The 57,671-nt window shown below is 52.0% G+C and carries 56 protein-coding genes and 1 other annotated feature (2 of these 57 cut by a window edge); of the genes, 6 read left to right on the plus strand and 50 right to left on the minus strand.

From position 1 onward, the window contains the following. Both FYJ78_RS04510 and FYJ78_RS04515 read right to left on the minus strand, forming a co-directional pair. A protein-coding gene (locus tag FYJ78_RS04510) for a S1C family serine protease (protein WP_154620227.1) crosses the window boundary here: on the minus strand, positions 1-515 show its beginning. It extends 613 nt beyond the left edge of the window; 515 of the gene's 1,128 nt are visible here — the first part of the coding sequence; it begins with the start codon at positions 513-515; the stop codon falls past the left edge of the window. A gap of 12 nt (positions 516-527) precedes the next feature. Beyond that, positions 528-1,295 (minus strand): MBL fold metallo-hydrolase, encoded by a 768-nt coding sequence (locus FYJ78_RS04515; RefSeq protein ID WP_154620228.1) that lies wholly within the window; start codon positions 1,293-1,295, stop codon positions 528-530. Positions 1,296-1,725: 430 nt separating this feature from the next. On the opposite strand from FYJ78_RS04515, the gene FYJ78_RS04520 reads away from it, so the two are divergent. The 3 genes from FYJ78_RS04520 (at position 1,726) to FYJ78_RS04530 (ending at position 3,231) form a co-directional block, all read left to right on the plus strand. Continuing rightward, positions 1,726-2,559 (plus strand): Rpn family recombination-promoting nuclease/putative transposase, encoded by an 834-nt coding sequence (locus FYJ78_RS04520; RefSeq protein ID WP_154620229.1) that lies wholly within the window; start codon positions 1,726-1,728, stop codon positions 2,557-2,559. Positions 2,560-2,601: 42 nt separating this feature from the next. Then, positions 2,602-2,934: a helix-turn-helix domain-containing protein gene (locus FYJ78_RS04525; protein WP_154620230.1), complete on the plus strand. Its 333-nt coding sequence runs from the start codon at positions 2,602-2,604 to the stop codon at positions 2,932-2,934. Between the two features lie 105 nt (positions 2,935-3,039). After that, a complete protein-coding gene (locus FYJ78_RS04530) occupies positions 3,040-3,231 on the plus strand; it encodes a hypothetical protein (RefSeq protein ID WP_154620231.1) in 192 nt (63 codons plus the stop codon). A 276-nt stretch (positions 3,232-3,507) separates the two neighbouring features. On the opposite strand, the gene FYJ78_RS04535 is transcribed toward FYJ78_RS04530, so the two are convergent. Beyond that, entirely contained in the window at positions 3,508-3,948 is a 441-nt protein-coding gene (locus tag FYJ78_RS04535; protein ID WP_154620232.1) for a DUF2335 domain-containing protein, read from the minus strand. A 629-nt stretch (positions 3,949-4,577) separates the two neighbouring features. On the opposite strand from FYJ78_RS04535, the gene FYJ78_RS04540 reads away from it, so the two are divergent. After that, entirely contained in the window at positions 4,578-5,393 is an 816-nt protein-coding gene (locus FYJ78_RS04540; RefSeq protein ID WP_154620233.1) for an Rpn family recombination-promoting nuclease/putative transposase, read from the plus strand. A 78-nt stretch (positions 5,394-5,471) separates the two neighbouring features. On the opposite strand, the gene FYJ78_RS04545 is transcribed toward FYJ78_RS04540, so the two are convergent. The 35 genes from FYJ78_RS04545 to cysK form a co-directional block, all read right to left on the minus strand. Next, positions 5,472-7,220 (minus strand): heparinase II/III family protein, encoded by a 1,749-nt coding sequence (locus tag FYJ78_RS04545; protein WP_195847865.1) that lies wholly within the window; start codon positions 7,218-7,220, stop codon positions 5,472-5,474. 278 nt (positions 7,221-7,498) lie between these two features. Next, a complete protein-coding gene (locus tag FYJ78_RS04550; protein WP_154620235.1) occupies positions 7,499-8,716 on the minus strand; it encodes an MATE family efflux transporter in 1,218 nt (405 codons plus the stop codon). A gap of 5 nt (positions 8,717-8,721) precedes the next feature. Then, entirely contained in the window at positions 8,722-10,173 is a 1,452-nt protein-coding gene (locus FYJ78_RS04555) for a DUF362 domain-containing protein (RefSeq protein ID WP_154620236.1), read from the minus strand. A 1-nt stretch (position 10,174) separates the two neighbouring features. Then, positions 10,175-11,566: a phenylacetate--CoA ligase family protein gene (locus FYJ78_RS04560; RefSeq protein WP_235899836.1), complete on the minus strand. Its 1,392-nt coding sequence runs from the start codon at positions 11,564-11,566 to the stop codon at positions 10,175-10,177. Then, positions 11,563-12,780 carry a UDP-N-acetyl-D-mannosamine dehydrogenase gene (gene wecC, locus FYJ78_RS04565; RefSeq protein ID WP_154620237.1) on the minus strand — a complete coding sequence of 406 codons (1,218 nt, stop codon included), beginning with the start codon at positions 12,778-12,780 and terminating at the stop codon, positions 11,563-11,565. Before wecC ends, FYJ78_RS04560 begins: the two co-directional genes overlap by 4 nt. Before the next feature lie 20 nt (positions 12,781-12,800). Further along, positions 12,801-13,901: a glycosyltransferase gene (locus FYJ78_RS04570; RefSeq protein WP_154620238.1), complete on the minus strand. Its 1,101-nt coding sequence runs from the start codon at positions 13,899-13,901 to the stop codon at positions 12,801-12,803. A gap of 34 nt (positions 13,902-13,935) precedes the next feature. After that, complete coding sequence (locus FYJ78_RS04575) at positions 13,936-15,273, minus strand: O-antigen ligase family protein (RefSeq protein ID WP_328597644.1); 1,338 nt, start codon at positions 15,271-15,273, stop codon at positions 13,936-13,938. Positions 15,274-15,327: 54 nt separating this feature from the next. Beyond that, positions 15,328-16,386 (minus strand): glycosyltransferase family 2 protein, encoded by a 1,059-nt coding sequence (locus FYJ78_RS04580; protein ID WP_154620240.1) that lies wholly within the window; start codon positions 16,384-16,386, stop codon positions 15,328-15,330. Beyond that, on the minus strand, positions 16,380-16,877 hold the full coding sequence (locus tag FYJ78_RS04585; RefSeq protein WP_154620241.1) for a glycosyltransferase family 9 protein: 498 nt from the start codon (positions 16,875-16,877) through the stop codon (positions 16,380-16,382). Before FYJ78_RS04585 ends, FYJ78_RS04580 begins: the two co-directional genes overlap by 7 nt. Then, positions 16,849-17,382 (minus strand): glycosyltransferase family 9 protein, encoded by a 534-nt coding sequence (locus FYJ78_RS04590; protein WP_154620242.1) that lies wholly within the window; start codon positions 17,380-17,382, stop codon positions 16,849-16,851. The genes FYJ78_RS04585 and FYJ78_RS04590 overlap by 29 nt, the downstream gene beginning before the upstream one ends. Then, positions 17,364-18,365 carry a D-glycero-beta-D-manno-heptose-7-phosphate kinase gene (rfaE1, locus tag FYJ78_RS04595; protein WP_328597634.1) on the minus strand — a complete coding sequence of 334 codons (1,002 nt, stop codon included), beginning with the start codon at positions 18,363-18,365 and terminating at the stop codon, positions 17,364-17,366. The genes FYJ78_RS04590 and rfaE1 overlap by 19 nt, the downstream gene beginning before the upstream one ends. A gap of 1 nt (position 18,366) precedes the next feature. Beyond that, a complete protein-coding gene (gene gmhA / locus FYJ78_RS04600) occupies positions 18,367-18,924 on the minus strand; it encodes a D-sedoheptulose 7-phosphate isomerase (RefSeq protein ID WP_154620243.1) in 558 nt (185 codons plus the stop codon). 2 nt (positions 18,925-18,926) lie between these two features. Next, the gene (locus FYJ78_RS04605; protein ID WP_154620244.1) at positions 18,927-20,030 is read right to left on the minus strand and encodes a glycosyltransferase family 9 protein; all 1,104 of its coding nucleotides are present in this window, start codon (positions 20,028-20,030) and stop codon (positions 18,927-18,929) included. Then, positions 20,027-21,382 (minus strand): GumC family protein, encoded by a 1,356-nt coding sequence (locus FYJ78_RS04610; protein ID WP_154620245.1) that lies wholly within the window; start codon positions 21,380-21,382, stop codon positions 20,027-20,029. The genes FYJ78_RS04605 and FYJ78_RS04610 overlap by 4 nt, the downstream gene beginning before the upstream one ends. Positions 21,383-21,590: 208 nt before the next feature. After that, positions 21,591-21,737, minus strand: coding sequence for a YvrJ family protein (locus FYJ78_RS04615; RefSeq protein ID WP_154620246.1), 147 nt, complete (start codon positions 21,735-21,737; stop codon positions 21,591-21,593). 17 nt (positions 21,738-21,754) lie between these two features. After that, positions 21,755-21,967: a DUF2922 domain-containing protein gene (locus FYJ78_RS04620; protein ID WP_154620247.1), complete on the minus strand. Its 213-nt coding sequence runs from the start codon at positions 21,965-21,967 to the stop codon at positions 21,755-21,757. 36 nt (positions 21,968-22,003) lie between these two features. Next, on the minus strand, positions 22,004-22,231 hold the full coding sequence (locus FYJ78_RS04625; protein WP_154620248.1) for a DUF1659 domain-containing protein: 228 nt from the start codon (positions 22,229-22,231) through the stop codon (positions 22,004-22,006). Positions 22,232-22,625: 394 nt separating this feature from the next. Continuing rightward, a complete protein-coding gene (locus FYJ78_RS04630; RefSeq protein ID WP_195847869.1) occupies positions 22,626-23,249 on the minus strand; it encodes a hypothetical protein in 624 nt (207 codons plus the stop codon). A gap of 303 nt (positions 23,250-23,552) precedes the next feature. Then, positions 23,553-24,893: an MFS transporter gene (locus FYJ78_RS04635; RefSeq protein WP_154620250.1), complete on the minus strand. Its 1,341-nt coding sequence runs from the start codon at positions 24,891-24,893 to the stop codon at positions 23,553-23,555. Between the two features lie 76 nt (positions 24,894-24,969). Then, positions 24,970-25,244: a binding site (T-box leader), on the minus strand. 100 nt (positions 25,245-25,344) lie between these two features. Continuing rightward, on the minus strand, positions 25,345-25,818 hold the full coding sequence (locus FYJ78_RS04640; RefSeq protein WP_154620251.1) for a PTS sugar transporter subunit IIA: 474 nt from the start codon (positions 25,816-25,818) through the stop codon (positions 25,345-25,347). Between the two features lie 26 nt (positions 25,819-25,844). Beyond that, complete coding sequence (nagA, locus tag FYJ78_RS04645) at positions 25,845-27,008, minus strand: N-acetylglucosamine-6-phosphate deacetylase (protein WP_154620252.1); 1,164 nt, start codon at positions 27,006-27,008, stop codon at positions 25,845-25,847. Beyond that, positions 27,005-28,387 carry an N-acetylglucosamine-specific PTS transporter subunit IIBC gene (gene nagE, locus FYJ78_RS04650; RefSeq protein WP_154620253.1) on the minus strand — a complete coding sequence of 461 codons (1,383 nt, stop codon included), beginning with the start codon at positions 28,385-28,387 and terminating at the stop codon, positions 27,005-27,007. Before nagE ends, nagA begins: the two co-directional genes overlap by 4 nt. 12 nt (positions 28,388-28,399) lie before the next feature. Further along, positions 28,400-29,161 (minus strand): glucosamine-6-phosphate deaminase, encoded by a 762-nt coding sequence (gene nagB, locus FYJ78_RS04655; RefSeq protein ID WP_154620254.1) that lies wholly within the window; start codon positions 29,159-29,161, stop codon positions 28,400-28,402. A gap of 17 nt (positions 29,162-29,178) precedes the next feature. Then, entirely contained in the window at positions 29,179-29,898 is a 720-nt protein-coding gene (locus FYJ78_RS04660) for an N-acetylmannosamine-6-phosphate 2-epimerase (RefSeq protein WP_154620255.1), read from the minus strand. A 13-nt stretch (positions 29,899-29,911) separates the two neighbouring features. Then, the gene (locus FYJ78_RS04665) at positions 29,912-30,754 is read right to left on the minus strand and encodes a MurR/RpiR family transcriptional regulator (RefSeq protein ID WP_195847870.1); all 843 of its coding nucleotides are present in this window, start codon (positions 30,752-30,754) and stop codon (positions 29,912-29,914) included. A gap of 144 nt (positions 30,755-30,898) precedes the next feature. Beyond that, on the minus strand, positions 30,899-32,212 hold the full coding sequence (locus FYJ78_RS04670; protein WP_235899841.1) for an ABC transporter substrate-binding protein: 1,314 nt from the start codon (positions 32,210-32,212) through the stop codon (positions 30,899-30,901). Then, a complete protein-coding gene (locus tag FYJ78_RS04675) occupies positions 32,209-32,883 on the minus strand; it encodes a response regulator transcription factor (protein WP_154620257.1) in 675 nt (224 codons plus the stop codon). Before FYJ78_RS04675 ends, FYJ78_RS04670 begins: the two co-directional genes overlap by 4 nt. Further along, positions 32,858-34,201, minus strand: a complete 1,344-nt coding sequence (locus tag FYJ78_RS04680; protein WP_235899843.1) for a sensor histidine kinase — start codon at positions 34,199-34,201, stop codon at positions 32,858-32,860. The genes FYJ78_RS04675 and FYJ78_RS04680 overlap by 26 nt, the downstream gene beginning before the upstream one ends. Next, on the minus strand, positions 34,201-35,187 hold the full coding sequence (locus tag FYJ78_RS04685; protein WP_235899845.1) for a sugar ABC transporter substrate-binding protein: 987 nt from the start codon (positions 35,185-35,187) through the stop codon (positions 34,201-34,203). The genes FYJ78_RS04680 and FYJ78_RS04685 overlap by 1 nt, the downstream gene beginning before the upstream one ends. A gap of 168 nt (positions 35,188-35,355) precedes the next feature. Then, positions 35,356-36,180, minus strand: coding sequence for a PTS mannose transporter subunit IID (gene manZ / locus FYJ78_RS04690; RefSeq protein ID WP_154620258.1), 825 nt, complete (start codon positions 36,178-36,180; stop codon positions 35,356-35,358). 13 nt (positions 36,181-36,193) lie between these two features. After that, positions 36,194-36,994, minus strand: a complete 801-nt coding sequence (locus tag FYJ78_RS04695; RefSeq protein WP_154620259.1) for a PTS mannose/fructose/sorbose transporter subunit IIC — start codon at positions 36,992-36,994, stop codon at positions 36,194-36,196. A gap of 21 nt (positions 36,995-37,015) precedes the next feature. Further along, a complete protein-coding gene (locus FYJ78_RS04700) occupies positions 37,016-37,507 on the minus strand; it encodes a PTS sugar transporter subunit IIB (RefSeq protein WP_154620260.1) in 492 nt (163 codons plus the stop codon). 242 nt (positions 37,508-37,749) lie between these two features. After that, positions 37,750-38,544, minus strand: a complete 795-nt coding sequence (locus FYJ78_RS04705) for a polysaccharide biosynthesis/export family protein (RefSeq protein WP_328597635.1) — start codon at positions 38,542-38,544, stop codon at positions 37,750-37,752. A 111-nt stretch (positions 38,545-38,655) separates the two neighbouring features. Continuing rightward, entirely contained in the window at positions 38,656-39,357 is a 702-nt protein-coding gene (locus FYJ78_RS04710; RefSeq protein WP_235899846.1) for a class I SAM-dependent methyltransferase, read from the minus strand. Positions 39,358-39,493: 136 nt separating this feature from the next. Further along, the gene (gene cysK, locus FYJ78_RS04715) at positions 39,494-40,426 is read right to left on the minus strand and encodes a cysteine synthase A (protein WP_154620261.1); all 933 of its coding nucleotides are present in this window, start codon (positions 40,424-40,426) and stop codon (positions 39,494-39,496) included. Positions 40,427-40,728: 302 nt separating this feature from the next. On the opposite strand from cysK, the gene FYJ78_RS04720 reads away from it, so the two are divergent. Both FYJ78_RS04720 and FYJ78_RS04725 read left to right on the plus strand, forming a co-directional pair. Next, positions 40,729-41,172 carry an RrF2 family transcriptional regulator gene (locus FYJ78_RS04720; protein WP_154620262.1) on the plus strand — a complete coding sequence of 148 codons (444 nt, stop codon included), beginning with the start codon at positions 40,729-40,731 and terminating at the stop codon, positions 41,170-41,172. 293 nt (positions 41,173-41,465) lie between these two features. Continuing rightward, on the plus strand, positions 41,466-41,699 hold the full coding sequence (locus FYJ78_RS04725) for a ferredoxin (protein ID WP_154620263.1): 234 nt from the start codon (positions 41,466-41,468) through the stop codon (positions 41,697-41,699). Between the two features lie 89 nt (positions 41,700-41,788). Here the strand turns inward: FYJ78_RS04725 and FYJ78_RS04730 are convergent, their stop codons facing one another. From FYJ78_RS04730 to FYJ78_RS04785, 12 genes are all read right to left on the minus strand, one after another. Next, on the minus strand, positions 41,789-43,246 hold the full coding sequence (locus FYJ78_RS04730) for a glycoside hydrolase family 32 protein (protein WP_154620264.1): 1,458 nt from the start codon (positions 43,244-43,246) through the stop codon (positions 41,789-41,791). A gap of 53 nt (positions 43,247-43,299) precedes the next feature. After that, complete coding sequence (locus FYJ78_RS04735; protein WP_154620371.1) at positions 43,300-45,144, minus strand: glucose PTS transporter subunit IIA; 1,845 nt, start codon at positions 45,142-45,144, stop codon at positions 43,300-43,302. Between the two features lie 183 nt (positions 45,145-45,327). Next, positions 45,328-46,656: a replicative DNA helicase gene (gene dnaB, locus FYJ78_RS04740; protein WP_154620265.1), complete on the minus strand. Its 1,329-nt coding sequence runs from the start codon at positions 46,654-46,656 to the stop codon at positions 45,328-45,330. Positions 46,657-46,696: 40 nt separating this feature from the next. Next, positions 46,697-48,664: a Lon family ATP-dependent protease gene (lonC, locus tag FYJ78_RS04745; protein ID WP_154620372.1), complete on the minus strand. Its 1,968-nt coding sequence runs from the start codon at positions 48,662-48,664 to the stop codon at positions 46,697-46,699. A gap of 29 nt (positions 48,665-48,693) precedes the next feature. Next, positions 48,694-49,137, minus strand: coding sequence for a 50S ribosomal protein L9 (gene rplI, locus FYJ78_RS04750; RefSeq protein WP_154620266.1), 444 nt, complete (start codon positions 49,135-49,137; stop codon positions 48,694-48,696). Continuing rightward, complete coding sequence (locus FYJ78_RS04755; RefSeq protein ID WP_154620267.1) at positions 49,109-51,115, minus strand: DHH family phosphoesterase; 2,007 nt, start codon at positions 51,113-51,115, stop codon at positions 49,109-49,111. The genes rplI and FYJ78_RS04755 overlap by 29 nt, the downstream gene beginning before the upstream one ends. 11 nt (positions 51,116-51,126) lie before the next feature. Continuing rightward, on the minus strand, positions 51,127-52,089 hold the full coding sequence (locus FYJ78_RS04760; RefSeq protein ID WP_154620268.1) for a YybS family protein: 963 nt from the start codon (positions 52,087-52,089) through the stop codon (positions 51,127-51,129). A gap of 219 nt (positions 52,090-52,308) precedes the next feature. Further along, on the minus strand, positions 52,309-53,610 hold the full coding sequence (locus tag FYJ78_RS04765; protein ID WP_235899848.1) for a TRAP transporter large permease: 1,302 nt from the start codon (positions 53,608-53,610) through the stop codon (positions 52,309-52,311). Next, positions 53,610-54,152: a TRAP transporter small permease gene (locus tag FYJ78_RS04770; protein WP_235899850.1), complete on the minus strand. Its 543-nt coding sequence runs from the start codon at positions 54,150-54,152 to the stop codon at positions 53,610-53,612. Before FYJ78_RS04770 ends, FYJ78_RS04765 begins: the two co-directional genes overlap by 1 nt. After that, the gene (locus FYJ78_RS04775; RefSeq protein WP_235899852.1) at positions 54,152-55,171 is read right to left on the minus strand and encodes a C4-dicarboxylate TRAP transporter substrate-binding protein; all 1,020 of its coding nucleotides are present in this window, start codon (positions 55,169-55,171) and stop codon (positions 54,152-54,154) included. The genes FYJ78_RS04770 and FYJ78_RS04775 overlap by 1 nt, the downstream gene beginning before the upstream one ends. A gap of 298 nt (positions 55,172-55,469) precedes the next feature. After that, on the minus strand, positions 55,470-57,299 hold the full coding sequence (locus tag FYJ78_RS04780; RefSeq protein ID WP_195847871.1) for a sigma 54-interacting transcriptional regulator: 1,830 nt from the start codon (positions 57,297-57,299) through the stop codon (positions 55,470-55,472). A 210-nt stretch (positions 57,300-57,509) separates the two neighbouring features. Then, positions 57,510-57,671: the end of a zinc-binding alcohol dehydrogenase family protein gene (locus tag FYJ78_RS04785; protein ID WP_154620271.1), read on the minus strand. The gene runs 870 nt beyond the window's last position; the window shows 162 of its 1,032 coding nt (coding positions 871-1,032); its start codon lies beyond the right edge, outside the window; it ends in the stop codon at positions 57,510-57,512.

Below are 57,671 nucleotides of genomic sequence, written 5' to 3' on the forward strand. Positions count from 1 at the left end.
ACTACAATTTTATCCGAATCGCCGAACTTCGCCGTCGGCAGCTTGCCTGAGCTGACCTTCACAACTGCCAGATCCGTCACCTCATCTGCGCCGACCAGCTTGCCCTTGAGGCTCTTGCCGTCCGGCAGCGAGACAATCAGCTCTTTGGCTCCGCTGATCACATGATTGTTCGTGACGATATAACTATCGCCGCCGTCATTCTTGAAAATCACACCAGAACCGACGCCCTCCGTCTCCACAGGATTATTGAACCAATCCCGCGCCACGGCCTTATTCGTAATACCGACCACCGCCGGGCCGACCACCTTAGCCGCACGGACAGCCGGCGTATTCCGGGCATCCGACAAATTCGCCTGATTGGCCGCCGTCTGCTGCGCCACCGACGAGGAAGCTCCGTTATCCGCAGCCGTCCCCGTCGAACAGCCGGAGAACGTAAATACCGCAGCGGCCATCAGCGCCGCCGCGATCATATTATTCCGTTTTCTTTCATTAAAAAGGCGATGAAAAGACTTCATGAAAAATCCCTCCTAATTTATATTGGCATTCAACGACACAGCCTGAGTCTGACTGGTCAAAAGAATCTCCTGTTCCAATCCCTGTCCCGCCAGAATCCGCTGCACCGTATCGCGCGCCAACTCCGGCCGGTTATTCTCCTCCGACAAATGCGCCAAAAACACCTTGGACGGCCGCTTCTTCATACGAACCAGCGCCCAGGCCGCATCCGAATTGGCCAAATGGCCGCGGTTCGAAAGAATCCGCCGCTTCAGCGGCCACGGATACGACCCGTTTCTCAGCACCTCCGGATCATGATTCGCCTCCAGCACCAGCACATCCGCTCCATCGATCGCCGCCTGCACATCCGACGTCACAAACCCGAGATCCGTCGCCAGCGTACAGCGCTCCGACCCACAGATGCGATATCCCACCGGGTCCGCCGCATCATGCGGGATATGAAACGCCTCGACGCGCAGCCCGCCCAGACAAAACGTCTCCTCAATCGGATGAAAACAATCCGCCGGAACCGAAGAGCGGCAGCCCATATGCTCGATCGTCGCCCGCCGCGTAAAAATCGGCAGACGATACCACTTGGACAACGTCACCAGCCCAGCCACATGATCGCGATGCTCATGCGTCACCAGCACACCATCCAGCGATGCCGGATCCACGCCCTCAGCGGCTAAGGCCTTCTTAATCCGCGTCGCGCTGATCCCCGCATCAATGAGCAGACGGACTCCATCCATTTCAACATAAACGGCATTTCCCTTGCTGCCGCTGGCAAGCACAGACACCTGCATACTATCTGCTATCCCCTATCTTAATCATCGATTCTGTAAACTGCCTGCAAACTCCGGCGCCGAAACACCGGACGTATTTTTCATTATACACCGTTTCATCCGCGCTGTCATGGAAACATGCCCGTCACAAGCTTTACTCCTTGTAGAGTTACAATAGCCTGCCAAAAGATTCCTCAACAGCCAAAAAAAGCCAATGACATAGCCCCGGACATAAAAGCCTTCCTCGACTGCATGAACGGCCTGCCCGCAGCCGGCGACTTCATCAAAGAGATGGCGCAGAACTTGTTATTCCCCCATATATACATGAATATTATATAGAATTTATGTTCTATTTGTAGTAAAATAAAGGCATGAGGAACACCTGTTTTATATATAATGTTATTCTTTGTCACCATCGTTCATGATATAATATAAGAAAGGAGTGTCCGATATGTCTGGTTACAAAATCAAACCTTGGGAAGAGCTTACCATCACTGATGACTACATGTTCAAACTGGTAATGCGGCACAAGCGTTTTTGTAAACGCCTTATCGAAAAGATCCTTAACATCAGGATCAAGGACATCCACTACCTCGAAGAAGAAAAATCCTTCAAATTCAAATACGACAGCAAGGGCATCCGCCTTGACGTCTACGTCGAAGGCGACGACACCATATACGACATCGAAATGCAGGTACGGAACTACGGCGACCAGGAACTCGCCTACCGCAGCCGCTACTACCAATCCATGATTGATATGGACTCTTTAGCCCGTGGCGCACTCTACAAGGAACTGCGCCCTTCCATAATCATCTTCCTCTGCCCCTTTGCTCTTTTCGATAAAGAGCGCCATATCTACACTTTCCGTAACATCTGCCGCGAAGATAAAACACTGGAACTCCACGACGGAGCCACAAAAATATTCCTCAGCAGCCAAGGCCGCGCCAATGACGTCGCCCCAGATGTAAAAGCCTTCCTCGACTACATGAACGGCCTGCCCGCAGCGGACGACTTCATCAAAGAAATCGACGCTTGCATCAACGAAACAAAAACCAACCACGAAGAAAGGGTGAGTTACATGACCTACGAAATGAAAATGCGCGAAGCCCACGACGACGGCCGCGCTGAAGGACGTGCCGAGGGCGAACGCAACATGGAAATAACCATTGTAAAACGCATGCTCTTAAAACACAAAACCTTAAACGAAATTATCGACGCAGTTGATTGGCCCAAAGAGCGCCTTATCTCCTTCGCCAAGGAAAACGGCCTCCCCTTCTCTGAATAACGAAACATGATACACAGCTAATTTACACAAAGAAGGATTACCATGTCCCGTTTTAAAGAGCTTCGCAAAAAAATTGGCCTTACACAAGAAGAACTGATTGAGCAATTCAATTTAAACTATGGCAAAAGATATACTCCTGCGGCAATTTCTCAATTTGAAAACGACAAACGAATCCCCGAGACACATTCACTAGCAGATTTTGCAAATTTTTTCGGTGTGTCCATAGAATACCTGCTGGGACGCGAAAGCCCCATTCCCTCGATTCAGTTGTGCCCTGAGGAAGAGGAACTCATAAGGGCCTATCGCCGCGCCCCAGCGAATATTACCGTCGCGATTAGCAAACTACTTGAACCATACAGCAAGGATGACGCTTAAACAATCATGAAATACACACATCTTTCCGCCGAACACATCACTGAACTTGCTAAGACGCTATAATATTCTTATCAATAAATAGGAGCCTGAGAAAGGGTGAGCTACATGACCTACGAAATGAAAATGCGCGAAGCCCACGACGACGGCCGCGCTGAAGGACGTGCCGAGGGACGTGCCGAGGGATTACTCGTTGCCATCCGCAACCTTATGGCCGCACAATATCTAACCGCTCTGGAAGCCATGGACATCCTCGCCCTTCCTGAAGATACCAAGAAAACACTACTGCCACAAATATAACCCAGGCTAAAAACATCCAGCCTCAAATAGTCCAAGCCGCATCATGCGGCTTGGACTGTTTTCGTGTGCTTCTAATTTTTATTCCCCCCCGCCTATGTCCAACAGATAATATACCCATCTTTCCGCCGACCGCATCGCCGAGCTGGCTAAGACTCTATAAAATAAAATGAGGATAATCGCCCGGTTATCCTCATTTTATTTCTAGAATATATTAAGCTATTTTGCGATTATCGCATAGGCCGCATTTTCAAGCAACAACGGATAAATACTTTCCGCTTACATAGCACTATCACTGCCTCTAGGATTACGACCTTGAATAAACGCTCCCACTACAGCCACCAAACCAGTTCCACCAATAACCGTTCCTGCAATAGCATGATCGGTATATATCAAAACAATCGCTCCGATCTCTGCAATCAGGGAAAACACAAAGGCAAACACCAACCCCCATATGCTATCACGCGAAATAATCTTTAGCTCTTGCATCTCACGGCGCTGACGATGTTCACTTTGCCTTTCTGCCATCTTTAATATCCTATCCCCAGCCCCGGGGACTGCAAATTCATACCCTTGAAACTCCTCTGCACTAGGTAACGGACCACTAACCTGCTTCCGCATTATAGCCACAAGATGTTTCTCTTCCGAGGATAACCCTTGCTCTTTTTCCTGCTCAAGACTATTATCAGACAACCCATTACCTTTTTGTTGACCCTTCATAGTCTCTCATCGCCCTCCGAATCTCCATGCCAATTGTATTCCAATCAGATGCTAAGGCCTGCCCGTCCGACACTTCATTCAACCGACTAAGCCTCGACTCCCTTAACGATACTGGGGAGAACATCCCCCTCACTCCATTTACAAACAACCTAACAGTCTTATGCTCATGAAACATAGTCTTGGACATTATTCTCCCCTTCCTTCTATACACTAATTTAATACCATAGTATATATACCTTCTCAGACATATTATAATCTTCAGCAGTATTAAGCGTCAAGTACGCTTAGTATTATGCACTACTTATATAAGCCCAAGCTACTGACACGAAGATAAAACGTTGGAACTCCATGACGGAGCCATAAAAATATTCCTCAGCAGCCAAAGAAAGCCAATGACATAGCCCCGGACGTAAAAGCCTTCCTCGACTACATGAACGGCCTGCCCGCAGCCGGCGACTTCATCAAAGAGATGGCGCAGAACTTGTTATTCCCCCATGTATACATGAATATTATATAGAATTTATGTTCTATTTGTAGTAAAATAAAGACATGAGGAACGCCTGTTTTTTATATAATGTTATTCTTTGTCACCATCGTTCATGATATAATATAAGAGAGGAGTGCCGGATATGTCTGGTTACAAAATCAAACCTTGGGAAGAGCTTACCATCACTGATGACTACATGTTCAAACTGGTAATGCGGCACAAGCGTTTTTGTAAACGCCTTATCGAAAAGATCCTTAACATCAGGATCAAGGACATCCACTACCTCGAAGAAGAAAAATCCTTCAAATTCAAATACGACAGCAAGGGCATCCGCCTTGACGTCTACGTCGAGGGCGACGACACCATATACGACATCGAAATGCAGGTATGGAACTACGGCGACCAGGAACTAGCCTACCGCAGCCGCTACTACCAATCCATGATCGATATGGACTCTTTGGCCCGCGGCGCACTCTACAAAGAACTGCGCCCTTCCATAATCATCTTCCTCTGCCCCTTTGCTCTTTTCGATAAAGAGCGCCATATCTACACTTTCCGCAACATCTGCCGCGAAGATAAAACGCTGGAACTCCACGACGGAGCCACAAAAATATTCCTCAGCAGTCAGGGCAAAGCCAACGACGTAGCCCCAGATGTAAAAGCCTTCCTAGACTACATGAACGGCCTGCCCGCAGCGGACGACTTCATCAAAGAAATCGACGCCTGCATCACGGAAACGAAAACCAATCACGAAGAAAGGGTGAGCTACATGACCTACGAAATGAAAATGCGCGAAGCCCACGACGACGGCCGCGCCGAAGGACGTGCTGAAGGTGAACGCAAAAATCAGGAACAAACCGCCCTCGATATGTTACGTGACAACATGGACATACAGCTAATCATGAAATACACACATCTTTCCGCCGAACGCATCGCGGAACTTGCTAAAACACTATAATATCCCCCAACCAAAAGAGCCTGACCATCATATCTATGGTCAGGCTCTTTTTCATATTCCCATCAATCAGCCACAATTTTACAGCTTTAACAACTTCCCATATCCATTAGAAAATACTCCTGGATTCTTCCAACGTTTTAAATTCACTCCATAATCCGTGACTACAATACCATCAGAACAAATCTCCACCACCCGCCAAACTGGAGTTCCAAATCCATTATGACGCATAATGATGCCATCACGACCAATATATAACACTTGTGCCTTTGTTCTGTCCTTCTTTATGGAGAAAAGTCCTTTCTGCCCATCAACCCATTCATTTTGCTCTATGCCAGACATCGGCTGCGGCGTAAAATGCATCGCCGTTCCACGGAATTTATTTCGCATAACTGGATCAGGCGTATAAAGATAACTTCCCGGATCAGCAATAATCGTTTTCCCATCCAAAGTTAATGTCAACGACAACTGATCATTGTGTGAATGTCCTCCACCGCCATTTTGCCCCACTTCGCCGCAACGAACAATTAAATGCAATCTGTCAGATTTCCATATATAAAGCCCCATGCCCGTATACGCATAAACATGTAAATTTAACAGTAAATTTACCTGCTCATCAGCAATGTGATACACATTTTCTCTACCACTATCCGAGCAAGCATCACATAAATGCTTCCGCACCTCGTGTAAATCACCAGCATTTTTCACTTCCTGCATATCATCTGCAAACGGAAGCAATTCACGATATGATAAAACATCCTCATGATTCTGCATATCCTCATCATAATACACATCATCTACTAATTGCTGATGGGCAAGATTCTGATAACGTTCATAAGCCTCGGCTTTTGTCAATTTATGATATCGCGGTGCCAATTTGAAAAAATGACCGCTATCAGCATCACCTATCTGCTGTAACACGCCATCGATTGAACATTTTTCGACAAACCCTACGGCTCTCGCCAGTCTGCACCAAAACCATTCGGGCAACTCTACCTGTAATTCCCGAGGCAAACGTTTGGTCAATAAAGCACTATGTAGCATCAACTCCGTAGACAAACAATGATAGCTGGTCGAGGCTTCAAAATTACTGCCATCTTCATGGAATTCTCGCTTCATCTCGCTGATAAGTTCACGTTGAGAAAAATCTAGCCATTTCGCTATCTCAGTGGTATTCTCCAAATGCGCTGTTGCAAACAGCAAGCCAGCAATATCGGACAGATAATGATTCGTGGTAAGTTTCGGCGAATATTCCAGATTATGCACAATATGATTCGCATGATCATATACCGACCGCGCCAACACCCGTTCAAAATCCGTCGAAAACTTCACACCTTGACTAACAAATATATCATAAGCCAATAACCAATTGGCAATACGAATCCCCACATCCATAGTACAACGCCAATTTACGCCAAACCTTGGCGGATTTTGGGCGATAAAGTCTAAAATCTCATTACAATATTCCTGCCAATAGCGGCCATCGTGTTTATGAGCATACGCCACAGCCAGTTGTGGTAAATGCTGCATCCTCGCCAAATCCCAAGGAACCTTCACATCAACGCCCGCCTTGTGACCAATCGGAATATCCATGTACCAAGTCCGCTCAGACCACCGGTAGCCAGATTTAAAATCTAACTGCCAGTCAATCGGTCGATAATCTGTCGAAACCATCTGCAAAACAGCCGTGGCATACGGTATACAAGCAAACGGTAAATGGTCTTTTAGCCATTTTTCTCTATTCTTTGCTGCTAATACCACTGACTGCCAGCCACTCCCCAACAAATCAAAACGATGCTGAAGATAAAGACTACACACTTCCTCCCTCATACAATCTATTACCAAATAACGATTCTCTATCGGTATAGCATTTAACTTGCAATCGTATATATGATAAGTACTACGTCGGCTATCCAAACACTTGACAGCGATTCTACATAATCTTCTCCATATTTTCCCGAAAAGTTCTCTATTGATTTTTCGCATAATATCCTCATATTTCATTCTGCAGTAATATATACGATATAGAATAATGACGCCATTAAATTTATCAATATCCATTCAGCAACATAAAACAAATATACTATACAAGTCTATGTATTAATCAATTAGTATTTGTCCATCAAGAATTTTTTTCCTTTCACATATCCATATATATTTATTAGGGTATAGCTTAATGACAAACTTAAAGCCATACCTAATATTCCTAATATTGGATAAAGAAAAAACACTAATAAGCAATGCAGTAAGACTACTCCCGAAACACATTTACACAGGGGTTTAAAACATTCAAATTTTAATACCACTGTCATATATGGACTCAACATAACAGAAAAAACAGATAACAAGCTAAAAACTAAAAACGCAGGAATTGCTCCATCATATTTACCCACGAAATACAGTTTGATAAATTCAACTATAAAAACATCTGTAACAGCAACAAACAAAAACATAACTTTAAATATCTTTGACTGCAATTCAAACAGGTCTTTCATTTTTTGTTTTGTTTCGGCATTTACTATCCCCGGAAACATAACCGTAGTAATAGCCCCCAGTATTAATGCATATATATTATAAAACTGAAAAGCCACTCCATAAGATGCCAAATCACTTTCAGGCGCAAACGAACGCAAAAAAAACACGTTAATATTTGCCAAAACTGTTAACAGTGCCATATATATAAACAAAAATTTGTAATCACTATTAAATATTATCTTAAAAGTTTTCACTCCATCTCCCAAACATTGATCGAGCGAAAAAAAGGTAAAGACTTTTTTATTTATCATTGCTGCCGCTAAAAAAGCTAGGCTATTTAACAGGATGACAGATATCGCTAAAATTGAATTTGTGAACAAAACCACATAAACAAATATGAGTGTAGCAAAAATTCCAACACGGTACAGTTCGACATAATTATACTGACTAAAATTTTGCACATTCTGGTATGCAGTTTTTATAAATTCCGAAAAGCATACTGCTACGGTTAATAACGTGATTGCTAAAAGGCCAGTACCTTTTATGCCAAAAACAATTCCGAGTAAAATGGTGAAAAGCACCACCAACACTGTCTGAACAAAACACAACGATGTCTTGTCTTCCTTTAGAGATAGCTTATTACAACCAACAATGTAGATATTATTTACACTAGCAACAAAAATTCCCGATACCAAACCACTAACTGATAATAAGAACGTATATAATGCATACTCCCCATAATCCATATACCTTATGATTAATAGTGTTATCACCCCCATGAGTCCTTTAGAAAAAAAACTTGTTATAAATACATAAAGCATATCTTTAGCTTTTGAACCAAACTTCAACATATTTTCTATCTTTCAATATACCCTTTCCAGTTAGCTTGCGGTTTAAAGTGTAAATTAATACTACGCCAATCCACGCTTGCACCATTGTTTTCACAATATGCTCTTATATCCTGTTCATCATAACAAAACCCATCTAAATTCATCGCATTATTAATCACAGGTATTTTATACGGATCAAACCCTATCAAATGCGCACACACAAAATCAACAAAAAATGGATTAGTACCACCAGCTATAAGTCCTGCATGTTTAGGAGTCGGTTCTAACGGACCATTTTCCTCACCAGCTACCACCCCATCAACTACACAAAAATATTTCCGCTGTGGTTCTTTATGAATAACGCCCCTACTATCTGCGAATAATAAAATTCGATTTAAATCTAGGCACATTCGCCAAACAGTATCATTTCCATGCCAGTCGCCATTCCCCATATCATAGTCGGTCTTCGTTACGATTTTATACAGGCGATGAAGGACTCCAAATGGGAAATTCATAACAAAAAACTGATATCGACTCAATTTAGTGTTTTTTATTAAAATATTATCCATTGCAAATCGTCGCCATTTATAATGTAACCTCCCTAACGAACCTACATCATCGGCAAATTCATCGCCTCCATCTGCCGGACTTCCCACACGATAATGCGCTAAAAAATTTTTATCTCCATTAGCACCCACCATATTTTTGCTATTTATCGTAACTCCAGCTTTTCGATGTGTTTTTAACTTAGGTATACTTATAACAACATCCGCATCTAAAACACTTCGCGAAAATAAATATCTATGTCCATTTGTATGCTGTTTTACAATAAAGTTTCTATCATAGTCAGCCCCATATAACCGATCGGGATTAGCAACATCCTGCAACATTGACTTATCTTCTAGATTGCATAATACATACCCACGAGGGTCACCTTTCAAGTCAACTCTTACTCCTGTATCAAAACCTCCAACATATGCATTTTTCCGCAAATCTATCAACTCAATCATTACGTTTTTACTATTGTAATAATCGACTAACTGTTTCACACCATTTCTTTCAACAATAGTTTCGAAATCAGCATTAGCTTGCGGTGCATCTGCTATTATAATCTTCCCTGTGCCTTGTAGTGCCAATAACACATAATCAATAATTGGCCTTATAACAGCGCCATGCGTTACAAGACTTTGTATATCTGGATCACCTGCATTATCGTGATATACAAAATTAGGCTTCAGTAAAACTGTATCGCCCTTATTAATCAATTCACAAAATGGATTCCATTTAGGTGTTCCATAATTTTCCTCATCCAACCCAAGATTTTTCAACATATCTCGAACGGCATGATATACAGGATTATTCTCTGATACAGCATCTTCCCGTTTGAATATAAACTCGGGATACTCTTCACTCGGTGAATATGGAGGACAATCAGGATACATCGTTTTGTTATTAATATGAACTGACACATTATTCATTTCAATCTAACTCCGATATTATATATCTATACTTACCACTAGCTGCACGCCTAACCTCATTGACGTATTGAATATCCATCTTTAGATATTCACCTAGTTTACTTTGCACCGCGCTCTTTATAGCCACCTCATCGTCTATTGTGTAATCTTTGCCTTTCACTATTCGCATTGTTACCAAACCGGGGGTGTTTTGATAAAATTGATAATATTTGACACGATCAAAAACGTCAGAATGGAAGTTAATGGCCGTCATCGAAATTTTATTCCCCTGACTTGTAACTAACATCTCTTGAAGCCATCGCCCCTCGATGTCTTTTAAAATACGACCTTTAAAACCACATTTAGTCTTTACACACTCTTCATAACTCGCATAATCAGCAGTACGATAACGAATTAATGGCAAAACGTAGTTGTTAAATCCTGTGGCAGTAATTTCTCCCATTATCCCAGAATCATTAATAACATCACGGTTCTTGTCTAACAATTCAGTATATCCATATAATTCTTCTATATGGTAGTGATCTTCCAAAGCACATCCATTTGCTAAACTACACATTTCTGAGTGTCCGTATGACATATACATCCGACAACCAAACGCATTCTCAATAATTTCTCGTTGTCCTTTATATAAATTTTCACTAGTTGCAAAAATCGCCAATGGCTTGTATGTTAGCCTATCTCCTGTTCGGTTCATATATTCCGCTAGCATCAATATTGATGAAGGATACACATGAAAAAAAGGTATTTTTTCCTTATTTAACTTATTAATAAATTTGTGACAAACTTCATCTGTCATGTGAAAAGGATCCAATACTAGTGAGCGATTCTTCTTTTCATAACGCCACAGCTTATTATCCGGCAAAACATTGTTTCTTAATACGACCATTTCTGATTTACCAGGGATATAGCCGACTTCGCCCCAAAGATAATCATACATTGCCTTTTCCCTTGGAATGGTCAATCGCTTTTGCGCGTAAAAAATCAGCTGCCGTCCCGTTGTACCACCTGTTGTAATTTGGAATCTTTGCCTGTTAGAGAATTTATCGGATAGCATATCTAATAAATTATTTCGAATAACTTCTTTATCGATTGTCGGAATCAGGGATAAATCGTCTAAATTGTTAAACTTGTACGGATTAAATCCCGCCTCGTTAAACTGCCGATTGTAAAATCTTGTCGTTTCATGGGCATGTATCAATAAATTCCTTAATTGCCTTATCTGATAATCATGAATTTCATCCTGCGACCAATTTGCTGATTCGTTAAGTAATTTATACATTTTTGCATATTCTGGTCCATATTTGATTTTTTGAGGAAGTGAACCATATAATCCACCAATGACATTTCGGACAGGATACGGTAACGCATGATATATTTTTCGCAATTTATTCAAAGCCAAATCCCCCTAGTATCAATCACACATTTGCCAGCCAATAAATTGCAGTCAAGTTCTTTAAATTCCTTATGGTCAACCAAAAGTAGTACGATGTTAGCCTTGGCAATAGCCTCTTTATACCCGCAAAACTCTACATTAGAATAGCCCTCTAGTTTTTTCGGCAATTGGGTTACATTGGGTTCCACCGCATAGATATGGGCGATGTTCTTTTCCGCCAATTCCTTGGTTATCTGCAAAGACGGACTTTCCCGCAAATCGTCAATATCCGGTTTGAATGCCAAGCCTAGACAAGCCACCCTTGGTTCCTTTACGTTGCGGATTGCATCAAATACTTTAGCCATTACATATTGTGGCTTATTGTCGTTGACCTGCCGAGCCGTGCGGATAAGTCTTGCTTCCTCTGGTGCCGAGTCCACGATAAACCACGGATCGACGGCAATGCAATGCCCGCCGACGCCCGGGCCTGGCTGGAGAATATTCACCCGCGGATGACGGTTAGCCAAGCGAATAAGCTCCCAAACATTAATATCCAGCTTATCGCAAATCATAGACAGTTCATTGGCAAAGGCGATATTCACATCGCGGAAGCTATTCTCGGTCAATTTGGAAAGCTCGGCCGTACGACTATCCGTTTCCAGAAGTTCTCCCGTCACAAAATGGCTATAGAATTCAACCGTTTTCTTTGTAGAAGCATCATCCACACCGCCGATGATGCGATCATTTCCCGGCAATTCGACAACGATTTTCCCCGGCAAAACTCGTTCCGGACAATGTGCGAAATACAACGTCTTATCTTTCAGTTCCGGACATTCCGAAAGCACCCAATCCCGAACCTTTTCCGTAGTTCCTACCGGACTGGTGGATTCCAAGATTACCAGATTTCCCTCTTCCAAATAAGATGCAACTTCGCGAGCTGCCGATTCGACAAAGGACAAGTCTGGTTTCTTATCACCCTTAAACGGCGTCGGCACAGCTAAGATAAACACATCAGCCTTATGCGGTTTGGTATCTGCCTGTAGCTGTCCCTCACCGACAGCTTTTTGTACCCACTCTGCCAGACCTGGCTCGACAATATGAATCTTCCCTGCATTGATGGTATCCACCACATGCTGCACAGGATCCATACCATACACCTTAAACCCATGATTGGCAATCAACGTTGCCGTTGGCAAACCTATATAACCTAACCCAATTACACTAACCGATTCCATTAACAACCACGCCCCTTTGCTTATTTTTGGTAAAATAATTTTTCGAATTTATCTACCACAGTGCGTATATCGTACTGAGACAAATCAATATGTTCCTGCCCGTTGTAATCTCCCTGCATAAATGCCGCAAACACTTCTGACTTAAATGTTGCCTGATTAAAACTAAGGATTGGTCGCTTACTCATGGCATAATCAATCAGCTTACTTGGCCTTTGATTACTGTTGTCATTATCAAAGTTAATAACAAAATCCCATGTCGCCATTTCAGGAATCAAGACTTCCCTGTCAACCGCCTCCCGTATCTCTAGCTTATCTCCTAGTTTCTCCTTGTATTCTGCTAACAAACCAGCTGTAAAGGCATCTGCGATAGCATAAACGACAAAACAAAAATCCTGCTTTAAGGTAAGCAAATACTCAAAAAAGAAACGTGGATTACGGATAGACTCGTAAAACACACCAGCATATCCAAAAGTCGGCACTGCATTTTTTCGATAAGCACTATCTGGAATATCCATCAACTTAAATCCTTGCGGAATAACCTTTATTTTTTCTGGTGGCAAGTATTCCAAATAATTATTTCTAGCAGCCTCAATCGGGATAGTCACATAGTCAAACTGATTCAACACCCATTTCTCAAAATATTTTAAATAAAAAGCCTTTTTAAAATTAGGATTTTTATATAATGGATCACCACAATCGGCAATCAAGACTGTCGATTGCGAAGTGAATTTCTTTATAAAAGCTAAAGCTACATTCACATAAAATGGGTAACTAATAGATATGATAACATCATAATCATTATGTACCAACAAATGCTTTCTTATCATTTTATATAAACAAAATGCATATCTTACCATTGTTGGTCCTTCGCCTATAAAATATACAAACGCACTTCTAAGACCACCAAAGGAAGACTTTTTTCTTCTCAAAACACTTTTTTTCATCTCTCCATGTGGTACTGTCATATTATTAACTCGGCTTGCTACTTGTGCATCTTCAGGTAAAAAAGTCGTAATTATATTCCCTCGTTTTAGTAATTCTTCTACCAATTCATAAGTACGAAAAGCACGTGGATTTTTCTCAGGTTTATACCACCTAGAAGCAATAAGAATTTTCCCCAAAAGTTATCACCTTTTATCCATCAAAAATTACATTTTATCGATTATTTGGCACTAGTTTATAGTCTTTCCATAATACGCCAATCATAATCCAATATATATAATAAATACTATCAACATTGAAAGCACTTAATAGTAATGAAAAAAAGGAAATTCCAAAAACAATCCAAGATCTCCTTTTTTCATTTTCAGACAACAGATATTGCTGGTATATCACATACAAACATCTAATAAACATAATCACAAAAGATATAAGCCCCAGCGCACCAGTTTCAGCTAACAATTTTGCATACAAATTATGAACTGGAGGCCAATCCCCATCAACAGTTGTATTGGAACTCCAAATCATAATTTCCTGAGATATCCATGCCCATTGGGGATAATAATCGCTGGCATAAAATCCGTACTCTCCCCATCCTACACCACATATTGGATAATCTGTAAATATTTTCAATGCGGCAACTGTTGATCCAAATCTTGCAGCATTTGATCCTAAGAAGCCTGTATCATTATTAAATGAGAAAAATACATTTATCATCATATTTACTAAGTCATCATCATTGAAGAATATAATTCCTAGCAATAATACAACCATTGTTATTCCCAATAATATTTTTTTTACGTTTACATATCTACGTACCGCAATAATTGTAAACATTGTCATCAATACATAACCAAAATAAGCTGTTCGCGAAAACGAAAACACCAATAATAATGTAAAATATATGAACAATAATACATAAATGATTCTATAATTACTTTTTTCTATACACAATTTAATTATATACGGAATAACAAAAAGGACATACATAGCAAAATATGATGCTTCACTAGCTACAGAGTGCACTCGCACCATTTGAGTTAAATCAACTATATCACTAGAATTTCTTCCTATATTTATAAAATTATTATCTATGAATTCTTTTAATTCTATTCCAATAGGCCCCCCCATTAAAGATAATAACTCTACAAACGAATACAATACTACAATTATAATTGACACATGCACTCCACGTTCAAAAATATTTATCAACGATTCTTTGCGAGAATGAAATATATTTATAATCATTAAAGGAACAATATAAAACAACATTAATTTAAATAAACTTATAATATATGTATAAATGCCATTTTTTCCTTGAAAGACCAATTCATTCATTCCAAAAACATTCGTCACACCGGATAACAACACACTTACCAAAAAGAATAAATATATTATCGCATCTGTTCTTTTGGGCAAAATAATTTTCTTTTTCATCAAACAAAAGCACAAGCCAAAAACGACTAATAATAAGACCGGATAGGTTTGTCCATGTTTTGAAATACGACTCAGTGCATCTATTATCAATGTGCCATTAAATGGCAACATAACCACTGCCAAAAAAAATAATTTAAATGCTATTTTTTCATTTATAATCACTATGATCACCTATTTAAAAAAATATTTAAACTTTTCTCCCAGCATAGATATAATCATTAAAATTTTTATATATTGTTTTTTACACAACCAAAAAAATAATTTCCAATGTAATGGAAGATATTTAAAATCAAAGCTCTTAAAGCTTTTTATAATATCTTTTCTTGATAGCACCTCAAATAGTCCCAAACTTTTTTCTTTATATCCCATGTCACTATTCATGATATTACGCACATAATTCGTTATAGATAAAACTTTTCTATTATTCAATGCTTCTTTATATACATCTGATAAATTATTTTTTATTATTGTATTTTCCATAAATTTAAATAGGTTTTTAAATTTATCAACATCATCTTTCCTGTATATCTTAGTTACGGATTTATCATTTTCTTTGTTGTAATGATAATATGTATCCGTTGTATATAATATATTATTCATATGTTCGAAAACTTTTAAATTATACCATAAATCCTCTCCAGCTACGATATCATCTCTTTTGGGAAAAAACTTATTTTGCATAAATTTTGTATAATACATTTTACACATTGAAAGGTTTAAATCATCTAAACTAGCAGGACAAGCTTTTTCTTTTCCGACCAATCCAAACAATCTTCGATACAGTATATTTCCATCGCCATGGAAATATACTGTTTTATCTCCAAGCATATTATTTTTTCGTGATAAACCATAAAACTCTCTTATATAGGGAAAAATAACACACTCTAAATCTTTATATTCTTTGAAATAATTTACACATTTATAAACGCAATCTTCATCTATCCAATCATCCGCATCTACAAACATAACCAATTCACCAGTAATATATTGAAATGCGTAATTTCTAGCTTCACCTGCACCACTATTTTTTATTAAAAACGCTTTAATAGCATTGCATTCCATTCGAAACTCATTTATTATATCTTGACTTTTGTCACTAGAACCATCATTAACCACAACTATTTCTATATTCTTATATGTTTGACCGACTAAAGAAGCCAAACATCTAGATAAAAATTTCTCTGCATTATACACTGGAACTATAATACTAACTAAAGGATCCCTCAACAATTTAAACGCTCCTTCAATAATTTAAAAACCTCTTTCGGTTTTATTTTCATCATGCAAGTATTTTGCTTACACGCAGAATAATACTTACCATCATAACATGGGCTACATGCTAATTCCTCGACTTTACACAAACATACTACATTATCTCTATTAGGCAGAAAATCAGCTGGCGATGTTGGTCCAAACAATGCTACTAAATACGTTTCTGTCATTCCAGCTAAATGCATTGGTTCTGAATCATATGTTACAATTGCATCTACGTTTGAAAAAATCCCTATTAAATCTACAAGACTTGTTTTTCCGATCAAATTGATTATATCAAGTCCATGAAAATATTGACTAACCCATTCATCACTAGGTGCACCAGTTATAATTACTCTAACATTCTTATCAATTAGCAAATTGACCAGTTCAACATAATTATCTATTGGCCATTTCCTACACCACCGGCTATCTATGTTCTTACGTACCCCCCGAAGACAAAAGAACACATTTACTATCCTTTAACAGAAATTTTTTATATACAGAATTTAAATCCACATTTTTATAACTCGCTGAATGTAGCCTCTTTTTGTTTTTAGGATTAATAAGTGATACATATTCGTCAGTATGTGCTCTTCCTGGTACAGGTTTCATTATTCCGAGTTTATGGCTAAACATGTTATAACAATTACTTCTAGCAATCAATACTAACGCCCTATAGCGCCTATCCGCATGGGCTAATGCTATAACATCATATTTCTTCCATCCGATTGCCCTCCACGTCCGAAAAATAACTGATAATTTCTGAAATAATGTACCCGAATATAATTTTTTATCATCTATGGAAATAATATGATCAATTGAAAATTTTTCCAACAAAGGCAATATGCTTTTACCACAGATCCATGTAATATCCGCATTTTTATCTAATTTTCGAATTTCTTCAACCATTGGCAGTGCCATTATAACATCACCAATTGCTGCAATTTTTACTATCAAATATCGCTTTGCCATTGTTTCAATGCTGCCAAGACTTCTTCTTTATCCACAGCATACGTTCCCAATTTACTAACTTCGATTCCAGCTGCACAATTTGCCATCTCAATAGATGTTGGAATGGACAAATCAGCTCCAATGCCTGCTGTAAATTCTGAAATCACCGTATCGCCTGCCCCAGACACATCAAATACTTCCTGCGCTACTGTGGGAATTGTTATTTCTGTATCTCCAAATATGCTGATTCCTTTTTCGGAGCGAGTTATCATAACGGAATCTACGGCATATTTTTCATAGATTTCCTTAGCTGCATCTCGCAGGCTATCTGTTTCATTAGGCAATTTCCGTCCTAATACTTCTCCTGCTTCTTTTACATTGGGTGTGATGTAACTTGCTCCGCGATATTTTCCCCAGTTGTTGCCTTTGGGGTCAACGAGTATGGGCATGGATTTTTCCTCACATTTCTTTATCGCATACTGGCACAGTTCTTCTGTACACATTCCTTTGCCATAGTCGGAAATAATTACAGCATTTACACCACTGTCAATGATTTTGTCGATAAATGTTTTTAATTCATGTTCTGCATTTTCCGCGATGCTGTCCGTTTCCTCAAAGTCCAGACGCATCATCTGCTGATGTCCGCCTAATACTCTGACTTTGGTCGTGGTCTTTTCCCGGCCAAGGATTATCCCTTTGGTATTTATCCCCTGTTTCTTCAATTCTCTGATCAGAAGTCTGCCGTGATGGTCATCACCGATTGCCCCGGCTAAATAGGTCTGACAGCCCAGCCTTGCCAAATTATGCGCTACGTTTGCAGCACCGCCAAGCGTATCTTTTTTTCTGTCGATGCAATTGACTGGCACAGGAGCTTCTGGAGATATTCGTGTGACATTGCCATAAAAGTAACGGTCAAGCATCACATCGCCGATAACCAGAATTTTACAATCCTGTACTTTGTTTTCCAGAAAATCGATTATTTCTGCCTTGGTACTCGCATCCACCTTAATACTCCTCGTCAATGTATTCGCAAATCATATGCCCAATCATGATATGGCATTCCTGCACGCGAGCAGTTACCGGGGCCGGAACTTTCAATGTAATATCCGCCAGCGCACTCATTTTGCTATCTTTCTGACCTGTTAGGGCCAATGTTTTCACGCCCTGTTTTTTTGCCTGTTCGAATGCCTTGATAATATTTCCACTATTGCCAGAAGTAGAGATACCAATCAGGACATCCCCTTCCCGTCCCAAAGCTTCTACCTGACGGCGAAATACTTCATCATAGCCATAGTCATTGCCAATTGCTGTTAAGATAGAGGTATCTGTGGTAAATGCAATAGACGGAAGCCCTTGCCGCTCTTTGACGAATCTGCCCACAAATTCTGCGGCAATATGCTGACTATCCGCAGCGCTTCCACCGTTGCCGCAGAGCATGATTTTGTGATCGCTTTTTATGGCCTGTCGACATATTTCAGCCATCTTCTCCAATTCTGGCAGGCAATCAGCCTTCAGCGCTGCCACAGCCTGTTCATGTGCCTCTATCGTTTTCCGAAAATCCATATTCATGCCTCCAAAACTTTCTCTACAGCACTCATTACCATATTTACGGTTACGTTTTCCATACAAATTGGCTTAGTACAATTTGACTCAAACCCCAAGCTGATACATGGCTGACAAGCAGGGCTGCTTTTTACCACTACGGAATTATTACTTAGCGGCCCCCAACGCACCTCTGACGTAGCGCCATGAATAGCTACTAATGGTGCCCCCACAGCTGCAGCATAGTGCATGATTCCTGTATTGACTGATACAACCAGTTTGGCATACTGCAACACGCTAGCCATATCAGCGAGGGAGTATTTCCCTGCAATACTTTCTGCGGGTATTCCATATGCAGTCAATGTTGCACAAACTTGAGAAGCTTCTTCACTGTCAGCAGAGCCACCACTTAGCAGAATTTTTGTACCATATTTCCTATAAATTGCGCCAGCAAGTTCCACCCAACGCTCATTTAACCAACGACGTTGCATGTCCATAGCACCGCCGGGAAAAAGATGAAAAACAACATACTTATCATTGCGAACACGCTGGTTTGTACGCAAATCCGGCAGCAACCCTACTGGTTCTATAGCTGCACCACGTAGAATATTGCGATAGTTTTCGATTTCATGTAGTTCATCCGAATGCTCTACTTTGCAATCATAAATATAATGGCGATGAGTATCTGGTCGATAGAATCCAACTTTAAAATCTGCCGTTAACTGCCATGCTATAAGGCCATTAATACGAGGCCATGGCCCAAAGTCTAGTACTAAGTCATAATTTCCTAAAGATTTTATCCTCTGTAACGATTTATAAGGACTCTTCATAACAAAGATTTCAATCTTATCAATGCCAGAGAGCGTCTTAACCATTGCTGCATTATTCTTAGAACAAATAACCGTTATGTTCGCTTTAGGAATTGCTTTCTTTATTTCGGCTACCATAGCACTGAGAACAATCGTATCTCCAACAGCCGCCGTCTTTATCAATGCTATATTTTTATAAGAATTAGGCTGCTTCCGTTTTTTATGGAAAATTCCAAGAAAATATAATATTGGACAACCTAACCACTTATCTAATTTTTTTAATAAAGGGTTATTTCGTTCAGCATATTGGCGACTCATTCCCAAGTTCTCCTATTGTATATAATCAAACTATAGCCCAGTGAAAGAATGCACCCGAAAACAAAACCAATCGCTATGATAAGCTTCTTCTTAGGCGCACTTGGTTTGTCTTCATCCGGCAAATTAGCCGAATCGATGATCTGGATATCCATGCTTTCCATAGCTTCCTGAATCTTATCCTGCTCGCACTGCTGGACGAGGCTGGTGTAGATTTGCTGTTTGATTTTGGCTTCGCTGTCGAGCTGGATGTAGGTCATCATGTCATCCGGAAGTTTTCCAGCTTCATTTTCTTTTTCAGCTTTTTTTGCCTGGATGGCGGCTTCGCTGGCACTTGCTGCGCTGGCTTGAGCCTGTGCGACGGCTTGATTTTTCAAGAGTTCCATCTGCGCCGTATTGAGGCTGGCAGCATTCGAACCGATGACTGCGCCGACTTCATCCGCAAGCGACTGATTGAGCTGGCGCAGCTGACGCTGTGCGGCAATGACGGATGGATGATTGTCGGTGTATTGCTGGCGCAGTCCTACGAGTTCGACTTCCTTTGCGACGATTTGCGCACGAATGCTCTGGACGGTGCTGTTGTCGTTGATGTTGTAGTTGGCAGATCCGGCTTTCTGCTCACCGAGTTTCTGCGTAGCTACGTCATACTGCGCCTGAGCCGCTTTTTGCTGTACTTTCATATCGCCGATGGCCTTGTCATAGGCATTGAGTTGTTCGATGGCAAGCTTTGCCTGATCGCTCGGACTGTAGATTTTGTGTTCTTTTTGGAAAGCAGCCAGTTTGGCAGCTGCATCGTCTGCTTCGTTTTTTGCCGTCTCAATGCGTTCATTGAGGAATCGGACCAACAGGCTCTGAGTCTGCTGGCTGTTTTCGGTCTGCATGGTCAGGAAGTTGTCCACGACTCCCTGCGAGATCATCTGGGCCTCTTCCGGCGTTCTGCCCTTCGCCGTCACTTCAATAAGGTTCGTCTGTTTTGTGTTCTTGATATCGAGGTTTGTTTTGGCAAAAGCTTTGGCATCTGGTTTTTTGTCCGGGTCCGGCCAGTCAAGCTGATCGATGATCGGTTCAAGGACGCGGCGGCTCTTCATGAGTTCGATATAGTTGGTCGGCGAAGCAGTATTGCTGCTGCCGCCAAGGTTTACACCCATGGCCGCGGCCATGGCGGCAGCTCCGCCGATGTCCTTGCCGGCACTGCGGGTCTGTACCAGCGTGGTGGACTCATATTGCTTCGGCAAGATGAAGGCGATGACGGTCGCAAGGAGCGTACAGGAAAGGATGATCCCCCCTACCACCTTCTTGCGTTCAAGCAAAATCTGCCACAGACGCCCCAGGTCGATGCTGTCTTCTTTTTCCATGTAATTCTCTCCTCTATTATTTGTTGTATTTCGCACGAATTATATCTATGTATATTGCAATCATATCATTCGGTGTTTTTTGTGTCAATTTTTTCTGACGGCAGGGAGAAGAAGTTTTCCTTCTGGCGCGAAACGCAAAAACGCCCCTGTTTCCGGCCGGGTGATGCGGCTGAAAACAGGGGCGTTCAGGGAGGGGGTTATGCGGTTTTTAGGGCCTTCTATGCAGTTCCTTTACCAGCTCGCCGATCTGTTCGGTGAACTGGTCCATGGAGCGCTGGAAGCGGGTGAGCAGGTAGAAGGTGACGACGATGGGAAAGCCGACGGTGGAGATGGCGGTAAGTACGGTTTGTTCCATACTGGCCTCCCGCCCGGTCAGGCAAGCTCACGGTCGCTGGCGTCGTGAAGATAGATCTTTTTGACGGAGGCCACCGGGGAGCTTTCGACCATTACGGCTTTGGCTGCGATGAGCGAGTCCAGAAAGTCGTCGACTTCCTTTTTGGTGAGGTTGGGGCGCGGCTGGGACAGGGACATGGTGGTCGTCTTGCCGTTTTCGAGTTTCAGGATCATTTTCAGTGTCGTAGTCATGATTGGTTACTCCTTTCTCTGGTTCCCGCCGGCGGCTCAGGCTGCCGGGCTGCTGGCTTCGATCGCGGCGGTGTCCTGACGGACGATGCCGACGACGTGTGCCGTCTGCAAGGCTCCGAGTGCGCTGCCGAGCTGGTAGATTTGCTCGTCGGTGAGCGCGGGGTTGAAATGGTTGAACGAGCGCTGATATGCTTTGCCCTCGGCGCCGTCTCCCTCGGTGAATTTGAGGATGAGGCGGCTGGTTGCTTTGCTGCGTGTTGCCATGGTGAATCCTTCCTTTCCTGATGTGTCAAGATTGATGTCCGGGAGGCCGGTTCCTTACCCCCTTCACTTATATACATGGAGGGAAAGAGGAAAAAAGCAACCAGAAAAAGGAATATTTTTTGCAAAAGGGAAAGCCCCTCTTCCGGGTTCGCTTTGCTCACCCACCTTCCCCCGAGGGGGAAGGCTTTTAAAAGTGCGGGGACGATGCTTCTTACGGGGCGTGGGGGACGCCCCTCTTCCGGGTGAGCTTTGCTCACCCACCTTCCCCCGAGGGGGAAGGCTTTTGGAAGTGCGGAGATGATGCTTCTTATGGAGTGCGGGGAAAGCCACTCTTCCGGGTTTGCTTTGCTCACCCACCTTCCCCCGAGGGGGAAGGCTTTTGAAAGCGCGGGGATCAGGCTGAGGAGGCGCTTTGTTCGTCCGCTGGCTGGCCGGTGTGTTGCGGCGGCTCAGGGCCGCGGCCTTTCCAGTGATCCGGATCGATGAGTTCTTCTTCGGCCTGCCGGATGCGCCAGTATTCCCGGGCGAGGAGGAGATGATGCGCGTCCCGCCCTTCGTGCAGTTTCCGCCCGATGGTTTCTTTTCCCCAGAGAAGCGGCATGCAGGTGCCGGAGGGAAAGGCTACGGCGCCAAAGCGGCTGCAATGCGGGTGGTCTATGATGTATGCCGGATGGGCGACGTTGATATAGGCCATGGTCGTCTGGTGCGTAGAGCAGACCGGCGTCCGGTATTTCATCCCGACGAGCGTCATGTCCGGCGAAAGCGGGTAGATGCTGCCGTGACTCCTGCCGACGCTCCGTGCATAGTGCCTGCCGATCAGTCGGAAGATTTTATCCTCGCGCGCGGCATAGATATCGGCAACTGTGAAGATAGCGCAGTTTGTCAGCGCGACTTTTTTTCCCGTGCGCAGCAGGATCATGGTGCTCTCCCCGCCGTTTCCAGCCGTGTAAGGCCAGATTCCATCGACTTGATCTGCTGACGGCAGGGTTTGGAATAACAAATTTTTCTTCAAGCTCATCGCCCCTTATAATATAATCCCTAAAGATTACTTGTTCCCCCTTATTATGAACCAAAGTTTCATATTGTTCAATATTGTTTTTAATAATTTTTATACTTTTTTCTAAAATTATCCATAAGTTATGGAATAAGAAAAAGACGCCGGCATGTGCGTACATGCAGCGTCTTTCTGGTATGGACCGGATGTTCACTGGATTTTCATCCGTAAAAAGCAGACGGATTCTCTTTTTTCTGTCCACTCTAAAAGGATTCCATTAAAGGTTTGAACCTTTGCCCGCGAATCTACGAAACAGCCGGCGGCAGCTCAGGCTTCGACGGCGGGAGCGGCGTTTTTTTCTGCGGCCGCGGGATCGGCATCGTCGCGCACCTGACCGTTGAATTTGTATTTGACAGTCAGGACGAGCAGGCCGCTCGCGAGCATGAAGGCGCCCATGATGTAGTAGCCGATGTCAAAGCTTCCCGTCGTGGTTTTGACCCAGGCCATCATGTTCGGGCCGACCCAGCCTCCGAGGTTGCCGCAGGAGTTGATGAGCGCGATGGAGCCGGCGGCGGCGGGACCGGTCAGGAAGGTTGTCGGGATGGTCCACCATACGCCCATGGCCGCATGGATGCCGATCGCGGAGAGGCAGACGAGGAAGAGCGCCATGCCGAGGCTTGAGGCAAACGGCGAGAAGCCGAGGCCGACTGCGCCGACGAAGAGGGCGCCGGCGACGTGCCATACTTTGTCGCCGGTCATGGTCGCGGTCTTGCTGATGATGAGCTGGACGACGAGCGCCGCGGTCATGGGGATGGCGATGGCGCCGCCGAGCAGGGAGGTGGAAAGGCCGGAGAGTTCCTTGAGGACGGTCGGCATCCAGAAGTAGAAGCCCCAGAAACCAACGACCCAGAGGAAGTAGATCAGGCAGAGCTTGAGCACTTTGGGATCATGGAAAGCCTGAAGGACGGTGTATTTTTTGCGGGCCTGCATACGGGCCTGTTCCTGCTGGAACTGCCCGGTCAGATATTCCTTTTCCGCGTCGCTCAGCCAGCTGACCTGATCCGGGCGGTCCTTGACGCAGAAGAAGAAGAACACGGCAAAGGCCAGCGCGGGAACGGCTTCGAGGATGAAGAGTTCCTGCCAGCCGTGCATGCCGAAGAAGGAGGTTTCGAGCAGTACGCCGGCGATCGGCGCGCCGATGATGTTCGAGAGCAGCAGGCTGGTGAGCATCAGGCTGGTCGCCCGGGAGCGCTCACCGGCTGTGAACCAGCGCGGGAAGAGTACCGAGTAGATGACCGGGTACAGGCTGGCTTCCGATGCGCCGAGCAGGAAGCGGCAGAGGAAGAACTGGAATTCTGTCGTGATGAAGGCCATGCCTACGCAGACCAGCCCCCAGGTGAACATGATGCGGGCAATCCATTTCGTCGCGGAGAATTTTGCCGCGACAAGCGAGCCGGGAATCTCAAAAAGCAGATAGCCGATGAAGAAAATGCCGGCGCCCATGCCGAATACTTCCGGCGTAATCCACGGCAGGTCCTGCGTCATGGTGAGCTTGGCGTAGGCGACGTTTACGCGGTCGATGCAGGCGATGATGGATACCAGAAATACCGGCAGGATGATGCGCAGGTCGCGCCGCCGTTTCAGGCTGGCAAAGTCAAGTTGTTCCATAAATGATTCCTCCTAAGATAATCTCCATAAAAACATCGGATAAAAGCATACAGAAAATAAAAAAGCCCGTCCCCATTACAGGGACGGACCATTATTCCGCGTTACCACCCAGATTCCATGATTTGCTCATGGCACCTCAACGTACTCTGGCCGGGAAAACACTTTTTGTCTGCAACGTACCATCATACGCGTCTCCGGTAACGGGGAGAAACCGTGGCCGCCTACTTGCTGTCGGGTTCAGCGCCATGTCTCGGAGAGGATTTTCCTCTTCTGCTGTACTGCCGGCTTTCACCATCTCCGGCTCGCTATGCGTCTCAGCGGAAGCATACTCTTTCTCGTCATCAACTGTTTCTTTTGTGAGTATTGTGATTTGCAACTTATGGATATTATCATAGCGCCAAGATGTAAAGTTGTCAACCCCGGGCGCTGATTTTTTTCGCAAAACCGTGCATCAGGAGGAAAGGCGCACGTTGAGAACGCCTTCGGGCCGGTCGAGATGCTTGTCGATGCGGCTGGCTTTTTGCGCGCCGTTCGTGAGAACGACCATCGTCGTAAGCGGTTTTCCTTCCCCGCGGATGATGCCTGCGTCAAAGCGGATCAGCGGATCGCCGCGATGAACGTTTGCGCCCTGCCGCGTCAGTGCCGCAAAGCCTTTCCCGCCGAGTTCGACGGTGTCCAGTCCGATGTGAATCAGCACTTCCAGACCGTCCGCGTCGATGGCGACGGCATGCAGGGTGTCGGCAAGCAGCCTGACCGTGCCGGCGGAGGGCGCGGCGATGGTGTCCGCCCCCTCCGCCGGTTCGACGGCAAAGCCGTCTCCCATGAGTTTCTGCGAGAATACTTCGTCTTCGACCGCCGTAATGTCGATGATGCGCCCATCAACCGGCGCGGCGATGTTTTTTTCTTTTTTGCCAAATCCAAACATAACGGTTTTCCTTTCTGCCGGCAGGGTCAGCCGGCCTGCCAGCGGCAGCGTCCGCCGACAATGGCTGCAAAGATCCGGATTTCTTCATCAAAAATCGCAAAGTCGGCCCGCTTGCCGGGAGCGATCGAGCCGAGCTGGTCATAGAGCCCGAGATCCTCTGCCGGATTTTTTGTGACGAGTTCGATGACTTCCGGCACCGATGCGCCGGTATTCTCCCGGAAAAAGCGGACGCAGCGGTTCATGGCGGCTACGCTGCCGGCTATCGTTCCGTCTTCCAGCGTAGCCAGCTCGCCGCGCACGAGCACCTTCTGCCCGCCCAGTTCAGACGGACCGTCGCCCACTCCGCAGGCGCGCAGGGAATCCGTGATGAGAAGGATCCCGCCGCGCCCCTTCACCTTCCATACCAGCCGCTGGGCGGCGGGGCAGGAATGGACGTTGTCGGTGATGAGCTCGACCCGGGCGTCCGTGTCAAAGGCCGCGCCGACCGCGCCCGGCGCGCGATGGTGAAAGGCGCTCATGGCGTCATAAAGGTGGGTAAAGCGCCCGATGCCCTGTTCCCGCACGGCCCGGACCGCGGTTTCATAATCCGCGGCCGTATGGCCGATCGAGACGCGGATGCCGGCCTTTTGGCACCGGCGGGCGAAGGTGTCGTCCGGCAGCGTTTCAGGCGCGACGGTCACGATGCGCACGACGTCGGCATAGGGTTCCAGACGGCTCCAGTCGGGCGGCAGAATATGGCGGGCATCCTGCGAGCCTTTTTTCTCGGCGCTGATGAACGGGCCTTCCATGTGCGCACCGAGAACGCGGGCGCCCGCAGGCGGCTCGTTCATCGCGGCGCGCACATGGCCAAGCGCCGCGGCGATGTCCGCCCAGGCACAGGTCATGGTCGTCGGCAGGAAGGAAGTGACGCCGGTCTGCGGCAGGAACTGCTGCATCGTCCGGATCGCGGCCGGATCGTCGTCCATGGTGTCGCTCCCCGCACAGCCATGGATATGGACGTTGATAAAGCCCGGCGCGACATACCGTCCGCCCGCATCGAGGATCTCTTCACATCCTGCCGCATCGAAATCCTTTTCCTCCACGACCGCGCGGACCGCGTCCTCGTCGTAAAGAATGATTTTCCCCGTCTGCAGGGCAAAGGCCCCGTTTTCATCCGGCAGGATGCAGCGGCCGTTTCGTATGGCTTTCATCGGCACACCTTCTTCATTTCATCGGCCACATGCTCAGCCTGCGTGCCGAGAATGACCTGCACGGCCTGTCCCTTGCGGATCACGCCCTTAGCGCCCAGTTTTTTGAGCTCCGCCTCGTCCACGAGTTCGCTGTTTCCCACCTTGAGGCGCAGACGCGTGATGCAGGAGGAGATTTCCAGCAGATTTCCTTCGCCGCCGAGGCCGGTGATCAGGGCCTGAATGTAGGCGCTTTCTTCCGCGGCCACGGCGCCGTCTTCCTCTACCGTCTCATCGTCATACCGGCCGATGGTCGGGATATCAAAGTGACGGATGCCCCAGCTGAAAATCAGATAATAAAGGACAAAGAAGACCAGTCCGATGGGAATGATGAGCGCCGGTTTCGTCGCAAGCCCCCAGTTGAGCACATAGTCGATCGCACCGCCGGAAAAGCCGAAGCCGTGCAGGACGCCCATGCTGTATGTGACGGACAAGGCAAGCCCTGTAAGCACCGCGTGAACGGCATAGAGCGCCGGAGCGAGGAACATGAACATGAACTCGATCGGCTCCGTGATGCCGGTCAGGAAAGAGGTAAAGGCCACGGAGGCCAGCGCACCCGCGATCTTCGGACGGTTTTTCGGCTTGGCCGCGCGGTACATCGCCAGCGCCACAGCCGGCATACCGAACATCATCATGACAAAGAAGCCGGCCATGAACATGCCTGCATGCGGGTCGCCCGCAAAGAATCGGTTGAGGTCGCCGGTCGCAACGACGCCGGCCGGCGTCGTGTATTCGCCGAACACGAACCAGATGAAGCTGTTGAGGATATGATGAAGGCCGAACGGGATCAGCAGGCGGTTCAGCACGCCATAGACAAAGGTACCGACGACGCCGGCGCCTATGATCCACTCGCCGACGCCATGGATGAATGCCTGGCACGGCCCCCAGATCACGCCGAAGATTCCGGCCAGCACGATGGATACGACGGCGGTGACGATCGGAACAAACCGCCGCCCCGAGAAGAATCCCAAAAACTCCGGCAGTTTGATGTCATAATAGCGGTTGTACAAAATCCCGGCCTCAATGCCGCTGACGATACCGGCCAGCACGCTCATATTGAGATCCTTGTCGATGGCCTTGAGGCCGGAGGTCAGCACCAGATAGCCGATGGCGCCGGCCAAGCCTGCTGCGCCGTTGTTTTCACGCGCCAGACCGACGGCAATGCCGATGGCGAAGATCAGCGCCAGATTGTCAAAGACCGCGCCGCCGGCCTTGGTGATGAACGGGATATTGAATACGTCCGGCGCGCCGAGGCGCAGCAGCAGGGCTGCCGCCGGCAGTACGGCGACCGGCAGCATCAGCGCTTTGCCGATGCTTTGAAGTTTTTCCAAAAGATTGTTCATGATGATTCCCCCTCAGAAGGTATATACGTGATTCTGTTTCCACGCTTCCGGCAGACAAGCCGCCGCATCCCGGTCCACAATGACGGTGACGTCCCGGTGCAGCTGCAGGATGGAGGCCGGTGCCTCCGGCGTCACGCTGCCGCAGACCGCCTTGCGGACGGCTTCCGCTTTTTTCGGGCCATTGGCCAGCAGCACGACGCGGCGGGCCAGCATGATATTGCGGATGCCGAGGCTGATCGCATAGCGCGGCACATCCTCTTCCCGCTCGAAAAAGCGCGCATTGGCCCGGATCGTCTCATCATCGAGACGCACCTTATGCGTCATCGCCTCGAACTGAATATCCGGTTCATTGAAGCCGATATGCGCATTCTGGCCGATGCCGAGCACCTGCAGATCGATCCCTCCGGCCCGGCGGATCCGCTCATCGTAGCGCCGTCCCTCCGCGGACAGATCCTCCGCCATGCCGTCGGGCACAAAGCAGCGCGACGGATCCAGATTGACTCGTGAAAACAGATGCTCCTGCATGAAATAATGATAGCTTTCCGGATTTTCCGGGTTCATCCCGACGTATTCATCCAGATTAAACGTCGTAACGGAAGAGAAATCCAGCCCGATCGTCTCATGCACCTTGATGAGCATGTCATACAGTCCGACCGGCGTGCTCCCCGTCGCCAGCCCCAGGACGCTCGCGGGCTTCAGATAGAGCTGCCCCGCGACGATCTTGGCCGCTTCCCGGCTCATGCCGTCATAATCTTCGGTAAAAATAATCCGCATAACAATCCCCTTTTCTCTTATCCTGTCCTGCCGTCATGATCTGCCCGTACAGAGCGGCTGGATTCCGGCGCCAATGCGCGGGCAAAGGATGCCGCGATACACTGCGGTCTGGTGATGGCCGAGCCGATAATCGGGGCAAAGGCCCCGGCCTGCATGACCGCCTTCACCTCCTCCCCGGTCCGGATGCGCCCCTCCGCAAAGACCGGAACCGGCAGCGCTGCCGCAAGCCGCTTCACGAGCGCAATGTCCGGGCCGTCTGTCTGCGGCGAATACGGCGTATAGCCGGACATCGTCGTGGCGACGGCGTCTGCGCCGATTCCGGCCGCTTCCAGCCCCTCCTCATAGGTGGAGATATCCGCCAGTACGGCCCGGCCGGCAGCATGGATCAGCGCCACCAGATCTTCCGTCCGCTCCCCCTGCGGGCGCACGCGATCCGTCATATCAAGCGCTATGACCTCGCAGCCTGCCGCGATCAGCTCGCGGACCTCGCCGGATGTCGGCGTGATATAAATATCCGAGTCCGCATAGCTGCGTTTAATCAGTCCGAAAACCGGCAGGCCGGCCAGCTCCCGGATCGCGCGAATATCCGCCGTCCCCTGCGCGCGGATAGCCGCTGCTCCCCCTTCTTTCGCCGCGAGCGCCATGCGCCCCATGATCGGCGCGCCGTAGAGCGGTTCGTCAGGAAGCGCCTGACAGGAAACGATCAGCCGCCCCTTGAGCTCTGCAAACGAAAACATATGCTCATCTCCCTTACCGCAGGCGGCGCATGGCCAGCGCCGTCCGCTGTTTGTTTTCCGCCGCCAGATCGGCGCGCTGCTTGACGATCTGCGTATAAAGCAGATCGAGAATAAAGCTCTGCGCCATCTTTACCGAAACGGAACCTGTCTCCAGCAGCGTTTCCCGGCCGACATACGGAAGGACTTCCTCCGCCGCCTGTGCCAGCGCAGACGATGGCGCGGCGGTAATCGCCATCAGGGAAGCCCCGTTCTCTCCGGCCAGCCGAACCGTCTCGACCACCTCCGGCGACTCGCCCGAATGAGAGATCGCGACAAAAAGCGTCCCCGGGCCGGAAAGCGCGGCCTTCATCATCATGATGTGTGAGTTCGCGCTGCTTTCGCTGCGCAGCCCGATCCGGAAAAATTTGTACGAGGCGTCCCGCGCGAGAAAGCCCGAGTTGCCGAGTCCGATAAAGAACAGCTCTTCCGCCGCCAGCATCCGGTCCGCGCAGCGCTCGATGAGTCCGTCCGGCAGGGCCGCAAGCGTCTGATCCAGCGCATCGCAATAGGCGTCCAAAAGCTTGCGTCCCGTGATCCGCGCCGGCTCATCGGGCGATATGCTGCAGTCGATGATCTGCCGGTTCCGGCGCTGCGTATACTCTTCCGCAAAGCCGACCTTGAACAGATGAAAGCTGGCGTACCCCATCTTTTTCACAAAGCGTGTCACCGTGGATTCCGCTATGCCGACACGCCGGGCCAGCTCGGCGATAGCCGTGACGGGAACCTCTTCCGGGTTCGCCTTCATGTAGGCAATCAGCTTCCGATCCGCCTTGGACGGCCGGAAATCGGGCCGGTCAAGGTTCCCCATAATACTCATGTCCATCCCTCCCAGATAATAAATCGAATTAAATTTCATATTTACCAAAATTATCCTAGCATAAGCGCAATAAAAATGCAAGTATATTTTATTGTCAAAATATACTTGCATTAAAATATTTCCTTGTCACGCGGCGGCCCGGCGTCATTGCTGCAGCCAGCCATTGATTTCCTTCTGGATCCGGTTCAGCGCGTTGTCGAAAGGAATCGATCCGTCAATGACGCCGCGCAGTTCGCTGTCCGCACGCATCATCACTTCCTCATACCGCGCGAATTTCGGCTCCATGACGGCATGATCCATGACAGCGCTGACGACTCTGAGATCCAGCCCGCCGCCCGGCGAAGCGGTGTCCGGCATCTCCTGCAGGCTTCCGGACTCCACGACATCGCGACGCACCGGAAGGCCCTGTGACCGCTCCAGCGTCAGCTTCTGGATCTCCGGATCGTAGCAGATCTCTTTCAGGAGCTGCCAGGCCAGCCCTTTATGATGCGACCGGGCGCTCATGCCCATGAGCATCGTCTGCAGCGAGGAAGAGCTGCTGCCGGACGGCCCGGCAGGCAGGGGAATGCAGTCCCATTCAAAGGAACTGTATTTTTTGATGCGCCACGGGTATGGCTTGTAGGTGCGGTATTCCGCAAAAGTGAACGGCCGAAAGGCTACCCGCCCCATATCAAAATCCCGGGCGGTCACTTCGCGGCCCTGCTCCAGCTTGTGCAGCTCCCGCAGGAAGCGAACCGTCTCTTCCATGCGCGAATCGGCGAAAAACGAGGCCTTCCCGTCCTCGCGGAAGAGCCGTACCCCGTTCGCGACCGCGGCGAGCCGCCAGCCGTAGTCGTAGACGCCGAACTGATCAATCCGCCCGTCGCCGTCTGTATCCCGGGTGACGCGGCGGCAAATTTCATAGAACTCCTGCCAGGTCCAGTCGTTGCGGGGGATCGGGATGCCTTCGCGGGCCAGCAGCGTCTTGTTCACGAACATCAGCGTCGGCACGCTGGCGGCGGGCAGGGCATAAATCTCACCGTCATACCGGCCATAGTCCAGAGCGGCCGGATAGTAGACCTCCCACGAGAAGGACGGATCGCGGCTGCCGGTTTCGCTGATCGGCTGCAGGGCGCCGATCGAGGCATACAGATTAAAATCCTTTCCCGGTATGACGAAGATGTCCGGCTCATCTCCGGATAACAGCCGGCCGGCCAGCCATTCCGAATAATCTTCCTTTTTGATGCCGCTGACATAGGACACTGTGACGCCGGGATGTTCCCGCTCAAATTTTTCCACAGCGGCATCCACGACGGCATAGGAATCGCTGTCCGGCACGTCCCAGTTGCTGCCCGCGAACAGGCCGATGCGCAAGGTCACCGGCTGCTGTCTCTGCTGATACAGGCCCCCCAGCACGAGCAGCAGCACAGCTGCCAGCAGCAGGCCGAGTCTCCGCTTTGCGTCCGCACTCATCCTCATCCCCGATCCACCTCAGCGGCGGCCAGCCCGGTCTGAACGGCCCAGATCGCCAGCTGCGTGCGATCGCGCAGATCCAGCTTGGACAGGACAGAGGAGAGTCCGTTGCGAACCGTACCCTCGGAGAGGCTCAGGCGGGCCGCGATTTCCCGATTGGACAGGCCATGTCCGACCAGACACGCGATATTTCGCTCCGTCCGCGTCAGTTCCTCCGTACCCGCGCCGCCCGTCTCAACCGGCAGACTGCTCTGCGCCATCCGGCTGAACAGGCGGACGACCTTCGTCGCAATGTCGGGATTGATCATCGCACCGCCCGATACGACCGTGCGGATGGCCCGGGTCAGCTCCGGCACGGACACGCCCTTTAAGAGATAGCCGCTGGCTCCGTATTTGAGCGCATTGAATACGTATTCATCGTCGTCAAAGGTCGTCAGGATGATGATGCGGACTTTGGGATAGCGCTCCTTGACGATGCGCGTCGCCTGCACGCCGTCAAGCTCCGGCATGCGCACGTCCATGAGTATGACATCCGGCTGCTGCGCGGCCAGCAGATCCATGAGCTGCCGCCCGTTTTCCGCCAGCGCAGTGACCTTCATATCCGCATGCTGATCCAGCACGATTTTCAGGCTTTCACGGATCAATTCCTGATCATCCGCGATCATGATCGATATCATAGGCTTCCCCCTTCTCTGTCCCGGCCGGTATCACGGCCTCCAATGTAAATCCCTGATCGCTCCAGCAGCGCAGCCGTCCGTGCAGCAGTTCCAGACGCTCCCGCATGTGGCGGAGCCCGAAGCCGGGCTTTACCTCGCTGCAGCCCGCGCCATTGTCTGCGATGATCAGATAGACCCGGCCCGGCTCCGTACCGATGGTCACTATGACCTCCGTCGCATGGCCGTGGCGGTTGGCGTTGGTGACGCCCTCCTGCACGACGCGGTAGAGGACCTCCTCTTCATCCTCGCGCAGGTGATCCGGCCAGCCCAGCGCAACGAGCCGGATTTTCATGCCGGAAGATTCGGCAAACTCCGCGACCATCCGGGCCATCGCGTGCCGCAGCGGCAGTTTTTCCAGATCGTCGGGGCGCAGTTTCCGGACCGAGCGCCGCACGTCCGTAATGCCGCGCCGCGCGGTTTCCCGGATTTTAGCCAGCTGCTTTTTGGCCGCCTCCGGCGCGGCGTCCACCAGAATGATGCAGGCGTCAAGCCCCGCTGCGATGCCGGTCAGGGCATGGCCTAGCGTATCGTGAATCTCCCGCGCGAGCCGGTTGCGCTCGCGCGTCTCCGCCATGCGCTCTGCCTCCAGCGCATAGGCTCTCAGTTTGCGGTTGGCCTCGCCGAGCTGCCGGTTCAGGCTGGCGATGCGCTCTTTCTCCCGGTGCTTATTCTGCACGAGCAGAACCAGCCAGGAGACGAACAGGATCAGGTTGACGGAGACAAATCCGTTCTTGATGGCCAGCAGCCACGCCTGCACCGACGGCCGGTAGTACGCAGCATAGGCGTCAAACGGCGCGACATGCCCCTGAAAGACGGCCAGATTGTAGTTGGCGATGACGTAAAGCCCGAACATGGCTCCGACGAGCAGCCAGCTCTGCTTTTCCCCCTGATAGCGGTGCATCAGATCCGCCACCACCAGCAGAACCACGCCGTCGTAGGCCAGATTCAGGCTGCGCATCAGCAGGACGCAGGCCCCTGTCTCCGCGAGAAATACGACGTACTGTCCACCGGAGCGCAGCAACTGGCGGCGGTAGAGGAAACCGAGCAAAACCAGCAGCAGAAAGGATCCGGCGGCCAGAAGAAAGCCCTGCGCAGCTGGAAGGGGAACGATCGGCAGCGAGGAAAGGAACGTGCGGGCCGCCATGCTGCTGACAATCTTTTCCTGCGTAATGCTCATGAATCCGGCCATGAGGAATACGACGAGGCCGTTATATACGGCCAGCAGCCGGTACAACCCGCGGATGCGGGACTCGCCGTCCGCCGGCATGATCTCTGCCATCAATCCCAGCCCTCCCTGTTGCTCTCATCGATATTGCCGCTCGTCCACAGCCGGGTCGGCAGGCGAATCTCCTTCTGCACCGGCTCTCCCGCGAGAAACCGGTATGCCTGCTCGGCAGCCAGACGGCCGATCTGGCGCGGAGACTGTCCGGCCGTAGCGGTCATGCGGCCGCGGGCGATCATTTCCTTCGTTTCCGGCACGCCGTCCACGCCGTAGACCAGCACATCATCCAGCCGTCCGGCATGCTGCAGGGAAGCGATAGCCCCCAGCGCCGCCGGATCGTTGAGCGCCATGACGATGCGGATGTCCGGATGGCGCCGGAGCATGCGGTCCATCGCCGGCATGGCCTGTTCCAACTGACCCATACATTCCTCCTCGTCCACGATCCGAAACTCCGGATGGCCGGATAAGGTATCCTTAAAGCCGCGGATGCGGTCTACCGAGGAGCGGGCCTGCGTATGCTTGAGCAGCGCCACTTTTCCCCCCGCCGCATGTTCCAGCAGATGCCGGGCGCACTGCACACCGGCCAGATAATTGTCCGACATGACTGTGCTGGCCACATCGCTCTCGTCCTGCACGCTGGTATCGATGGCGATGACCGGGATATGAGCCTGACGCGCGGCTTCAAGCGCCGGGCCGATCCGCTGCCAGTCTACGGGATTGACGAACAACACCTGAACACCGTCGTCGATGAGTTCCTGAATTTCTTCCCGCTGACGTTCTACAGACAGCGCGGGATCGCGCGTCAAAAGGACATCGCCGTGTTCCTCCACCGCCAGACGAATCTCTTCGTCGATCACTTCATAGAAGGGATTGTTCAGCGTCATATATACCGCGCCAAATTTGCGCCGGTGTTCATTCTGCCGGGCAGACAGATCCTGCTGGGAGAGCCATATCAGCCCCAGCAGAACGAGCATGCCGGCCAGTCCGAGCAGCAGCGCCCGGAAGCCAAGTTCCCGCTTGTCCATCGTATTCCGCCTTTCCATTCTTCTGCCTTCAATTATATCATATCACACGGCGCCGCTGCATATCCCCAAAAAAGGAGTCCCGCCGTGCGGCAGGACTCCTTTTTTGGGGTATTGTGTTACATAATGGAAGAAGTAAATGTAATATATGGATATGCCGGAGGACGGGGCTTTGCCGTCCCGCGGCTATCAGGCAAAGAGGCCAATGGCATAGCCGACGATGCCCAGCGCGAACAGTCCGAGGATGATGATCAGCGGATTCACATTCTTGCGGAGCAGCCACATGCAGGCAAACGTCATGAGAAGCGGCACGATGCCGGGCATCAGGCTGTCCAGAATGCTCTGGACGGTGGTCACGACCGGCTCGCCCTGACTGTTCGTGTACGAGGACAGGACCATCGGCATGTTGACCGTCGTCCATTTCGCCACGAGTGCGCCCATGACCAGAAGACCAAGAACGGAAGAACCCTCCGTGAGGTAACGCATGCGGTTGCCCCCCACTTCATTGACGAGTTCCGTGCCCTTGCTGTACCCGTACATGACGCCGTACCAGTTCGTCAGCAGACGGATCAGGTTGAAGGCGATAAAGAAGATCAGCGGGCCGATGATGCTGCCGGTCAGCGCAATGCCCGCGCCAAGAGCGGCCAGGACAGGGCGCAGCGTCCCCCAGAAAATCGGATCGCCGACGCCGGCCAGCGGCCCGATCAGGCCGACTTTGACACCGGATAGGGTATCTTCGCCGATGTCGGCGCCGTTGGCCCGTTTTTCCTCCATCGCGGCGACGATGCCCATGATCGGCGTCGCCAGAAACGGCTGTGTATTGAAAAACTCCAAGTGACGCTTCAACGAGCGCTTGTACTCCTCAGGATCATCCTTGTACAGTTTCTTGAGCGCCGGTATCAGGGACACGCAGAAACCGATGGCCTGCATGCGCTCGAAGTTGAATGAGCCGAGCAGGAAATTAGAGCGGATAAAGATCGATACCAGATCGCTTTTGTTTAGTTTCTTTTCCATGAGCTGCGCCTCCTCACATCAGGTCCGAATCATCGATGTCATCCAGCGGATCGCCGGAGCTGCCGCCGGCCGAGGCCGTATTGAGCTCCCGCTGCAGTCCGCGGATATGGAAATAGGCGCAGATCAGTCCGATGGCGCCGAAGCCGATGAGATTGACCTTCGTGAACACCGCGATCAAGAAGCCGAGGAAAAAGTACGGCATGAGCGATCTGGCATTCATCATGTTGATGACCATAGCATAACCGACGACGACGATGAATCCGCCGGAAACCTGCAGTCCGCGGGTAATGACTTCCGGGATGGAGGCCAGCATGGCGTTGACGGTATCGGTGCCGGCGACCAATGCGACCACGGCTGCCGGAACGGCGACGCGGATGGCCTGCAGCATCAGGCCGCCGATATGGCACATTTCAATGCCGAAGGCATTGCCCTCCAGGGCAAATTTATCCGCCAGATGCTGAAAGAATACGGTAATCGTGCGGACAAAGATGGTCAGCACCTGTCCGGCAGCGGCCAGCGGCACGGCCAGCGCGATGCCGGCGCCGATGCTCTGATGGCCGACGATAACAAGGATAGCCGATACGACGGATGCCAGAGCGGCATCCGGCGCCATGGCGGCGCCGACATTCATCCAGCCGAGCGCCAGCATTTCGAGCGTGCCGCCAAGTATGATTCCGGTCGTGATATCGCCGAGCACCAGCCCGACCAATGTGCAGGCGACGAGCGGACGGTGGAACTGGCACTCATCGAGCACGCTTCCCATACCGGCCACTGCTGCGACGATAATCAGTAAAATAAACTGCATGGTAGTCATATGCGATACTCCTCCTCTCCGTCAGACCAGCCCTTTGGCCTGAAGCGCCGACATGAGATCCCCCTTCGGCTCATTGGCCAGCTTGCGAATCTCGACCTCGATGCCCATATCCCGCAGTTCCAGCAGGGCTTTGACATCCTCCTGATTGACCGCCACGGCGCTGGAGATCAGCGTATCGCCGTCCTTATAAGTCATGCCGCCCAGATTGACGGACTTGAACGGGATCCCGCCCTTCACGGCCCGCACGACATCCGCCGGCTTGGTGAACAGGAATAAGGTCTTAAACGGCGCGTACTTTGGATTCTTGTAAGCCTCGCAGGCTTTCTCCACCGGCACGACATACGCCTTGATCCCCGGCGGAGCCACCTGCAGCAGCAGCTTCTTCCGCATGGCGTCCTGCGCGACTTCATCACTGCAGCACATGATCCGGTTGCAGCCGGTGACTTTGGTCCAGACGGTAGCGACCTGCCCGTGAATCAGGCGGTCATCGATGCGGCAAAATGCGATTTCCATGATATCTTCCCCTTTCTTCTGTCCGGCGGGCGGCCTATCCCCCGCGCCGCCTGCCGGTTACTTAACCTTCCCTTTCATTGTAAGAGAAAATCCGGTCAAAGTCAGCGGAAATCTGTCACAACTTTCTTATTGTTCCTTATGACATCTGTCATAAGAATCGGTTCCTGTCCACGAAAAAAGCCGCCGCATCCGATTTGTTCATCGGATGCGGCGGCTGCCGCTATGCGGACAAATTCGTCCGGTCAGTCCGTCAGGCCTTTATACAATGCCCAGGCATTGAAATACGGCAGAATATCATCATCCCAGCGAATGCCGTTAGACTTCGGCACATAGATGATGTCTCCGTCCTGCAGCTTGACATTCTGCGTGAGATCATGACGGCGGATGAAGTTCTTCATGTTCAGCTGTTCGTAGTACATCGTATTGTCGATAACGCGGATAACCTGCACCCTCGTGCTGCGGCTGCGCTTCGTGTAGCCGCCGGCCGCCGTGATCGCCGCATAGGCGTTGAGGTTGTCGATGTTCATATCGTGGATGCCCGGATTTTTGACCTCGCCCATCACATAGACCCGGCGCGGGCCATAGCTCTTGATGAGGATGGACATATCCGGGATGCGGATATACCGGCCGAGCGCGTCCATGAGAACCTGCTTGGCTTCATCCAGCGTCAGTCCGGCCAGCTTGACCGACCCCGCATACGGCAGCTGCACATAGCCGTCCGTACCGACCGTGATGTCATTGACCCCGATGCCGTCAGGAAAGCCGACGACCAGAATATTAATCGTATCGTACTTGGACAGCCGATAGGATTCCGTCAGGGTATCGTGACGCAGGGTCGCCGTCTCGAATACCTTGTCCGACTGGACATAATCCATCTTTTCCTGCGCCATCCGGTCCTTTGCCTTTACCTCGACCGCCCGCGGCGCCTGAGCCGCTTCCTGCGCCGCTTCCTCAGCGGCGGACGCCTGTACCGTATTCATGCCGTTCCATACCAGACCGGCCGCGACAGCCAGAGCGCATAATATCGCTTTTTTCACTATTCGGATCCCCCTGTTTTCTCCCGCCCCGCCGGCAGGGAACCTGTTCCATCTTATCACTGCTATTATATCGGACCGTCCGGCCAGCGTCAACCGCTGCCGACCCGGCTTTTACTTGCGCCCTTCGGCGCAGACCCATTCCTCGCCGGGCTTCGTATGAATCCTGACCTGACGGAAGCCTGCTGTTTCCAGCAGCTCCCGGTAGCCGTCCAGCGTCGGATTGAACATATGGTAACGGGCGATATTTTCCCGCGCCGCCTCGCTCATGCCCTCATGGTCATGAATGTCCGCGACGAGCAAAAACACGCCGCCCGGGCGCAGGACCCGCCGCACCTCCCGCAGATTCTCCTGCGGATCCGGCCAGAAATAAAAGCTCTCCACCGTCGTGATCTTGTCGAAGGAATCGTCGGCAAAGGGCAGATGTTCTACCGAGCCAGCGATAATCTTCATTCGTCCGTCACGGACCGCGTCCGCATTAAGCCGCCGGGATTCAGCGACCGACACCTCCGAGTAATCCAGACCCGTCAGGCGACCGCGGGGGCCGAGCATCTCCGCCATGCGCTTAAGCGCCGCCCCGCCGCCGCAGCCGATATCGAGCACCTGCTCCGTCCCGTTCCAGTCGAAGAATCCCAGCGCCCAATTCGTCACTTCCGCATGGCTTTCATTCATGCGGGCCAGCATCTTTGCACCGGCCTCGCCCTGCGGCTGGGAAGGGTTCCCCGCCGCCGTAATTTCTTCCTGACTGCTCTCCGCCTCAGACATCATGTATTCCCCGTCCTTTCCCCTTAATCCTGTCGTTTCCATTGTCTTCATTGTAGCAGACCCGCCGGCCTGTTTCAATCCGCGCCGCAAAAAGCAGACCGCGGCGCCGGGCCTCCGGACAGGATCCGGCGCAAAAAAAAGCGTCCTTCCGCCAAAAGAGGAAGAACGCTGAAACAACCAGACTCACTCAGTCCGCAAAGAGCTCAGTGGAAAGATAACGGTCGCCCGTATCGGGCAGCAATGCCACGATATTTTTCCCGGCATATTCCGGGCGCTTGGCCAGCTCGACCGCAGCAGCCAATGCGGCGCCGGACGAAATGCCGATCAGGATGCCCTCGCTGTGCGAGAACTGGCGCCCATAGCGGAACGCGTCGTCATTCGACACCGCGATCACTTCGTCGTACACCTTGGTATCCAATGTCTCCGGCACAAAACCGGCGCCGATTCCCTGAATCTTATGCGGGCCGGCCTGCCCCTTGGACAGCACCGGACTCGTCGCCGGCTCCACCGCTACGACATGGACGTTTTTGTCCTGCTTCTTCAGATAGCGGCCGACGCCCGTCAGGGTACCGCCCGTACCGACACCGGCGATAAACGCGGCAACCTCGCCGTCCGCCGCCTGCCAGATCTCCGGTCCCGTCGTCCGCTCATGCGCGTCCGGATTGGCCTGATTCGTAAACTGCGAGGGAATAAAGGAATGCGGCGTCTCGCGGGCCAGCTCTTCGGCTTTGGCGATAGCCCCCTTCATCCCCTTGGAGCCATCCGTCAAAACAATCTGCGCGCCATACGCCTTGAGCAGGTTGCGGCGCTCCACGCTCATCGTCTCCGGCATCGTCAGGATCGCTTTATAGCCGCGGGCCGCCGCTACGCTGGCGAGTCCGATGCCCGTGTTGCCCGAAGTCGGCTCGATGATGACCGAATCCTTTGTCAGCTTTCCCTCCTGCTCCGCCTGCTCGATCATGGCCTTGGCAATGCGGTCCTTGATGGAACCGGCCGGATTGAAATATTCCAGCTTGACCAGAATGTTCGCGTTCAGGCCGTTCGCCCGGATAAAGTTGTTCGCCTTCAGCAGCGGCGTATTGCCGATCAGTTCCGTTACGCTGTTATAGATCTTGCTCATGGTTCATACCTCCATACCTTTTCATCCCTATGATTTGCGGCCTATCTTTGCCTTAGTTGAAAACATATATGATTAATATGTTTATAGATTACCATACCCGGCTGACTTTGTCAACAGAAACTTGAAGCGCCGCGAAGGTTTTTCGATGCCTTGCGCCGCGCTTCCTCCGATATTGACTTTTTCCGCCTTTTTTACTATGATATAGCTTGCAAACATGACATATCGCGTCGCTATGCGATTGAACTGCGATCCTTCTGCAAAATATTCACCATACATTTCATTATAAGGAAAGGATGATATTTATGAAGATTTCTGCCAAGGGACGTTACGGGCTTGCCGCCATGACGTATCTTGCCCGCAACTATGCCTCCGGCTCGCCGATCACGATCATCAGTATTTCTGAGAAGCTCGGCATTTCCAAAATCTATTTGGAGCAGGTCTTTTCCCTGCTGAAGCGCGCCCGTCTCGTCAATTCCATCAAGGGATCGCAGGGCGGCTATCAGCTGGCCCGCGAACCGCGCGAGATCAGCGCATACGATATTCTTTCTTCCATCGAACTGTCCCTCATGGAAAAAGCCGCGCCGGCCTCGGAAAAGATGCCCGAACTCGACCGCGCTCTGAATGCCCGCGTCTTTGACCCGCTGGATGCCGGCATACACGAGACGCTTTCGCATGTCTCACTGGATGATATTCTGACCGCGATCGATGCGGAAAAGGACGCCGACAGTCTCATGTATTTCATTTGACTGCGCAAGCCAGCCATAAAAACGGCCGAAAATCCGCAAAAATGGGCGAGATTGAAGCAGAAAACGTTATCTAAAGCGAAAAAAACAGGCTAGGCGGGACCTTTCGGGTAACGGGGTAACATTTGCAACTTCACAATCCGCAACAAGCATAGTATAATGCTTATTGAGTTGTGAAGGGACATGCCCCTGTCCCGTTCACCGCGAATCACAACTCGGCCGCTGCCCTTCAGGTCCCAGACCGGGTCGGCGGCAACAGAACAGACAGAACGTTTTTTTGTTGGAGGTGTGTTCCCATGATGATCGACAACGTTCGTGTGATCATCGGGAGCGGGCCGTTTTCTGCGGAAGATGCACAGTATTATATCAGACAGATTCAGAAAGCTACTAAGCTTACGTTAAAAACAGTTCGTTTCAATCGTTGCGACTCGTATCTTGATATCCGCTGTTCGTTCGAATCCGTTCCTTTTGACCGGATTTGGCGGATTCCGCTGACGGCCTCTCACGAAGATCGCGCAGTAAACAAGTAAACAGGGTATAAGCAAACAAACGGGACTTCCCCACGAGGAAGTCCCGTTTGTTGTGTTATCCATGGATTGATTCGCTGCCAAACCTCACGTTATACCGGCCGGCCAAGATAGCGGAACGCATCGAGTTCCCAGATATTGCCGCTCAGCGAGGCGAGCGGCGCGTCGGCTGAGATCTGCAGCTCCGGCAGGATGTGTTTGTCGGGGAAGACCAGCAGACTCGCGGCCTCTTCGCCATGCTGGAAGAAGGCTTCCACCGCCGAGCGGTCCACAAAGAGCTGCAAGGAAAGCGTCTGATCGGCGAACAGCTTGAAGCGCCGAATCCCGCGGCCGCCGCGGTGCATCCCATTGCGGTCAATGGTCATGACCTGACGCTGCCGGTCGTAACAGAAGCAGAGCTTCTCAAGGCCATAAGCCAAAGTAACCGTGACCGAGGAGGCATCGCCCAGCTCCATAGTCAAAAGCACCTCCGCGCCCTCAGCGAGCGGCTGGCTCAGATGGTCCGTCTGCACGAGATCCAGCTCGCGCAGGGAGTCCCGGATCCGAAGGTCCTTCATTTCCCGCACCGGACGGGAATACAGATGGCCCTGACGCAGCCGCAGTTCGCGCGGCATGGTCAGGCTGTACATCCAGCCTTCCTCCCGCGTCGGATATGCGTCGTCGCAGTCCGGCATGCCCATCCAGCCGATCAGGATATGGCGGCCTTCACTTTCAAAGACCTGCGGCGCATAAAAATCGAATCCGTGATCCAGTTCCTGAAATTTCGTATGGCTGACCATATCCAGACTGTCCAGCGACAGGTGTCCGGCGATATAGCCGGCCTGATACCGGTTCTGCCGGTCAAATTTCCGGGATTCCAACCCCTGCGGGCAGAAAAGCAGCACATCGTAGCTGCCGAAGCGAAGCAGATTCGGACATTCCCACATATAGCCGAAATCACCGAGACGCGTATGGATCTCGCCCAGTTCCTGCCAGCCCTGTCCGGTTTCTTCATAGACGAGAGCCGTCCCCTTTTCATCGCGGGCGCGCTGTGCGCCGAGAAGCAAATACCGCCGTCCGCGCCGCGAGAAGAGGAACGGATCACGGAAGTGTCCCGTAGTCCCGGCGGGATGATCCGGCAGGATGATTTCGTCCTTGCGGATGCTGCCGTCCGCCTGCAGCGTCCCGAACCGCTGCGCGGGGATGCGCCGCCCGCCTTCCTTGCGGTTGCAGGTGTAGAGCACGCGGAGGCGCCCATCCTCCTCCTCGGCGCAGCCGGAATAGCAGCCGTCCTTGTCGTGGACATCATCCGGCCAGAGCGAAAGCTCCGGCAGCGTATACTGCACGAAATCGCGCGTCCGGACATGCGCCCAGCATTTGTTTTTATGCACGCAGCCCAGCGGATTCCATTGAAAGAAAACATGATACTCGCCCTCATACCGGCAAAGCCCGTTCGGATCGTTGATGAGTCCGAACGGCATTTCCAGATGGAAGCGGTTGTGCCAGCGGTGCGTCATGGGAAAAGCGGCGGAGAGCTTTGCATCCAGTTTCTTTTTATCAAACGATTCCATTCCTTATCCCTCCTATCGATGCGCCTCCCTGCGTTCCGGACGGACAGGCGAGGTTATTCCTCCGGGGAAAACAGGGTAAACGTCAAACCAAAAGCAATGCCGAAGCCGATGACATTGACCAGAATATACTGGGCCAGATGGTCCAGATACAGCAGCGTTCCCGGCAGGACCGTGATGCCCATGCCCGTTCCGGCGAGGTGCATAAAGCTGGCCACTCCACCGGCGAACGCGCCGCCGACCAGTGCATAAAGAAACGGCTTCATAAAGCGCAGATTGATACCGAAGATCGCCGGTTCCGTAATGCCGAGAAAAGCGGGAACGGCGGAAGATATGTAAAGGGCGCGCTTCTTCGGATTCTTTGTCTTCAGCGCGACCGCAACGGCGGCACCGCCCTGCGCCACGATGGCGCCGGTGATGATGGCATTGAACGGGTCAGCGCCCGTCGTAGCGAGCAGCTGAACCTCCAGCGCATTGAACACATGATGGACGCCGAATACGACGATCACCTGCTGCAGTCCGCCGACGACGAAGCCGCCGATGCCCATCGGAAGCTGAAGGAACGCCTGCACGGCGCCGAAGATTCCCAGCTCGAGCGTGTGCATGATCGGTCCGACGACAAGCAGGCCGAGCAGCATGGAAATAAACAAGGTCATAAACGGAGTAACGATGAGATCGATGACATCCGGCACAAACGATTTGAGCCATTTCTGCAGCTTCGCGGCAAAAATGCCCAGAACGAGAGCCGGAAGAACGGAGCCCTGATACCCGACCACCGGCACCGTCAGGCCGAAGATATCCATCGGAATCGGCTGCGCTTCGCCGCCGGCAATGGCATAGGCATTGGGAAGCTGCGGCGCAACGAGCATGAGGCCGAGCACGATGCCGATGACCGGCGTCCCGCCGAAGCGTTTGGTCGTCGACCAGCAGACCAGCGCCGGCAGAAAAGCAAACGCCGTATCCGTGAGGATCTGGCTCATCCGCAGGACATTATCGCTGAACGACATGCCGAGGCTCTGCGCCGCGCCGCGCAGGCCCATAAACAAACCGGTCGCGACGAGGACTGGAATGATCGGCACAAAAACATCGCCGAGCGTCCGGGAAATCTTCTGCACCACCGACATCTGTGCATACGCTTCCTCTTTGTTGCTCATTCCGCCGAAATCCGTGCCTTTGACAAACTCTGCAAAGACCTTGTCGACGAACCCGGTTCCCAGAATGATCTGATACTGGGCCGCCGCAAAGAACTGTCCCTTGACGCCGTCGATGTTCTCAATCGCCTTTTCGTCGATTTTGGACTTATCGTTGATAATCAGGCGCAGACGCGTCGCACAATGCTCGGCATTGCGGACATTTCCCATGCCGCCGACGTACTTCTCGATCAGGCGGGCGACGCGCGCTTCTTTGGAGAGGCCGGCCAGTTCATCGTCCGCTTCCGCCGCCGGTTTTTCCTCATCCTTCTGAGCGGAAGACGTGATCTCCTGACCGCCAAGGGCGATGGTGATCGTGCCAAAATCCGCCGGATTCGTCACGAGCACCGGCGTCGTCGTATCGTAGCCGGCCGCCCGGATCGCGTCCGCATCAAATTCCAATAGCAGCTGGCCCTTTTTCACCCGGTCGCCCTGGGCAACCTTCGCTTCAAAGTGGTTCCCGTTCAGCTTCACCGTATCCAGCCCGACATGGATCAGGATATCCGCCCCTTCATCCGTGTGAATGCCGATGGCATGCTTTGTCGCAAAGAGGACGGTGATCTCGCCGTCCGTCGGCGAAACCACCTTGCCGTCCGGGTCCTTTACCGCGGCGCCAATCCCCATCGCACCGCCGGAAAAAGCCGGATCCGCCACCTCGCTCAGTTCGACCAGCCGGCCGTTGAGCGGACTGTCCAGACGAATATCTTTCATCATAATTCCCCCTTGTCCTTTACCCATAAAATGGTTATGATACCCTTTTTTCAATGTGAAATCGATTTCACATTTTCAGTCTAGCCACTTTTCCGCGATTTGTCAAGGAAAAACGTCAAAGCCGGCCAACATACAGCAAAGCGCCGCACCGGGAGCGGCTCCCGATGCGGCGCAGCGTTCCGTTCACTGAACGAGCAGATCGCGGAACTTCGTATATTCTTTCTGAAAGAAGAGCTGGATGCTGTCCACCGGACCATTGCGGTGCTTGGCGATGATGATCTCGGTGATGTTCTTGTTCTCCGTATCCTTATCGTAATAATCCTCGCGATAAAGGAACATGACGATATCGGCGTCCTGCTCCAGCGAGCCGGATTCGCGCAGGTCGGACAGCATCGGTTTTTTGACCTGGCGGCTCTCGACCGAGCGCGACAGCTGCGACAGAGCAATGACTGGCACATCGAGCTCCCGCGCGAGCGCCTTGAGCGAGCGGGAGATTTCGGAAATCTCCTGCTGGCGATTATCGCCGTTCCGGCTCGGACGCCCCTGCATGAGCTGCAGGTAGTCGATGATGATGAGGTCCAGTCCGTGCTCGGCCTTGAGACGGCGCGCCTTGGAGCGCAGCTCCATGACGGTGATGCCGGCGGTATCGTCGATGTAGATCGGCGCCCGGCTCAGCCGGTCCGCCGTCTCGACGAGCCGGTTCCATTCCTTGGCGTCCAGCTGTCCGGTGCGCAGGCGCGTGGCATCGATGCCGCCTTCCGCGCAGAGCATGCGCTGCATGAGCTGTTCCTTGCTCATTTCCAGCGAGAAAAAGGCTACCTTTCCGCCGTGCAGTCCGACATACGACGCAATGTTCAGCGTAAACGCGGTCTTTCCCATGGAAGGGCGGGCCGCCACCAGAATGAGATCCGATTTCTGCAGGCCGGAAGTCAGCTTGTCCAGATCCTTGAAGCCGCAGCTCAGGCCCGTAAGGCCGCCCCTTGATTCATAAAGCACATTGATCCGTTCAAAGGTGCGCATGACAATGCTCTTCATGGACTCAAAGGCGCCGCCGTTCTGACTGCCCGCCACGGAGAGTATCTTCTTCTCCGCCGCATCCATGATGTTTTCCACCGAGTCCGCATCCTCATAAGCGGCACCGGCGATCTCCGTCGCCGCGCTGATGAGCCGGCGAAGCTCGGCCTTTTCCTTGACGATCTTCGCATGATACGTCACGTTGGCCGCCGTCGGAACGGCATTGGCCAGCTGGGTGAGGAACGGCAGTCCCCCGATTTTCTCCAGCATACCGCTCTTGCGCAGCTGCTCGGTCAGCGTGACGAGGTCAACCGCCTCATCGTTGCCGGAAAGCTCGATCATGGCCTCATAGACCAGACGATGCGTTTCCCGGTAAAAGTCCTCCGGCTGCAGAATCTCCTGCACCTCGACGATGGCTTCCTTCTTGATCAGCATCGCTCCCAGAACAGCCTGTTCGGCCTCGATGTTCTGCGGAGGAACGCGTTCCGGTAATGGCATAGTAAAATCCTCTTTTCCTGACAAACAGATACTCCTGCCCTTATTCTTCGGCGAAGATCAGCGAAAAGGCCTCTTCCGCCGTTTCCACGGCATGAATATCCAGTCCCAGGTGTTCCTTTGGAATGTCTTTTTCATTTTCTTTCGGTATGACGAGCGTCCGGATCCCGGCCTGTCTGGCGCCATAGGCTTTCTCAAACACCCCGCCGACCGGGCGCACCCTTCCCTGCAGGGAAATCTCGCCGGTCACGGCGACGTCCTGCCGTATCCTGCGCCCCGTAACGGCGCTCGTGAGGACGGCAAGGATCGCGGTGCCGGCGCTCGGGCCGTCGATGTTGCCGCCGCCGATCACATTGATATGGACATCGTAATCATGAATATCCCTGCCGGTCAGGCGGCGCAGGACGGATGCCGCGTTGAACACGGAATCCTTGGCCATGGAGCCGGCCGTCTCGTTGAAGCGGACGGTTCCCTTTCCCTTTTCGTGCGCGGGAAAAGCCACGGCCTCGATCTCAATGACGGACCCCAAAAAACCGGCCACGCCAAGGCCGAAGATATGGCCCTGAAGCGCCTGATCCGATGCCTTTTTCGTGACAAACGGATAAAGCCGGCTGACCTGGGCGACTTCATAGATATCGGCTTTTTCAATCGAAATTTGCGGTCCCCTGCCGGCCGTCAGTTCCCCGATATCGACCTTGTCCGCCGCGCCGCTCTTTTCCAGCGCCAGACTGTACGCATCCGCCAAAATATTGATGGCTTTGCGGCCCTCGACGGTATATTCGCTGATGAGTTCCGCCACGCCGTCGCCGATGGCGACATGCAGCCGGGCAGCGGCATTCCGGACGATCTGCCGGATATGGTGCGGCGTCAGCGGCTCAAAGTAAATCTCGGCGCAGCGGGAGCGCAGGGCCGGATTGATATGCGACGCGTCGCGGGTCGTAGCTCCGATGAGGACAAAATCCGCCGGCGCCCCTTCCTCGAACAGCTTCCGGATATACGGCGGCGTCTTTTCATCCGTCGGGTCATAGTAAGCCGATTCAAAGTAGGCCCGCTTGTCTTCCAGAACCTTTAGCAGCTTGTTCTGAAGCATCTCGTCCATTTCGCCGATTTCATCGATGAATAAGATGCCGCCATGCGCATCGGTGACCAGCCCCGGTTTCGGCTCGGGGATCCCGCTGTCCGCCAGATTCTTCTGCGCGCCCTGATAGATCGGATCGTGAACCGATCCCAGCAATGGGTTGGTCATATCGCGCGGATCCCAGCGCAGCGTCGTGCCATCCGTCTCGACGAACGGCGCATCCGCGCGGAAGGGCGAAGACGCCTTCCCTCTGGCGGCCTCCAGCACCAGACGGGCGGCCGTCGTTTTGCCGACGCCCGGCGGCCCGTAGAGCAGAAGATGCTGCGGATACGGCGAACTCAGCTTGGCCATCAGCGATTTGACCGCGCGCTCCTGACCGACCACTTCCTCAAACGTCTTCGGGCGCAGCAGCTCCATAATGGACTGGGTCAGATGGATGGATTCCAGCTTTTCCAGCTTCTCGCGCTTTTTCTTATCCTGCGGGGACTCCGCGCCCGGCTTCTCCTCCTGAATCACCTGCTTGCGGATGTCCTCCACGTAATCCTGATGCTCTTTTTCGAGCTTTTCATTGACCTTTTTCTCGATGTTTTCCTCGACATTGTGCCGGGCCATGAGGTCTGCGACCCGTTCGGCCAGAAGCTCCATGACGGCGGGCAGTTCCGATTCCCGCGGCGCTGGCCCGAGAAGCGGATCTTCATCGAGGATCCGCTGCAGAGCCAGCACACGATCCCGGCGGTCCGGCGAGCGCATGAGCGTCAGCGCCTTCATCTTGCCCGCCCGTATGACCAGCTTTTCCGTCCCCATCATATCGACCAGCACCGCGTAGAGCGCATCGATTTCCCGGTCGATGGGCAGGCCACGACGGAGAGGAGCAGGCGATGCCTGCTCCTGCTTTCTATGAAATAAACCAAATACTCGTTGAATCCAATTCATGACAAACTGTTTTCCGCTATCCTTTCCGCTCATTCCGCCACAATGCGGACCTTGATCTTGCTGGTAACGGACGGATGAACCTTGATCACCGCTTCATAGACGCCTTCGCCCGTCACTTCACCCTGAATGGCGATTTTGCGCTTGTCGATGTCGATATGCTCTTTCTTCAGCGCCTCGGCCACATCCTTGCCCGTCACGGAGCCGAACAGCTTGCCGCCCTCGCCGATCCGAACCGGAATCGTGACCGATACCTTTTCCAGCTGGGCCGCCATCAGTTTGGCTTCATCGGCGGCCATGGCGTCCTTGCGAGCCTTGGAGCCGGCCTGCGCTTTAGCTACGTTCATGTTCTGCGCGGTCGCGGGTACCGCCGCCTTGCGCGGCAGAAGGAAATTGCGGCCGTAGCCTTCCGATACCTCGACAATATCGCCCTTTTTTCCCAGTTTTTTAACGTCCTGCTGCAAGATTACTTTCATCGCTATCATTCTCCTCTATATATTTTCTGCTGATTTCGATTGCCTTTGCCTTCAGCTCTCCCAGATCGCCCCGAAGCTGTGCGCCGGCTACATTCTGATGGCCGCCGCCGCCAAAGGCCTCCATGATGACCTGCACATTCAGCTCGCCGGTAGAGCGCGCGCTCAGGCCGACGGTTTCCGCATCCAGCTGGAAGAGGACAATGCTCATGCGCACATCCTCAATGCGCAGCAGGGAATCGGCGGCCTGCGCCGCGATCACCTGAATATTCGGGATCGTCTCCGGGATATCGGAGACGATCAGCCCGCCCTCGTAAAGCATAGAGCGCGCCTTGGCGCGGGCCAGCGCCACCGTCGTGTCATAATCCGAACGGAACAGATGGCGGACCATGACCGGGTCTGCGCCGCTGCGGCGCAGATACGCCGCCGCGTCAAACGTGCGCACACCGGTCTGCACCGCAAAATTCTTGGTGTCGACGACGATGCCCGAATAGAGCGCCGTGGCCTCCAGCCGCGACAGCATGAGATCGTCGCCGAAGTACATCAGAAGCTCCGTGACCAGCTCGCTCGTGGAGCTGGAAGCGGGCTCGATATATACGAGCAGCGGATTCTTGATGAAATGCTCGCTGCGGCGGTGATGATCGATGACGATCACCTGATGGATGCGGTCCAAAAGCGAAGCGTCGGCCACCAGATGCGGGATATGCGTATCCACAACGATGAGCACCGGATTCAGAGCCGTCATGGACGACAGATCTTCCGCCCGCACAAAGACGCTCTCGTATTCCTCCCTGCCCTTGAGCAGATCGGCGAATTTATCGATGCCCTCGTTCATCTCCGAAAGGACGATATGCACCGGCTTGCCGATCTGGCGGGCCATTTTCGCCACGCCCATCGCCGCGCCGAAGCAGTCAAAATCCTCATTGTGATGGCCCATGACAAAGACCTCGTCGGCCCCTTCCATGATCTCACGGATGGCATGGGCCACCACGCGGGCCTTGACGCGCGTGTGCTTCTCAACAGCCTTGGCCCTTCCGCCGAAGAACTGCGTTTTACCGCCCATATCGACGGCCACCTGATCGCCGCCGCGGCCCAAAGCCAGATCCAGTCCGGCCTGAGCCTGCGAACCAAGCTCCGCCATCGTCTGGTTCTCCGCCACAGCCACGCCCATGGAAAGCGTCACAGGAAGACGGTTCGAGCTCTGCAGCTGACGAACCTTATCGAGTACATCGAAGCGTTCGTTCATGGCCTGATCCAGCGCCGCCCGCGTGAGGACGACGACATACAGATCATCGGACACCCGGCGCATGAATCCGCCGAGATTCTTCATCCAGCGATCCAGCGTCTGATTGACTGCGAGCAGCAAAGACGTGCGCTCCGCCTCGGTCTGGCCCTGCATGACCTCATCGTAATTATCGATCTGGATATAAACGAGCACTGTGCGGCTCTGCTGATAGCGGTTCCTGAGCTCCTCATGCGACGTCACATCCTGAACATAAAAGGCCATGAGCTTCGGCTGATGCGGTGCGGTCTTCACCGGACGGTACCGGACCTGAAAGTAGCGGTTCTCGTGGGCAAAGATGTATTCGCCGTCCTGCCCCCAGATCGGATTAATGATGACGCCCGGCCAGATATCCTTGAGATCCGTTCCCTGCTCCGGCTTGGAGCCGGCATACTGCTCCATTCGGTCGTTGCACCACTGGATGCGCCCGTCGTCCGTGAGGATAATCACCGCCTGCGGCAGTTCCTCCGCCGCATAATTCATCATCTCGCCGATATTCTCCACGACATTGCGGCAATAGCGCTCAAAGCGCCGCGAACGATCCGCACAGCGTTCACGGGCAAAGGAAGCCAGCGCCAGCCAAACCACGCCGGCAATCGCGGCGATATATCCGTTATAATAGGAAAGCACCCCGATCAGCACCAGCATAATGACCAGATGGATGGTCAGATCCACCCAGGCCGAAAGATTGCGCGGCATCGCGCTTCACCTCACTTCTTATTCCGTTCGCCGAAACGGCGGCGATAATCAAAGATCATATCGATCAGCCCCGTCAGCGCGACAATCTGCGTCAGGATCCCGCTGAGCAGAATCATCGCATAGATCAGAACCCGCGCAGAGGTCGGCAGATGAAAATGGCGCATGACGCAGTGCGAGAGGGAAAGCCCCTGAATCAGGCCGGCAAACAGCGCCAGCATATTCGCGTTCATGGCCGCCTGATAAAGCTGCGGAATATCCCGCGTGCCTCCCCAGTAAAGGCCGACCAGCGCAAAGCCGAACAAATACAGAAACGCCGACGGCAGACGCCACGCCTCAAACGGCGGCAGCTGCGGCACATCATGGCCAAGGCGGCGCAGGATGCGCGTGCCAAGCAGATAGGCCACCAGCGTATCCAGCAGCCCCATCATCAGCACGACCAGCGGCATGAGCAGGGCCAGCATGGAAAGCCCGGCATCGATGTCCGCCCGGCTCTGCTGAAGCTGCCTGGCATCGATCCCCATCTCCTCATACATCCGGAACGCCGCATCGAAAGACTCCCGCACCGTATCCATCTCCATGCCGAGCGGATTGACCGCCGTCACGGCGAACAGCAGGGCAAAGACCAGAAGCTTTCCGCCCAGCGAAGCGGCCAGCGCCATCACAAACGTCCGGGCTCCTGCCCATCTCCGGCGAAAGCCCAGCCCGAGCACCAGCCCCGTCGGGGCAAAGGCAAGGACCAGACGCAGCGCGACCATCGGCTCAATGAGCAGCGCCATAATGACGCCCGACACCAGTACGGCCATCAGGCCCCAGCGCACGCCATGGCGCACGACCAGCACCAGCACCGGCAGCGGCCAGATCAGCGCGGCAGCCATGCCGAGCACCGGCAGATAAACCGCGGCCAATGCCAGCATGACTGTCAGCGCCGCCAACAGCCCGCTTTCCGTCATAGGGGTGATTCTATGTTGATTCATTTCGTCATCCTTTCCGCTTGTTTTCATCCACGCCGGTATGTTTCGAAAGACGAAAAAAGACAGCGCGCGGATCAAAAGACTATTTTTCATTATAGCAGAAAAGAATCCCCTTGTCTTGAAAGCAGGTACTAAGTCAACGGCACCGCAAGTCCCATATGCCCGCCGCGAAAAAAAACACCCCGGACGCCGATAAGCGCCCGGGGTGCCTGAAAAAGGGGATCAGTAAAAAAGAGAGATGAACCCGCTGCTGAAAACCGGGAACGCCGTAAGCAAGAACAGGCAAAGCAGCAGCAGGATATAAAAGGGGACCGCTTCCCGGATGAAGTCGCTCATGCGGCACTTGGTCACGCCGCAGGTCACGAACATCAGCGTCCCCATCGGCGGCGACAGCGCGCCGATCGCCAGATTGAAAATCACGACGATGGCAAACTGGTACGCATCGATGCCGAAATGCGCGGCAATCGGCGCCAAAAGCGGCACGAGGATAATCATGGCCGCGTTGCCCTCCAAGAACATCCCGACAACGAGCAGGAACAGGTTGACGATCAGCAGGAACAGGAACGGGCTCTGAAGGAAGGTAATCATCATCTGCGCCAATTCCTGCGGAATGCGCTCCTTGGTCAGGATCCAGGCAAAAGTGGAAGCCGCGCCGATGATAATCATGATCGAAGCCGACGTCGTGACCGTCTCATAAATACCGGTCAGAATATCGCGCAGCCGCATCTCGTGATAAACCGCACCGAGAAACAGCGAGTAGACGATGGCGACAGCGCCGGCCTCCGTCGGCGTGAAAAGACCGACGCGGATGCCGCCGATGATGAGGAACGGCAGGCAAAGCGGCAGGAACGCCGCTTTCAGCGCCGTACAAAACTCGCCGAACGTGGCCCGCTCCGTGCGCATCGGCTTGTAGCCGCGCTTATGCGAAATGACGGAAACCATCAGCATCATGAGCACACAGAGCATCACGCCCGGTCCGATGCCGCCGATAAACAGCTTGCCGATGGAAAGATTGGCCACCGAGCCGTAAATAATCATCGCGATGCCCGGCGGAATCAGCGGCGTAATAATGGCCGAAGTCGCCGTAACCACCGAAGCAAACGGCTTGGAAAAACCGCGCTCGACCATCGACGGCACCAACATCTTGGCTTCCATCGCCGCATCGGCCAGATTCGAGCCGGAAAGCCCGCCCATGAGCGTCGACAGCAGGATCGCCACCTGCGCCAGGCCGCCGGTGAACGTCCCGAGCAGCACAGAACAGAAATCCATGATGCGCTTGGTGACGCCGGTATAGTTCATAAACACGCCCGCGCAGACAAAGAACGGTATCGCCAGCAGCGGGATGCTCTCCGTACCGGAAATGACCCGCTGCGCGAAGATCTGCCCCGGCATGTGCGGCATCAGCAAAAAGTAGCAGACGCCGCCGGAAAGAACGGAGATGAATACGGGGATCTTCAGGAATAAAAAGACCAGCATGATGACCGCCGAGCAGGCGACCGGATCAATCATATCGAGCAGTTCCATCAGTCAAGGCCTCCTTCCTTGTACGCCCGCAGACGTTTGCGGATGGACTGGGTATAATTCCACATCATGAGCAGGCAGCCGACCGGCACGACGCTGTAAATCGCCACATAGGGGATATGAAGGATATTCGTATCCCTTCCCATCATGTCCATTTTGCCGAGCAGGACGATGCTGTACCACGCAAAGTACAGCAGGACCAGCATCGAGATCACATAGCCGCCGATCTCGATCATCCGCACCACCCGGAGCGGAAAGCGGTCGACCAGAAGCTCAATCGCCACATGACTGCCCGAGCGGAACGCGGCGCCCACGCCCAAAAAGGTAATCCATACAAAGCAGGCCAGCTGGACTTCTTCCTCCCAGGCAAAGGGATGCCCGAAAAAGTACCGCATGAAAACGCCGACGAACGTCACCCCCACGAGCACGGTCAGCGCGATGCCGGCCAGAATCACATCGAGCTGAGAAAAGACCTGATGCAGCCCCTGACCTTCTTGTTTCTTTTCTTCATCCATTGTTCCATTCACCATCTTTCCCGTAACCATTACGACGCCATGGCCGCTTTGACCGTATCATACAGGCCCTCCGACCAGTCCTTGAAATCCGGCAGCGAGTAGAATGCCTTCGCGCGCTCCCGGAACCCGTTCAATACTTCATCCGACGGATCGACGATCGTCACGCCTTCCTGCCGGAATTTCTCCAGAACTTCCTTTTCCGATTCCTTCTGCAGGGCATTGTTGAAAACGCCGGCCTCTTCGCCGCTCTCCTGCAGAATGGCCTGCTGCTCCGGCGTCAGGCTCTTCCAGAAGTCCTCGCTGCAGACCCACGTCGTGAAGTTCTTGACATGACCATCGAGAATCAGATATTTCGCCACTTCCTGAAATTTTCCATTGTAGAGCACCGGCAGCGGATTTTCTACGCCGTCGATCGTCCCCTGCTGCAGCGCCGTATAGGTGTCGCCAAGCGACATCGGCGTCGGAACCGCGCCGAGCACCTCAAAGCCCTTGACCTGAATCGTGTTGTTCGGAACGCGAATCTTCATGCCTTCCAGATCTTCCACCTTGTTGACCGGCTTTTTCGTCAGCAGATGACGGTCGCCGTATACCCAGTTGGACACAACGATATGAAGGCCCTTCTTTGCCAGCTTCTGCTCCTGCTCCTTGTACCAGTCGCTGTTTGTCAGGCGCCAGCACTCGTCCCAATCCTTAAACAGGAACGGACCGAACACGATGCCGAAATCCTTGACGCCGCGGTCCGAATAAAAGGCGCCGTCCGCCAGCGTCATGACCGGCTGGCCGGAAATCATCATATCGATGATATCGTTTTTGCTGCCCAGCTGGCTGGACGGATACAGCACGATTTCCATCGTGCCGCCGCTTTTTTCCGCCACGAGATCCTTCCAGCGGTTCAGCGCCTGATCCAGCGGCTCGCCCGGGTTATTCTCATAGCCGATATCGATCGTGATCTTATTCCGATCGGCATGGCGGCCGCCGCAGCCGCTCATGACCAGCAGCGCCGCCATAGCCGCCGCCAGCAGCATCCAAATCCATTTTTTCTTCATCATACCGCACCAGCCTTTCCGCCTGTCTGTTTCCCTTTCGCAGCATTTTCCCTCATCGGCTCTCCATCCTTCCCTCATACTTCTTTTCGTTCTTTATCATTCACATAAACTTTATTATTGCTTACACTTCTTTTAGATGCAAGAGCCGTGCCAAGTTATACTTTTCTGAAAAATTTTTCCTGCGGCAACGCCCCGCTTAGGCAAATCCCGCGAAAAAAAGCCGGAAAGGATGGAGCCTGACGCCATCCCTCCCGGCAGAAGTGTATCATGTATTTCAAAAATGGAATCTTTTTTGAAACATTTACCCATTTCCGCGTTTCCGCCAGAGCGTGACCCGGCTGATCCCCAGACGGGCACAGGCCTCTTCGGGCGAATAATATTCCAGCGTCTGCCGCACGATTTCGCGCTCCGCTTCCTTCAACGGAATGCCAAGCGGGATCATAAGGTCTGAGCCGCCATCGCTTTTCTGCTGCGATCTGTCCCTAAGGTAGCCGGACAGGCTCTCACAGGTCAGCGGCTCGTCCGTCCAGCAGGAACAGACCTCGGCGATATTGCACAGCTCGCGGATATTCCCCGGCCAGGAATACTCCTGCAGCCGCCTGCATACCCGCTTGCCGAAGAACCGGTCAAAATCCACATCGGGCGCAAACCGCCGGAAATAGTACCGGAGCAGGAACAAAATATCCTCCCGACGCTCCCGCAACGGCGGCAGGCGAATCTGCAGGACCTTGATGCGGTAATAGAGATCCTCGCGGAACTTCCCTTCCTCCACCATGCGCCAGAGATCCTTATTCGTCGCGCAGATCAGCCGGAAATCCAGCTGGATGATCCGGCTGTCCCCGACGCGGATGATCTCATGCTCCTGAAGAACGCGCAGCAGGCGCCCCTGAATGGAAAGCGGCAGGTCGCCGATCTCATCCAAAAAAATCGTCCCCTTATCCGCCAGCTCAAACAAGCCCTGTTTGCCGGAACGACGCGCGCCCGTAAACGCCCCCTCCACATAGCCGAACAGCTCGCTTTCGATCAGGTTTTCCGGGATCGCCGCGCAGTTCACCGATACGAACGGCCCCTCGCGGCGCCGGCTTTCATTGTGGATGCTCTGCGCCATGCTCTCCTTGCCGGTGCCGCTCTCCCCAAGGATGAGAATATTGGCCGGCCGTCTGGCATACCGCTTCGCCACGGCGATGGTGTGCTGCATCGCCGGCGAGCGCGTCAGGATGTCAGAAAAATTCTGGCGCGCATACAGACCGCGCTGATAAAGGGACGCCCTGACCTTGTGCTCCGAGCGGACGATGTTTTCCACCTTCTGCATGATGACCAGCTCGTTGCGTATGCCGACCGGCACAAGCTGAGCCAGCATCTTCCGGCCGTTCAGGGAAAGGACCTGCTCCCCGTGATAATCGCGCAGGAACTCGTCCATCTGCGCGGAAAAATCCTGCTCCACGCGCCCGTCAAAGGCCTGCTCCGCCGTCTCGTTCCAGAGAATGGGACGCCGCTTTTCATCGAGCAGCAGCACGCCCTCATGGATATTCTGAATCACCGCCCGGAGCCGTCGGGACTGCAGGCTCTCCTTCTGCTTGGCCGCCACAATGCGCTGCGCCTCGCGCAGCGCCCGCATGACGGACGCGCGGTTGGAGTCCACATACGTACAGGGCATCTCCTCCCGCTCGGCCACCTGCACCGCATAGCGGCAGCCGGCAATGCCGTCCACATGCTGCTCCGTCTTCAGCCGGAGCACAGCCGCCTCGATTCCCTCATAAGTCGGACAGGGGCAGATATAAATACGGCTGCCGCCCCATTCAAAATCATCCATCGCATCGAAGAGAATATTGGCCCGCATGACCACGCCGATCGTCCGGCAGCCGCGTTCCTGCAGATTCTGAACCGCCTGCAGAATATCCCCCAGAGACACGCCAAGCTCGACGACCGAATAATTCCCCGTCTTTTTCAGCTCCTCAGCCAGTCCGCCGCGGCTGATCAGGACCTCCGCCTTTGGATAGTCCTGCACATCCCGGACCGCCGTCTCATCCGATGAATGAATGACCGGCACCGTCAGGCACATGGCATGAATGACTTTTTTCGCCCGGTCGCACAGCGATTCCGTCGGCGCTACGAAAACGATTGATGACATCATGGTTCCTCTCCCTCCGGATCCTCCTGCCGGCTTCCCACAACCCGCCGGCCCGAATCCATTCCGCTATCTATTACTTTCCCCTTTGTCGCAGTTTATCCTGCTTCCGCCGCATAGAAAAACGCCGTCCCGGCAAAAATCAGCCCGGAACGGCGCAACAGGGGGGATGGGAAACAACGAAACAGGCACATCAGCCCATCAGGGCGGCAGTCAGTCCGGATCGCTGAAATGAATGACGACCTTCAGCATGGAACCGGCCTGCTCGGAAAAATCGCGGAACGCTTTCGGCGCATCGTCCAGTTCATAGACATTGGTCACGATCTTTTCAATATCCGCCTTGCCGTCATGAACCAGATCGATCAAATCGAGGAA

Source organism: Wylensekiella montiformis (assembly GCF_009697385.1).
GTDB classification, from domain to species: Bacteria; Bacillota; Negativicutes; order Selenomonadales; family Selenomonadaceae; genus Selenomonas_A; species Selenomonas_A montiformis.

Coding starts and splice junctions, on each gene's coding strand:
- manZ (WP_154620258.1), bottom strand. CDS start 36,180: ATGGAAAAGAAACTAAACAAAAGCGATCTGGTATCGATCTTTATCCGC.
- FYJ78_RS04710 (WP_235899846.1), bottom strand. CDS start 39,357: ATGAAGACAATGGAAACGACAGGATTAAGGGGAAAGGACGGGGAATAC.
- FYJ78_RS04780 (WP_195847871.1), bottom strand. CDS start 57,299: ATGTCATCAATCGTTTTCGTAGCGCCGACGGAATCGCTGTGCGACCGG.
- wecC (WP_154620237.1), bottom strand. CDS start 12,780: ATGGAATCGGTTAGTGTAATTGGGTTAGGTTATATAGGTTTGCCAACG.
- FYJ78_RS04765 (WP_235899848.1), bottom strand. CDS start 53,610: ATGGAACTGCTCGATATGATTGATCCGGTCGCCTGCTCGGCGGTCATC.
- FYJ78_RS04590 (WP_154620242.1), bottom strand. CDS start 17,382: ATGGCAAAGCGATATTTGATAGTAAAAATTGCAGCAATTGGTGATGTT.
- FYJ78_RS04610 (WP_154620245.1), bottom strand. CDS start 21,382: ATGGAAAAAGAAGACAGCATCGACCTGGGGCGTCTGTGGCAGATTTTG.
- FYJ78_RS04550 (WP_154620235.1), bottom strand. CDS start 8,716: ATGTTGAAGTTTGGTTCAAAAGCTAAAGATATGCTTTATGTATTTATA.
- cysK (WP_154620261.1), bottom strand. CDS start 40,426: ATGAGCAAGATCTATAACAGCGTAACGGAACTGATCGGCAATACGCCG.
- FYJ78_RS04630 (WP_195847869.1), bottom strand. CDS start 23,249: ATGAGCTTGAAGAAAAATTTGTTATTCCAAACCCTGCCGTCAGCAGAT.
- FYJ78_RS04735 (WP_154620371.1), bottom strand. CDS start 45,144: ATGAAAGATATTCGTCTGGACAGTCCGCTCAACGGCCGGCTGGTCGAA.
- FYJ78_RS04525 (WP_154620230.1), top strand. CDS start 2,602: ATGTCCCGTTTTAAAGAGCTTCGCAAAAAAATTGGCCTTACACAAGAA.
- FYJ78_RS04535 (WP_154620232.1), bottom strand. CDS start 3,948: ATGAAGGGTCAACAAAAAGGTAATGGGTTGTCTGATAATAGTCTTGAG.
- rplI (WP_154620266.1), bottom strand. CDS start 49,137: ATGAAAGTAATCTTGCAGCAGGACGTTAAAAAACTGGGAAAAAAGGGC.
- dnaB (WP_154620265.1), bottom strand. CDS start 46,656: ATGCCATTACCGGAACGCGTTCCTCCGCAGAACATCGAGGCCGAACAG.
- FYJ78_RS04760 (WP_154620268.1), bottom strand. CDS start 52,089: ATGAATCAACATAGAATCACCCCTATGACGGAAAGCGGGCTGTTGGCG.
- FYJ78_RS04545 (WP_195847865.1), bottom strand. CDS start 7,220: ATGAGGGAGGAAGTGTGTAGTCTTTATCTTCAGCATCGTTTTGATTTG.
- FYJ78_RS04770 (WP_235899850.1), bottom strand. CDS start 54,152: ATGGTTACGGGAAAGATGGTGAATGGAACAATGGATGAAGAAAAGAAA.
- FYJ78_RS04520 (WP_154620229.1), top strand. CDS start 1,726: ATGTCTGGTTACAAAATCAAACCTTGGGAAGAGCTTACCATCACTGAT.
- gmhA (WP_154620243.1), bottom strand. CDS start 18,924: ATGGATTTTCGGAAAACGATAGAGGCACATGAACAGGCTGTGGCAGCG.
- nagB (WP_154620254.1), bottom strand. CDS start 29,161: ATGCGGATTATTTTTACCGAAGATTATGACGGCATGAGCCGGGAAGCG.
- FYJ78_RS04605 (WP_154620244.1), bottom strand. CDS start 20,030: ATGAGTCGCCAATATGCTGAACGAAATAACCCTTTATTAAAAAAATTA.
- FYJ78_RS04625 (WP_154620248.1), bottom strand. CDS start 22,231: ATGGCAACACGCAGCAAAGCAACCAGCCGCCTCATCCTCAAATTCACC.
- FYJ78_RS04725 (WP_154620263.1), top strand. CDS start 41,466: ATGATGATCGACAACGTTCGTGTGATCATCGGGAGCGGGCCGTTTTCT.
- FYJ78_RS04640 (WP_154620251.1), bottom strand. CDS start 25,818: ATGTTTGGATTTGGCAAAAAAGAAAAAAACATCGCCGCGCCGGTTGAT.
- FYJ78_RS04515 (WP_154620228.1), bottom strand. CDS start 1,295: ATGCAGGTGTCTGTGCTTGCCAGCGGCAGCAAGGGAAATGCCGTTTAT.
- FYJ78_RS04720 (WP_154620262.1), top strand. CDS start 40,729: ATGAAGATTTCTGCCAAGGGACGTTACGGGCTTGCCGCCATGACGTAT.
- FYJ78_RS04775 (WP_235899852.1), bottom strand. CDS start 55,171: ATGATGAAGAAAAAATGGATTTGGATGCTGCTGGCGGCGGCTATGGCG.
- FYJ78_RS04755 (WP_154620267.1), bottom strand. CDS start 51,115: ATGCCGCGCAATCTTTCGGCCTGGGTGGATCTGACCATCCATCTGGTC.
- nagE (WP_154620253.1), bottom strand. CDS start 28,387: ATGAACAATCTTTTGGAAAAACTTCAAAGCATCGGCAAAGCGCTGATG.
- FYJ78_RS04700 (WP_154620260.1), bottom strand. CDS start 37,507: ATGGAAATCGCATTTTGCCGCATCGATGACCGCCTGATTCACGGGCAG.
- nagA (WP_154620252.1), bottom strand. CDS start 27,008: ATGAAAGCCATACGAAACGGCCGCTGCATCCTGCCGGATGAAAACGGG.
- FYJ78_RS04680 (WP_235899843.1), bottom strand. CDS start 34,201: ATGGCAGAGATCATGCCGGCGGACGGCGAGTCCCGCATCCGCGGGTTG.
- FYJ78_RS04615 (WP_154620246.1), bottom strand. CDS start 21,737: ATGGAACAAACCGTACTTACCGCCATCTCCACCGTCGGCTTTCCCATC.
- FYJ78_RS04660 (WP_154620255.1), bottom strand. CDS start 29,898: ATGTTTTCGTTTGCAGAGCTCAAGGGGCGGCTGATCGTTTCCTGTCAG.
- FYJ78_RS04665 (WP_195847870.1), bottom strand. CDS start 30,754: ATGAGTATTATGGGGAACCTTGACCGGCCCGATTTCCGGCCGTCCAAG.
- FYJ78_RS04670 (WP_235899841.1), bottom strand. CDS start 32,212: ATGAGGATGAGTGCGGACGCAAAGCGGAGACTCGGCCTGCTGCTGGCA.
- FYJ78_RS04730 (WP_154620264.1), bottom strand. CDS start 43,246: ATGGAATCGTTTGATAAAAAGAAACTGGATGCAAAGCTCTCCGCCGCT.
- FYJ78_RS04530 (WP_154620231.1), top strand. CDS start 3,040: ATGACCTACGAAATGAAAATGCGCGAAGCCCACGACGACGGCCGCGCT.
- FYJ78_RS04620 (WP_154620247.1), bottom strand. CDS start 21,967: ATGACTACGACACTGAAAATGATCCTGAAACTCGAAAACGGCAAGACG.
- lonC (WP_154620372.1), bottom strand. CDS start 48,664: ATGAATTGGATTCAACGAGTATTTGGTTTATTTCATAGAAAGCAGGAG.
- FYJ78_RS04635 (WP_154620250.1), bottom strand. CDS start 24,893: ATGGAACAACTTGACTTTGCCAGCCTGAAACGGCGGCGCGACCTGCGC.
- FYJ78_RS04685 (WP_235899845.1), bottom strand. CDS start 35,187: ATGGAAAGGCGGAATACGATGGACAAGCGGGAACTTGGCTTCCGGGCG.
- FYJ78_RS04675 (WP_154620257.1), bottom strand. CDS start 32,883: ATGATATCGATCATGATCGCGGATGATCAGGAATTGATCCGTGAAAGC.
- FYJ78_RS04555 (WP_154620236.1), bottom strand. CDS start 10,173: ATGAATAATGTGTCAGTTCATATTAATAACAAAACGATGTATCCTGAT.
- FYJ78_RS04540 (WP_154620233.1), top strand. CDS start 4,578: ATGTCTGGTTACAAAATCAAACCTTGGGAAGAGCTTACCATCACTGAT.
- FYJ78_RS04695 (WP_154620259.1), bottom strand. CDS start 36,994: ATGACTACCATGCAGTTTATTTTACTGATTATCGTCGCAGCAGTGGCC.